Below are 51,900 nucleotides of genomic sequence, written 5' to 3' on the forward strand. Positions count from 1 at the left end.
TTCATCAGGTCTTCGGTGCTGATGGCCTTGTTGCCTTCGATCTCGATGCTGGAGATCGACGGGCGCTCGACCACGTCGATGACCAGCACGTTGCCATCGCGGCCGAGGTGGATATCCTGGAAGAAGCCGGTCTTGAACAGCGAGCGGGTCGCCTCGACCAGACGGCGGTCGTCGATCTGGTCGCCGACGTTCAGCGGCAGGGCGGCGAATACACTACCCGCGGATACGCGCTGCAGGCCGTTGACGCGGATGTCGGAAACTGTGAAGGACTCTGCGTGAACCTGGGCGATCATCAACGCGGAAAGAGCCGCGGGTAACAGAAAGCGTTTCATGGAGTCCTTTTTTTTCCAACTGACAAATAAAGAATCTGCCGCGTGAGGCGGCAGATCCGAAACCCAATGGCAGCTACAGTCGACTCAGATCGTTGACCAGGGCCAGCAACATGACCCCAACGACCAGGCTGATGCCGATCTGCATCCCCCAAGCCTGGACCCGCTCTGACAATGGGCGGCCACGCACCCACTCGACCAGGTAGAACAACAGATGCCCGCCATCGAGGACGGGAATCGGCAACAGGTTGAGAACCCCCAAACTTATGCTCAGATAGGCGAGGAAATGCAGAAAATCCCCTACGCCGGACTGGGCTGAAGCGCCCGCCACTTTAGCAATGGTTATCGGCCCGCTCAAGTTTTTTACCGAGAGCTGGCCCAGCACCATTTTCTTTAGAGAATCCAGGGTTAGCAGACTCATCGACCAGGTCCGGGAGAGCGCCTCCCCCACCGCGGCGCCCGGGCCGAAGCGGACTTCGCGGAGCATTTCCGCCGGCCACTGGCCGCCGGCGACACCGGCCCCCAGGTAACCGGCACGGGCCTTGCCCTCGCCCTTGGCCGCCAATTTCAGCGTCAGCTCACGCTCCTGGCCGTCGCGCAGCAGGGCGATGCTCACCGACTGCTCCGGACGGGCACGCACCTTGTCGACCACCTGCTGCCAGTCGTCCACCGCCTGGCCGTCCACCCGCAGCAGACGGTCGCCGATGGCCAGGCCCGCGGCCTTGCCCGGGCCCTGCGGGTCCAGCTCGGCGATCACCGGCGGCATCGCCGGGCGCCACGGCTGGATGCCCAGGCCGCCGATGGGGTCGGGGTTGTCGGCGCTCTTCAGCCAGGCCTTGATCGGCAACTGGTGCAGGCTCTGGGCCGAGGAGCCCGGCTCGCGCACGCTGACGGCCAGCTCGCCGGTCTCGCCCAGGCGCCGCACCAGGCGCAGGTTGACCGCCGCCCAGCCGTCCACCGGCTCGCCGTCCACCGCCAGCACTTCCTGGCCGGCGGCCAGGCCGCCCAGCGCCGCCGGGCTGTCGGGCACGATGGCGCCGATGACCGGGCGCACCTGCTGGGTGCCCAGCATGGCGAGGATCCAGAAGAACAGGATGGCCAGCAGGAAGTTGGCCACCGGGCCCGCCGCGACTATGGCGATGCGCTGGAACACCGTCTTGCGGTTGAAGGCCTGGTCGAGCTGGTCGAGGGGCACTTCGCCCTCGCGCTCGTCGAGCATCTTCACGTAGCCACCCAGCGGGATGGCGGCCACCACGAACTCGGTGCCGTGGCGGTCGTGCCAGCGCACCAGGGGCGTGCCGAAGCCCACCGAGAAGCGCAGCACCCTGACCCCACAGCGGCGCGCCACCCAGAAGTGGCCGAACTCGTGGAATGTCACCAGGACGCCGAGGGCGATGATCAACCCGACGACCATGTAAAGTGCGCTCATCTCTACCTCCAAGGCTCAGGGCCTAGCGAGCCCGCCCGTGCAACCAGGCCTGCGCGGCTTCGCGCGCGCGGCGGTCGGCCTCCAGCACCACGTCGAGGCTTTCGACCGGCGTGGCCGCCTCGCGGTTCAGCACCTCGTCGATGATAACCGCGATCTCGGTGAAACGGATGCGCCGTTCGAGGAATGCGGCCACCGCCACCTCGTTGGCGGCATTGAGCATCGCCGGCGCGCTGCCGCCCGCCTCGGCCGCCTGGCGCGCCAGGCGCAGGCAGGGGAAGCGCTGCTCGTCGGGCGCCTGGAAGTCCAGGCAGGCGATGCTGAACAAATCCAGCGGGGATACCCCGGAATCGATGCGCTCGGGCCAGGCCAGGGCGTGGGCGATGGGCGTGCGCATGTCGGGGTTGCCCAGCTGGGCGAGCACCGAGCCGTCCACGTAGTCGACCAGGGAATGGATCACGCTCTGCGGGTGGATCACCACCTCGACCTTCGACGGCGAGGCATCGAACAGCCAGCAGGCCTCGATCAGCTCCAGCCCCTTGTTCATCATGCTGGCCGAGTCGACGGAGATCTTCCGCCCCATGGACCAGTTGGGATGGGCGCAGGCCTGCTCCGGGGAGACCTCCGCCAGGTGCGCCAGCGGCGTCTCGCGGAACGGGCCGCCGGAGGCGGTCAGCAGGATGCGCCGCACGCCGACCGCACCCAGGCCGCGGGCGTAGTCGCCGGGCATGCACTGGAAGATGGCATTGTGCTCGCTGTCGATCGGCAGCAGCACCGCGCCGTGGGCCTGCACTTCGTGCATGAACAGGGCGCCGGACATCACCAGCGCCTCCTTGTTGGCCAGCAGCACGCGCTTGCCGGCCTGCACCGCCGCCAGGGTCGGCTTGAGGCCGGCCGCGCCGACGATGGCGGCCATGACCACGTCCACCTCGGGATGGCCGGCGACCTCGCACAGCCCCGGCTCGCCCGCCAGCACGCGGGTGTCCAGGCCGGCCGCCCGCAGGGCGCCCTGCAGGTGGCGGGCCTGCTCGTCGCGGGCGACCACCGCGAAGCGCGGCCGATGGGCCAGGCACAGGGCTTCCAGCTCGGCGAGGCGGGAATGCCCGGTGATGGCGAAGACGCTGTAACGCTGCGGATGCCGCGCGAGGACGTCCAGGGTGCTCAGGCCGATGGAGCCGGTGGCGCCCAGCACGCAGACCTGCTGCGGCGCGCTCATGGCGCACCCCAACCGGTGGCCCAGAGCAGCGCGGTGAAGACCGGAATGGCCGCGGTGAGGCTGTCGATGCGGTCGAGGACGCCGCCGTGGCCCGGCAGCAGGTTGCTGCTGTCCTTCAGGCCGGATTCGCGCTTGAACATGCTTTCGGTCAGGTCGCCGACCACCGACAGCGCCACCACCACGGCCGCGCACGGCAGCGCCAGCAGCAGCTCGCGCACCGACCAGTCACGGTAGATGGCCACCGCGAAGGTGATCGCCAGGCTCAGCGCCAGGCCGCCGTAGAAGCCTTCCCAGCTCTTGCCGGGGCTGACCCGCGGCGCCAGCTTGCGCTTGCCGAAGGCCTTGCCGGAGAAGTAGGCGCCGATGTCGGCGGCCCAGACCAGGACCATGACCGCGACGATCAGCCAGTTGGCCAGCGGCCACTGCTTGAGCACCACCAGGCCCTGCCAGGCCGGCAGCAGGATCAGCAGGCCGATCAGCAGGCGGCGCCAGCGGCCGCCCCAGCTGGAGGCGCTGTCCGGGTAGGTCAGCACCATCACGGTCGCCAGCAGCCACCAGAGCACCGCCAGCAGCAGCACGGCGCCGGCCAGCTGCGGCAGCCAGTACAACAGCAGCATGAGCAACGCGACCACGCCGGCATAGCCGACGCGGGCCGGCTGTTCGTTGTAGCCGGCCAGGCGCGCCCATTCCCAGGCGCCGAGGGTCACCACCAGGCCGATGAACAGCGCGAAGGCGGCGCCATCGAGGAGGAAGAAACCACCCAGCGCGACGGGCAGCAGCACCAGCGCCGTGAGGATCCGTTGTTTCAGCATGACGGGGGGACCTCGGCCTGCACCTGCTCGCTGGTCTTGCCGAAGCGACGCTGGCGGGTGGCGTAGTCGGCCAGCGCTTCGCGCATCGCCGCGCTCTTGAAGTCCGGCCAGTAGAGATCGGAGAAGTACAGCTCGGCGTAGGCCAGCTGCCACAACAGGAAGTTGCTGATGCGGTGTTCGCCGCCGGTGCGGATGCACAGGTCCGGCAACGGCTGGTCGCCGGTGGTCAGGCAACCCTGGATCAGCTCGGGGGTGATGTCGTCCGGCACCAGGTGTCCGGCCTGCACTTCGCGGGCCAGGCGCTGGGCAGCCTGGGTGATGTCCCACTGGCCACCGTAGTTGGCCGCCACCTGCAGCAGCAGCCCCTTGTTGCCGGCGGTGAGGCTCTCCGCTTCGCGCATGGCGGCCTGCAGCTCCGGATGGAAGCGGCTGCGGTCGCCGATGATGCGCAGGCGGATGCCGTTCTCGTCGAGCTTGCGTACCTCGCGGCGCAGGGCCATGAGGAACAGTTCCATGAGCGCGCCGACCTCGTCGACCGGGCGCTGCCAGTTCTCGCTGGAGAAGGCGAACAGCGTCAGAACCTCGACACCGGCCTCGGCGCAGGTCTTGACCACCGCACGAACCGCGCTGACGCCGGCCTTGTGCCCGGCGACGCCGGGCAGCAGACGCTTCTTCGCCCAGCGGTTGTTGCCGTCCATGATGATGGCCACGTGACGTGGCACCGCGGCCACCAGCTTGGTCTTGTCCATGACTGCAACCTGGCCGTCAGACGGCCATCAGATCCGCTTCCTTGGCCTCGAGGGCCTTGTCGATCTCGGCGACGAACTTGTCGGTGAGCTTCTGCACCTCGTCCCCGGCGCGACGCTCTTCGTCCTCGCTGATTTCCTTTTCCTTCTGCAGGTCCTTGAGCTGGGCCAGGGCGTCGCGGCGGATGTTGCGCACGGAGACGCGGGCCTGCTCGGCCTCGGCGCGGGCCTGCTTGGTGAAGCCCTTGCGGGTTTCCTCGGTCAGGGCCGGCATCGGCACGCGGATGGTGGTGCCGGCGGTGGCCGGGTTCAGGCCCAGGTCGGAAGTCATGATGGCCTTCTCGACCGCCTGGATCATGCTCTTGTCGAACACGTTCAGGGCCAGGGTGCGGGAATCCTCGACGGTGACGTTGGCGACCTGGCGCAGCGGGGTGTCGGAGCCGTAGTAGGACACCATGACGCTGTCCAGGATGCTCGGGTGCGCACGGCCGGTGCGGATCTTGGCGAAGGCGTGGCCCAGGGCCTCCAGGGCCTTGCCCATGCGCTCCTGCGCTTCTTTCTTGATCTCGTTGATCATGTCAATCCTCCTCGATCAGGGTGCCCTCGGCACCACCAACAACAATATTCAGCAGCGCGCCCGGCTTGTTCATGTTGAACACCCGCAGCGGCATTTTCTGGTCGCGGCACAGGCAGATGGCGGTCAGGTCCATCACGCCCAGCTTGCGGTCGAGCACTTCATCGTAGGTCAGGCGCTCGAACTTCTCGGCGTTCGGGTCCTTGAACGGATCGGCAGTGTACACACCATCGACCTTGGTCGCCTTCAGCACCACGTCAGCATCTATTTCGATGGCGCGCAGGCAGGCGGCGGAATCGGTGGTGAAGAAGGGGTTGCCGGTACCGGCGGAGAAGATCACCACTTCGCCGCTGGCGAGGTGGCGCATGGCCTTGCGGCGGTCGTAATGGTCGGTGACGCCGACCATGCTGATGGCCGACATGACGATGGCGGTGATGTTCGAGCGCTCCAGGGCGTCGCGCATGGCCAGGCCGTTCATCACGGTGGCCAGCATGCCCATGTGGTCGCCGGTGACGCGGTCCATGCCGGCCGCCGACAGGGCCGCGCCGCGGAACAGGTTGCCGCCGCCGATGACCAGGCCGACCTGGACGCCGATGCCGACCAGTTGGCCGATCTCCAGGGCCATGCGGTCCAGGACTTTCGGGTCGATACCGAACTCTTCGCTGCCCATCAGGGCTTCGCCGCTCAGTTTTAGAAGAATGCGTTTATAGCGAGGTTGACGTGCGCTCAGCTGCTGAGCCATGACCTTTTTCTCCTGCGGCGATGTGGAATGCGGGGCGCCTGACCGGGCGCCTGTCGGGGAAGCCTGGCCCTACCAGGCTAGCAGCGCCGCGAGCCGACGAACGGTGCGAAGCCGCGGAGACCGCCCCGAATGGCCTCCCCAGTTTGACGAAGAGGCCGCACGCGCGAGCGGGCAGCCTCTTCCGGGGCGACGGTGGAAACCGTCTTATTGCTTGGATGCAGCTACTTGAGCAGCAACCTCGGCAGCGAAGTCGGCCTCGACCTTCTCGATGCCTTCGCCTACTTCGAAACGAATGAAGGAGACGATTTCAGCACCGGCTTTCTTGGCCAGGTCGCCGACCTTGACTTCCGGGTCCTTGACGAACGCCTGCTCGACCAGGCTGGCTTCGGCGAGGAACTTGGCGATACGGCCCTTGACCATGTTCTCGACGATGTTCTCCGGCTTGCCGGCGATCTTGTCGGCGTTCAGCGCCAGGAAGATTTCCTTTTCCTTGGCCACGGCGTCCTCGGAAACCTGCGACGGGTCCAGGAACTGCGGGTTGCTGGCAGCCACGTGCATGGCGATGTCACGGGCCAGTTCGGCGTTGCCGCCTTTCAGGGTGACCAGTACGCCGATGCGGTGGCCGTGCAGGTAGGCGCCAACCACGTCGCCTTCGGCGCGGGCCAGACGACGGATGTTGACGTTCTCGCCGCACTTGGCGACCAGGGCCTCACGGGCGGACTCCTGCTCGGCGATCAGCGGAGCGGCGTCGGTCAGCTTCTGCGCGAAAGCCTTGTCCAGGCTGGCGGCGACGAAGTTCTTGAAGTCGTCCTGCAAGGCCAGGAAGTCGGTCTGCGAGTTGACTTCGATGATGGTGGCGGCCTTGGCGTCGTCGGCCACTTTCACCGCGATGGAACCTTCGGCGGCGATGTTGCCGGCCTTCTTGGCAGCCTTGATGGCGCCCGAAGCGCGCATGTCGTCGATGGCCTTCTCGATGTCGCCTTCAGCGGCAACCAGGGCCTTCTTGCACTCCATCATGCCCTGGCCGGTGCGCTCGCGCAGTTCTTTAACCAGTGCTGCAGTGATCTCTGCCATTTGCAAATCCTCTTGAGTTGGTTCTCAAAACCAGATCGCCCGGCGGGCCGGGCGGAATTCGGGAGTGGCAAAAAGGGGGCCAGGCCCCCTTTTTGCGCACCGCTGGACGTCTGGACGCCCCGGAATCAGCCTTCGGCGGATTCGGCCGGCGCTTCTTCGACGAACTCGTCAGCACCGCCCTGGGCGTTCTGACGGCCGCGCAGTACGGCTTCGGCCATCGAACCCAGGTACAGCTGAACGGCGCGGATGGCGTCGTCGTTACCGGGGATGACGTAGTCGACGCCGTCCGGGCTGCTGTTGGTATCGACGATGCCGATGACCGGGATGCCCAGCTTGTTGGCTTCGGTGATGGCGATGCGCTCGTGGTCGACGTCGATCACGAACAGGGCGTCCGGCAGGCCGCCCATGTCCTTGATGCCGCCCAGGCTGCGATCCAGTTTTTCCAGATCACGGGTGCGCATCAGGGCTTCTTTCTTGGTCAGCTTGTCGAAGGTGCCGTCCTGCTGCTGGGTTTCCAGCTCGCGCAGGCGCTTGATCGACTGACGGATGGTCTTGTAGTTGGTGAGCATGCCGCCCAGCCAACGGTGGTCGACGTACGGCATGCCGCAACGGGCAGCTTCTTCGCGGACGATCTTGCCGGCGGAACGCTTGGTGCCGACGAACAGGATCTTGTTCTTGCCCGAGGCCAGGCGCTCAACGAAGGTCAGGGCATCGTTGAACAGCGGCAGGGTCTTTTCCAGGTTGATGATGTGGATCTTGTTGCGCGCGCCGAAAATGAACTTGCCCATTTTCGGGTTCCAGTAACGGGTCTGGTGGCCGAAGTGCACACCGGCCTTCAGCATATCGCGCATGTTGACTTGGGACATGATAGTTCCTCGATAAGTCGGGTTGGGCCTCCATGCATCCCAATGACCAACCCCCGAACGCGTCGAAGGGCACCCAGGTCATCGTGTCGATGCATGTGTGGGTTAGGCTTGAACAGGCCATAGCCTGCAAAAGCGGGGCGCTTTATATCACAGAAAGCTGCTGCAGGCTACAGGCGGTAGGCTGCAGGCCAAGCGCAAAGCGCCCCGCTACACCCCCGCTCCTGCCTGTAGCCTGCCGCCTGCAGCCTGCCGCCCTCGAAACTGTTACCATTGTCCTTTTCCGCCCGCGTCCGAGAACTCTATGACCGTCACCATCAAGACGCCCGAAGACATCGAGAAAATGCGCATCGCCGGCCGCCTGGCCGCCGAGGTGCTGGAAATGATCGGCGAGCACGTCAAGCCCGGGGTCACCACCGACGAACTGGACCGCATCTGCCACGACTATATAGTCAACGTCCAGCAGGCCATCCCCGCGCCCCTGAACTACAAGGGCTTCCCCAAGTCCATCTGCACCTCGATCAACCACGTGGTCTGCCACGGCATTCCCAACGAGAAGCCGCTGAAGGAAGGCGACGTCGTCAATATCGACGTCACCGTGATCAAGGACGGCTACCACGGCGACACCAGCAAGATGTTCTCCGTCGGCAAGGTCGCCGAATGGGCCGAGCGCCTCAGCCAGATCACCCAGGAATGCATGTACAAGGGCATCGCCCTGGTGAAGCCGGGTGCGCACCTGGGCGACATTGGCGAGGTGATCCAGAAGTACGCCGAGAAGAATGGCTTCTCGGTGGTGCGCGAGTACTGCGGCCACGGCATCGGCAAGGTGTTCCACGAAGAGCCCCAGGTGCTGCACTACGGCCGCGCCGGTACCGGCCTGGAACTCAAGGAAGGAATGATCTTCACCATCGAGCCGATGATCAACCAGGGCCGCCCGGAAACCCGCCTGCTGGGCGACGGCTGGACCGCCATCACCAAGGACCGCAAGCTCTCCGCCCAGTGGGAGCACACCGTGCTGGTGACCGCCGACGGCTACGAGATCCTCACCCTGCGCAACGACGAGAGCTTCCCGCGCACCAACGCGTGAGCGGCGTTTGCAATCTCGCCGACGGCTGGGTAGAACATAGAAAACCCGGCCCGGCACCAGCGCCGGGCCTGGCGCCACGCGCCCAGGCCCGGCCGGTCTCTTGCCCCTGCCCTCCCCCATCCCAGCATTAGGAAGGCCGCCATGCCGCAGGTGGATCCCGAGTTGTTCGACCGCGGGCAGTTCCAGGCGGAACTGGCCCTGAAATCCAGCCCCATCCCCGCCTTCAAGAAGGCCATCCGCCAGGCCAACGAGGTGCTGGACGCGCGCTTCAACGGCGGCCGCGACATCCGCCGGCTGATCGAGGACCGCGCCTGGTTCGTCGACCAGATCCTGCAGCAGGCCTGGCAGCGCCTGGACTGGAGCGAGGACGCCGACATCGCCCTGGTGGCGGTGGGTGGCTACGGCCGTGGCGAACTGCACCCGCACTCGGACATCGACATCCTGATCCTGCTCGACAGCGAGGACCAGGAAGTCTTCCGCGAGCCCATCGAGGGCTTCCTCACCCTGCTCTGGGACATCGGCCTGGAAGTCGGCCAGAGCGTGCGCTCGGTGGCCGAATGCGCCGAGGAGGCGCGCGCCGACCTGACGGTGGTGACCAACCTGATGGAATGCCGGACCATCTCCGGCCCCGACCACCTGCGCCTGCGCATGCTCAAGGCCACCGCCAGCAGCCAGATGTGGCCGAGCGGGCAGTTCTTCATGGCCAAGCGCAAGGAACAGATCCACCGCCACACCAAGTACAACGACACCGAATACAACCTGGAGCCCAACGTGAAGGGCTCCCCCGGCGGGCTGCGCGACATCCAGACCATCCTCTGGGTGGCCCGCCGCCATTTCGGCAGCCTCAACCTGCACGCGCTGGTCAAGGAAGGCTTCCTGGTGGAAAGCGAGTCCAGCGTGCTGGCTTCCTGCCAGGAGTTCCTCTGGAAGGTCCGCTATGCCCTGCACATGCTCGCCGGGCGCGCCGAGGACCGCCTGCTGTTCGACCACCAGCGGCGCATCGCCGGCATGCTCGGCTACCAGGACAGCGACGCCAAGCTGGCCGTCGAGCGCTTCATGCAGAAGTACTACCGGGTGGTGATGGCGGTCTCCGAGCTGAACGACCTGATCATGCAGCACTTCGAGGAGGTCATCCTGCGCGCCGGCGAAGGCGGCAATGTGACGCCGCTGAACAGCCGCTTCCAGGTCCGCGACGGCTACCTGGAGGTGACCAACGCCAACGTCTTCAAGCGCACCCCCTTCGCCCTGCTGGAAATCTTCGTGCTGATGGCCCAGCACCCGGAGATCAAGGGCGTGCGCGCCGACACCATCCGCCTGCTGCGCGACAGCCGGCACCTGATCGACGACGACTTCCGCCACGACATCCGCAACACCAGCCTGTTCATCGAGCTGTTCAAGTGCAAGGAAGGCATCCACCGCAACCTGCGGCGGATGAACCGCTACGGCATCCTCGGCCGCTACCTGCCGGAGTTCGGCCTGATCATCGGGCAGATGCAGCACGACCTGTTCCACATCTATACGGTGGACGCGCACACCCTCAACCTGATCAAGCACCTGCGCAAGCTGCAGCGCCCGGACATGGCCGAGAAGTACCCGCTGGCCAGCAAGATCATGGAGCGCCTGCCCAAGCCGGAGCTGATCTACCTCGCCGGGCTCTACCACGACATCGCCAAGGGCCGCGGCGGCGACCATTCGGAGCTGGGCGCGGTGGACGCCGAGCTGTTCTGCCAGCGCCACCAGCTGCCGCAGTGGGACACCCAGCTGGTCAGCTGGCTGGTGCAGAACCACCTGGTGATGTCCACCACCGCGCAGCGCAAGGACCTCTCCGACCCGCAGGTGATCTTCGACTTCGCCCAGCTGGTGGGCGACCAGACGCGCCTGGACTACCTCTACGTGCTCACCGTGGCCGACATCAACGCCACCAACCCGAGCCTGTGGAACTCCTGGCGCGCCAGCCTGCTGCGCCAGCTCTACACCGAGACCAAGCGCGCCCTGCGCCGCGGCCTGGAGAACCCGCTGGACCGCGAGGAGCAGATCCGCCAGACGCAGAGCGCGGCCATCGACATCCTGGTCCGCGACGGCATCGACCAGGACGACGCCGAGCAGCTCTGGAGCCAGCTGGGCGACGACTACTTCCTGCGCCACAGCGCCGCCGACGTGGCCTGGCACACCGAGGCCATCCTCCAGCACCCGCACGACGGCACGCCGCTGGTGCTGATCAAGGAAACCACCCAGCGCGAGTTCGAGGGCGGCACCCAGATATTCATCTACGCCGCCGACCAGCACGACTTCTTCGCCGTGACCGTGGCGGCGATGGACCAGTTGAACCTGAACATCCAGGACGCGCGGATCATCACCTCCACCAGCCTGTTCACCCTCGACACCTACATAGTGCTGGACGCCGATGGCGGCTCGATCGGCGACAATCCCCAGCGGATCGCCGAAATCCGCCAGGGCCTGGTGGACGCGCTGAAGAACCCCGACGACTACCCGACCATCATCCAGCGCCGCGTGCCCCGGCAGCTCAAGCACTTCGCCTTCGCGCCGCTGGTGACCATCTCCACCGACGCCTCGCGCCAGGTCAGCGTGCTCGAGGTCATCGCCCCCGACCGCCCGGGCCTGCTGGCGCGCATCGGCGGGCTGTTCCTGGACTTCGACCTGTCGGTGCAGAACGCCAAGATCGCCACCCTCGGCGAGCGCGTGGAGGACGTGTTCTACGTCACCGACGCGCACAACCAGCCACTCTCCGACCCGGACCTGTGCAAGCGACTGCAGGCAGCCCTGGTCGAGCAACTGTCACAGGCCAACGGCCAGGAAACCGTTCCGGTCCGCATCAGCATCTGACGAGCGACTTACATGAACCCAGACCTCGACCTGCTCCAGCCCTACCCCTTCGAGAAGCTCCGCGCCCTGCTCGCCGGCGCCCAGCCGCCGGCCGGGCTGCCGCACATCGCGCTGTCCATCGGCGAGCCCAAGCACCGCTCGCCCGCGTTCGTGGCCAAGGCCCTGGCCGACAACCTCGACCAGTTGGCGGTATACCCGACCACCCTGGGCCTGCCGGCCCTGCGCGAAGCCATCGCCGCCTGGTGCGGGCGCCGCTTCGGCGTCCCCGCCGGCTGGCTGGACGCGGCGCGCCACGTGCTGCCGGTGAACGGCACCCGCGAGGCGCTGTTCGCCTTCACCCAGGCCGTGGTCGACCGTGGCCAACAGGGCCTGGTGGTCAGCCCCAACCCCTTCTACCAGATCTACGAAGGCGCGGCCCTGCTGGCCGGCGCCCAGCCGCACTACCTGGCCTGCCGCGCCGGGAACGGCTTCAACCCGGACTTCGACGCGGTGCCGGCGGAGGTCTGGCAGCGCTGCCAGATCCTCTTCCTCTGCTCCCCAGGCAACCCCACCGGCGCTCTGGTGCCCATAGACACCCTGAAGAAGCTGATCGCCCTGGCCGACCGGTACGACTTCCTGATCGCCGCCGACGAGTGCTACAGCGAGCTGTACTTCGACGAAGGCAACCCGCCGCCCGGCCTGCTCAGCGCCTGCGCCGAGCTGGGCCGCTCGGACTTCGGGCGCTGCGTGGTGTTCCACAGCCTGTCCAAGCGCTCCAACCTGCCGGGCCTGCGCTCGGGCTTCGTCGCCGGCGACGCCGAGGTGCTGAAGAAATTCCTCCTCTACCGCACCTACCACGGCTGCGCCATGCCGGTGCAGACGCAACTGGCCAGCATCGCCGCCTGGCAGGACGAGGACCACGTGCGCGCCAACCGCGACCTGTACCGCGAGAAGTTCGACGCGGTGCTGGACATCCTCCAGGGCGTGCTCGACGTGCAGCGCCCGGACGGCAGCTTCTACCTGTGGGCGAAGACGCCCATCGCCGACACCGAGTTCTGCCGCGGCCTGTTCGACCAACAGCACGTCACCGTGGTGCCGGGCTCCTACCTGTCGCGCGAAGTGGACGGCGAGAACCCCGGCGCCAACCGCGTGCGCATGGCCCTGGTGGCCCCGCTGGCCGAGTGCGTGGAAGCGGCCGAGCGGATCAAGCGGTTCGTCCAGGCCAGGTAACGCCCTCCCCGCCCCTGTAGGAGCGAGCTTGCTCGCGAACGGACCCGCAGCGGAGTCTGTTCGCGAGCAAGCTCGCTCCTACGAAGAGCCTCCTACGCCCAGGTCAACCTCGGAGCCGCCTGTAGCCAAGGCCAAACGGCGGATAACGCGGAGCGTTATTCGCCCTACGCCGAGCCCACCCTTGACGTAGGGCGTATAACCGTTCGCGGTTATACGCCGTTTCACCTAGGCTTCAGCCCGCGCCGTGGTCAAGCTCGAAGCCGCCTGCCGCCGCCCTACACCCAGCGCGCAGCCTTGCTGGTCAGCCAGGCCTCCTGGGAGTCCAGGTCGGCCAGCACCTTGCGCATGGTCTCGTCGTCCACCAGGTTCTCCCGGCGCAGGCGGTACAACTCCAGGCGCTGGGTACGCAGCGCCTTGATGCGCAGGGCCTGGTCGGCCACCTCCAGGCTGCGCGCGCGCTGCCGGGCCTCGGCGCTGTCCGGCGCCGGGTCCAGCTGCTGGCGGTACTCGGCCATCAGCCGCGCCTTCACCTCCGCCAGCCGCGTCGCCTCCTCGGCATCCACCTTCTCGCCGGCCGGCATTTCCTCCTTCTCCAGCATGTGGATGGCCGCCACCGCCGTGCGCCGCCATACCGAGCGGAACTCCAGCTCCGACTGGTCGTTGCTGGCCACCGGCAGGCCCTTGAGCAGGACCGGCAGGCCCAGGGTGGCCGCCAGCAGCGAGACCAGGATCACCCCGGCGGCGATGAAGATGATCAGGTCGCGCTGCGGGAAGGGCTCGCCACTGCCCAGCAGCAGCGGCACCGAGAGCACGCCGGCGAGGGTCACCGCCCCGCGCACCCCGCCCAGCGCCGAGATCGCCGACAGCCGCAGCACCGGCTCGCCGGGCTTGCCGCCCAGCTCGATGCCCCACCAGCGCTCGAAGCGCAGCGACAGCTTCCAGTAGCACCAGACCCAGGCGAAGCGCAGCAGGATCAGCACCGCGTACACCGCCAGCACGTAGAACAGCAGCAGCGAGGAACGCCACAGGCTGTCGCCGGCGTGGTGCGTCACCGACTTGAGGATGTCCGGCAGCTGCAGGCCCAGCAGCAGGAACACCACGCCGTTGAAGGCGAACTCCAGCATCGACCAGACGCTGCGGTTGAGCACGCGGGTGTTGGTCTGCCGCGGCAGCAGGTCGGTCCAGCTCTGCATCATGCCCGCCGCCACCGCCGCGAGAATGCCGGACACGCCGAACTCCTCGGCGACCATGTACACGGCGAACGGCAGCAGCAGCATCAGCACCACGTGGGTGGCCGGGTCGTCCCAGCCGCGGCGGATCATCCAGCCGCGGATGCGCCCCAGCAGCCAGCTCAGCACCACGCCGCAGGCCAGGCCGCCGATGGCCACGAGGAGGAAGCTGAGGCTGGCGTCGAGCAGCGAGAAGGCCCCGGTCATGGCCGCCGCGATGGCGAACTTGAAGGCCACAAGGCCCGAGGCGTCGTTCATCAGCGCCTCGCCCTGCAGCACGTGCATCAGCCGCCGCGGCAGGCGGTTCTGGGCGATGGCCGACACCGCCAGGGCGTCGGTGGGCGACAGCACCGCGGCCAGGGCGAAGGCGGCGGCCCAGGGAATCTCGGGAATCAGCAGGTGGATGAAGGCCCCGCCGCCGGCCACGGTGAACAGCACCAGGGCGAAGGCCAGCGTCAGGATCGGCCAGCGCATCTGCCAGAACTCGCCCTTGGGCATGCGCCAGCCGTCGGCGAACAGCAGCGGCGGGATGAACAGGAACATGAACAGTTCCGGGTCCAGCGCCACGTGCAACCCCAGGCTGGGCCAGGCCAGGATCGCCCCCGAGGCGATCTGGATCAGCGGCAGCGGCAAGGGCAGCAACTGCGCCACCAGGCGGGTGCCCCCGACCACCAGCAAGAGGATGAGCACGGTATACACGGTTTGCATCGACGATCTCCCGGTCGTCAGTTCGCGGCGCCACATTGAAACATCCAGAGATGCTTTCCATCAGCTCCCGGTCGAGCAATAGACTATTGCAATGACGAAAGGTCCGCCGCGCCTTCCCCGCCACCCGCAACTTCGCGGGAAAATGGCATAATCCCGCGCTTGCCAAAGGAACGACGAGGAGCGCCGCCCGTGACCCAGCGGACCATCTACGGAATCAAGGCCTGCGACACCATGAAGAAAGCCCGCACCTGGCTGGAGGAACATGGCGTCGAGTATGCCTTCCACGACTACAAGACTAGCGGAATAGACCGCGCGCACCTGCAGCAATGGTGCGCCGAGCACGGCTGGCAGACGGTCCTCAACCGCGCCGGCACCACCTTCCGCAAGCTCGACGAGGCGCAGAAGGCCGACCTCGACGAAGCCCGCGCCATCGAGCTGATGCTCGCCCAGCCGTCGATGATCAAGCGCCCGGTGCTCGACCTCGGCGACCGCACCCTGGTCGGCTTCAAGCCCGACGCCTACGCCGCTGCGCTGGCCTGACACCTTCCACCGTTTTTCGAGGAACCGCACATGTCCCAATCCCTGTTCAGCCTGGCCTTCGGCGTCGGCACCCAGAACCGCCAGGACGCCTGGCTGGAAGTCTTCTACGCGCAACCGCTGCTGAACCCGGCCGCCGAGCTGGTCGCCGCCGTCGCGCCGATCCTCGGCTACGAAGCCGGCAACCAGGCCATCGCGTTCAGCAACCAGCAGGCCTACCAGTTGGCCGACGCCCTGAAGACCCTGGCCCCGGCCCAGGCCGCGCTGCTCAACCGCCTGGCCGAGAGCCAGAAGCCGCTGGTCGCCACCCTGCTGGCCGAAGACGCGGCCCCCGCCTCCACCCCCGAGGCCTACCTGAAGCTGCACCTGCTCTCGCACCGCCTGGTCAAGCCGCACGGCGTCAACCTGTCGGGCATCTTCGCGCTGCTGCCGAACGTGGCCTGGACCAACATCGGCGCGGTCGACCTGGCCGAGTTGGCCGAGCTGCAACTGGAAGCGCGCCTGAAGGGCAAGCTGCTGGAAGTCTTCTCGGTGGACAAGTTCCCGAAAATGACCGACTACGTGGTCCCGGCCGGCGTGCGCATCGCCGACACCGCCCGCGTGCGCCTGGGTGCCTACATCGGTGAAGGCACCACCGTGATGCACGAAGGCTTCGTCAACTTCAACGCCGGTACCCAAGGCCCGGGCATGATCGAAGGCCGCGTCTCCGCCGGCGTGTTCGTCGGCAAGGGCTCGGACCTGGGCGGCGGCTGCTCGACCATGGGCACCCTGTCCGGCGGCGGCAACATCGTCATCAGCGTCGGCGAAGGCTGCCTGATCGGCGCCAACGCCGGCATCGGCATCCCGCTGGGCGACCGCAACATCGTCGAGGCCGGCCTGTACGTCACCGCCGGCACCAAGATCGCCCTGCTGGACGACCAGAACAACCTGGTCAAGGTGGTCAAGGGCCGCGAGCTGGCCGGCCAGCCGGACCTGCTGCTGCGCCGCAACTCCCAGACCGGCGCGGTGGAGTGCAAGACCAACAAGACCGCCATCGAGCTGAACGAAGCGCTGCACGCGCATAACTGAGACGGGAAGCGGCAAGCTGCAAGCCCTAAGCTGCAAGTAAAGGCACTTTGGCTTGCAGCTTGAGGCTTGAGGCTTATGGCTTTGCATTCCCCCTGGCGCTCCGCCTTCCCTGCCCTCGCCGCGCTGGCGGCCGAGGAGCAGACCTACCTGGACAGCGCCGCCACCGCGCAGAAGCCCCAGGCCATGCTCGACGCCCTGGCCGGCTACTACGCCAGCGGCGCCGCCAACGTGCACCGCGCCCAGCACCTGCCCGGCGAGCGCGCCACCCGCGCCTTCGAGGCGACGCGTACGCGCCTGGCGCACTGGCTGGATGCGGGCAGCCCGGAACAGCTGGTGTTCACCCATGGCGCCACCGAGGCACTGAACCTGCTGGCCTACGGCCTGGAGCCGCTGTTCGGCGAAGGCGACGAGATCGCCGTCAGCGCCCTGGAGCACCACGCCAACCTGCTGCCCTGGCAGCAACTGGCGCTGCGCCGCGGGGCGAAGCTGGTGGTGCTGCCGCTGGACGACCGCGGGGTGATCGACCTCGAGGTCGCCCGGCAACTGATCGGCCCGCGCACCCGGCTGCTGGCCGTCAGCCAGTTATCCAACGTACTCGGCACCTGGCAGCCCCTGCCGGAACTGCTGGCCCTGGCCCGCGCCCAGGGTGCGCTGAGCGTGGTGGACGGCGCCCAGGGCGTGGTCCATGGCCGCCACAGCCTGTCCGCCCTGGGTTGCGACTTCTACGTGTTCTCCAGCCACAAGCTCTACGGCCCCGAGGGCCTGGGCCTGCTCTGGGGCCGCACGGAGGCGCTGGCGCGCCTGCGCCACTGGCAGTTCGGTGGCGAGATGGTGCAGAACGCCGACTACCAGAGCGCGCACTTCCGCCCGGCACCGCTGGGCTTCGAGGCCGGTACCCCGGCCATTGGCGCGGTGATCGGCCTGGGTGCCAGCCTGGACTGGCTGGCCCGCCAGGACGCCGCGGAGCTGGCCGCCCACGAGGCCGTGCTGCATGCGCAACTGCTAGCTGGCCTGCGCGCCCGCGACGGCGTGCGCCTGCTGGGCGAGCCTCAGGCGGCGCTGGCCAGCTTCGTGGTGCGGGACGTGCACAGCGCCGACCTCGCCCACCTGCTCACCGAACAGGGCGTGGCGGTGCGCGCCGGACACCACTGCGCCATGCCGCTGCTCAAGCGCCTGGGCCTGCCCGGCGCCATCCGCGTCTCCCTGGGCCTGTACAACGACGGCGCCGACCTGGAACGCTTCTTCCATGCCCTGGACGGCGCCCTGGAGCTGCTGCGATGAGCCTGCCCGAAGCTGCCCTCCAGGCGCTGGGGGCCTTCACCGGCCAGCCTTCCTGGGAACAGCGCGCGCGCCTGCTGATGCAGTGGGGCGACAAGCTGGAACCCCTGGGCGAGGAAGAGCGCAACGAAGCCAACCGCGTCCACGGCTGCGAAAGCCTGGTGTGGCTGGTGGCGGAACAGCGAGATGGCGCCTGGCATTTCCGCGCGAGCAGCGATGCGCGGCTGTTGCGCGGGCTGATCGCGCTGCTGCTGGTGCGGGTGCAGGGGTTGCCGGGGGAGGAACTGGCGCAACTGGACCTGGGGCAGTGGTTCAGCGACCTCGGCCTGGGCCGCCAACTCTCCCCGTCACGCAGCAATGGCTTGAATGCGGTGCTGAAACGGATGCAGGAGCTGATCGGTACACACCGCCGTTCGTAGGAGCGAGCTTGCTCGCGAACGGTATTCGCCGGCTATCAAAGTGCTGGCTGGTACACCGCCCCTCTCCCTAACCCTCTCCCTGAAGGGAGAGGGGACCGTTGGGCAGAGTCGGATATCTCGGTATTAGCCGGACACGAAACTGCAGGTTGAAACCATGCCTGTCCGTCGGCACGGACATGCCCCCTCTCCCTTCAGGGAGAGGGCTGGGGAGAGGGTGCAGACTTCGACATCGCTCCGGAGCCGAGCTTGACGTCGCCATTCGCGAGCAGGCTCGCTTCTACAAGGGATTTCCAGCCGCGCTACGCTCCGAAGGCCGCCGCGCCCCCGCCACCAACTTATCCACAGCCCTCGCCGCCGCAGCCATGCCAAAGGTGGCCGTAACCATCATCACCGCCCCGAAACCACCCGCACAGTCCAGCTTCACCCCTTCGCCGACGAAGCCCTTGGCCTGGCAGACGCTGCCGTCCGGCTTGGGGTAGCGCAGCTGCTCGGTGGAGAACACGCAGGGCACGCTGTAGTGGCGGCCCGGCGTGCGCGAGAAGTTGTAGTCGCGGCGCAGCAGCGAGCGCACCTTGGCCGCCAGCGGGTCGTTGAAGGTCTTGTTCAGGTCGGCCACCTGGACCTGGGTCGGGTCGACCTGGCCGCCGGCGCCGCCGGTGGTGACGATCTGGATCTTGCGCCGCTTGCACCAGGCGATCAGCGCCGCCTTAGCCGGCACGCTGTCGATGCAGTCGATGACGAAGTCCATGTCGGGGGTGATGCACTCGGCCATGGTCTCGCGGGTGACGAAGTCGGCCACCGCGTGGACCTTGCACGCCGGGTTGATGGCGCGGATGCGTTCGGCCATCACCTCCACCTTGGGCTTGCCCACGGCGCCGTCCAGGGCGTGGACCTGGCGGTTGGTGTTGGTCACGCAGACGTCGTCCAGGTCGAACAGGGAAATCTCGCCGACGCCGGTGCGCGCCAGGGCCTCGGCCGCCCAGGAGCCGACGCCGCCGATACCGACCACCGCCACGTGGGCCGCGGCCAGGCGCTCCAGCCCCTGGGTGCCGTAGAGGCGGGCGATGCCCCCGAAACGCTGATCGTCCACTACCATCACAGTGTCTCCGCAAAAAACGCCCGGCATTCTATAGGAAGGCGGGCGCCAGGGCCGGCCGAATTGACCCCCGGCAAGACCGCTGCCGGGCGCTGCTGACATTCTACGCCGGCCCCGGGGCGCCGGACGGGAGCTATACACCCAGGGGGGTGCGGGGTAGGATGCGCGCCGACCCGTTCCCGGCCCCGAAACACCGACAGGAACCCGATCGCTCCATGCCATCACGCAAATTCGGCCTCAACCTGGTCGTCCTGGTCGCCCTGGCCGCCCTGCTCACCGGCGTCTGGGCCCTGTACAACCGCCCGGTGAGCGCGCCGGACTGGCCGGAAAGCATCTCCGGCTTCTCCTTCTCGCCCTTCCGTCTGGACCAGAGCCCGCAGAGCGGCCGCTTCCCCAGCGACGAGGAAATCCGCTCGGACCTGGAGCTGGTCTCGCGGATGACCGAGAACATCCGTACCTACTCGACCAAGGGCAGCCTGGCCGACATCCCCTTCCTCGCCGAGGAGTACGGGATGCGCGTCAGCCTGGGCATCTGGATCAGCGCCGACGAGGCCGAGAACGAGGCGGAGATCGCCCGCGGCATCGAGATCGCCAACCGCTCGCGCAGCGTGGTGCGGGTGATAGTCGGCAACGAGGCGCTGTTCCGCCGCGAAGTCACCAAGGACCAGCTGATCGGCTACCTCGACCGCGTCCGCGCCGCGGTGAAGGTGCCGGTGACCACCGCCGAGCAGTGGCACATCTACGAGAAGTACCCGGAACTGGCCCGGCACGTCGACCTGATCGCCGCCCACGTACTGCCCTACTGGGAATTCGTGCCCATGCAGGACTCGGTGCAGTTCGTCCTGGAGCGCGCCCGCGACCTGCGCCTGAAGTTCCCGAAAAAACCGCTGCTGCTGGCCGAGGTCGGCTGGCCCAGCAACGGCCGCATGCGCGGCGGCGCCACCGCCACCCAGGCGGACCAGGCCATCTTCCTGCGCGAGCTGACCAACGCGCTGAACAAGAAGGGCTACAACTACTTCGTGGTCGAAGCCTTCGACCAGCCGTGGAAGTACACCGACGAAGGCTCGGTGGGCGCCTACTGGGGCGTGTTCAACGCCGCGCGCCAGCCCAAGTTCAACTTCCAGGGCCCGGTGGTGGCCATTCCCAAGTGGCGCGTGCTGGCCATCGCCTCGGTGGTGCTGGCGCTGCTCACCTTCACCCTGCTGCTGATCGACAGCAGCGCCCTGCGCCAGCGCGGGCGGACCTTCCTCGCCGTGGTCTCGTTCGTCTGCGCGTCCATCCTGGTGTGGATCGGCTACGACTACAGCCAGCAGTACAGCACCTGGTTCAGCATCACCGTCGGCGTGCTGCTGGGCATCGGTGCGCTGGGCGTGGTGATAGTGCTGTTCACCGAGGCCCACGAGCTGGCCGAGGCGGTATGGACGCGCAAGCGCCGCCGCCTGTTCCTGCCGGTCACCGCGGCCGACGCCTACCGGCCCAAGGTCTCCATCCACGTGCCCTGCTACAACGAGCCGCCGGAAATGCTCAAGGAGACGCTGAACGCCCTGGCGAAGCTCGACTACCCGGACTTCGAGGTCCTGGTGATCGACAACAACACCAAGGACCCGGCGGTGTGGGAGCCGGTGCAGGCCCACTGCGAACTGCTCGGCCCGCGCTTCCGCTTCTTCCACGTGGCGCCCCTGGCCGGCTTCAAGGGTGGCGCGCTGAACTACGCGCTGCAGTTCGTCGCGCCCGACGCCGAGGTGATCGCGGTGATCGACTCCGACTACTGCGTCGAGCCGGACTGGCTCAAGCACATGGTGCCGCACTTCGCCGACCCGCAGATCGCCGTGGTGCAGTCGCCCCAGGACTACCGCGACCAGCACGAGAACACCTTCAAGCGCCTCTGCTACGCCGAGTACAAGGGCTTCTTCCACATCGGCATGGTCACCCGCAACGACCGCGACGCGATCATCGAGCACGGCACCATGACCATGGTCCGGCGCCAGGTGCTGGACGAGCTGAAGTGGGCCGAATGGTGCATCACCGAGGACGCCGAGCTGGGCCTGCGGGTGTTCGAGCGCGGCCTCTCGGCGGCCTACTTCGAGCGCAGCTACGGCAAGGGCCTGATGCCCGACACCTTCATCGACTTCAAGAAACAGCGCTTCCGCTGGGCCTACGGCGCCATCCAGATCATGAAGCGCCACACCGACGCCCTGCTGCGCGGCCGCGGCCCGGACGGCAGCAAGCTGACCGGCGGCCAGCGCTACCACTTCGTGGCCGGCTGGCTGCCGTGGATCGCCGACGGCATGAACATCTTCTTCACCCTCGGCGCGCTGCTCTGGTCGGCGGCGATGATCATCGTGCCCAAGCGCGTCGACCCGCCGCTGCTGATCTTCGCGATCCTGCCGCTGACGCTGTTCGCCTTCAAGGTCGGCAAGATCCTCTTCCTCTACCGCCGCACCGTGGGCGTGAACCTGCGCGACGCACTGTTCGCCGCGCTGGCCGGGCTGTCGCTGTCGCACACCATCGCCAAGGCGGTGCTGTACGGCTTCGTCACCCGTTCCATCCCCTTCTTCCGCACGCCGAAGATGCGCTCCAGCCACGGCCTGCTGGTGGCCCTGGCGGAGGCCCGCGAGGAAGTGTTCATCATGCTCCTGCTGTGGGGCGCGGCCCTGGGCATCGTGCTGGTGCAGGGCGTGCCCAGCCCGGACCTGATGTTCTGGGTGGTGATGCTGCTGGTGCAGTCGCTGCCCTACCTGGCGGCGCTGATCATGGCCCTGCTCTCCTCGCTGCCGCGCCCACGCGAGGAAGAGGTGCTGAGCGGGTCCGAGCAGGTGGGTTGAGCACCGTGCCTCTGTAGGAGCGCGCCCTGCGCGCGAAATCGCGGGCAGGGCCCGCTCCTACAATCCGCCGTGAGGCACGGTATCCCCCTGTAGGAGCGGACCTTGTCCGCGATACCCGGTGGTTCCGGCGCGTTTCGCGGATAAGATCCGCTCCTACGCCGCCCCACCGCACCATTCCCCTGTAGGAGCGGACCTTGTCCGCGATAGCCGGAGGTTCCAGCGCGTTTCGCGGATAAGATCCGCTCCTACGCCACCCCACCGCACCATTCCCCTGTAGGAGCGCGCCCTGCGCGCGAAATCGCGGGCAGGGCCCGCTCCTACAGTTCGCCGTGAGGCACGGTATCCCCCTGTAGGAGCGGACCTTGTCCGCGATACCCGGTGGTTCCGGCGCGTTTCGCGGATAAGATCCGCTCCTACGCCGCCCCACCGCGCCGTTCCCCTGCGCGCGAAATCGCGGGCAGGGCCCGCGCCATCCAACACAGCGCGCACGTTGTAGGCCCCCGGTGCGACCGGACGACGCGCCGGCCCCGCGCTTTTGCTTTAAGATGTGCGCCTTTTCCGTTTCACCCTGGATGCCTTGCCCATGTCCCTGTCGCCGACCCTGGCCCTCGCCTGCGAGCTGATCCGCCGGCCCTCCGTCACCCCCGTCGATGCCGACTGCCAGCAGCTGATGATGCAGCGCCTGGCCGCCTGCGGCTTCGACCTGGAGCCGATGCGCATCGAAGAAGTGGACAACTTCTGGGCCCGCCGCGCCGGCCGCGACGGTGGCGCAGGCCCGGTGCTGTGCTTCGCCGGGCACACCGACGTGGTCCCCACCGGCCCCGAGCAGGCCTGGCAGCACCTGCCATTCGACGCCCTGATCGACACCGACGGCATGCTCTGCGGGCGCGGCGCGGCGGACATGAAGGGCAGCCTGGCAGCCATGATCATCGCCACCGAGCGCTTCGTCGCCGAGCACCCGGACCACCGCGGCAGCATCGCCTACCTGATCACCAGCGACGAGGAAGGCCCGGCCCAGCACGGCACCAAGGCCGTGGTCGAGCGCCTGCGCGCGCGCAACGAGCGCCTGGACTGGTGCATCGTCGGCGAACCCTCGAGCACCACCCTGGTGGGCGACGTGGTGAAGAACGGCCGCCGCGGCTCCCTCGGCGCCGTCCTCAGGGTACGCGGCGTGCAGGGCCACGTGGCCTACCCGCACCTGGCGAAGAACCCCATCCACCTGGCAGCCCCGGCCCTGGCCGAACTGGCCGCCGAGCACTGGGACGACGGCAACGCCTTCTTCCCGCCGACCAGCTTCCAGATTTCCAACATCAACGGCGGCACCGGCGCCACCAACGTCATCCCCGGCGAGCTGGTGGTGGTGTTCAACTTCCGCTTCTCCACCGAATCCACCCCGGAGGGGCTGCAGCAACGCGTCGCCGCCATCCTCGACAAGCACGGCCTGGACTGGCACATCGACTGGGCGCTGTCCGGCCTGCCGTTCCTCACCGAACCGGGCGAGTTGCTCGACGCCGTGGCCGCCAGCATCCAGGCGGTGACCGGGTGCAAGACCCAGCCCTCCACCTCCGGCGGCACCTCCGACGGCCGCTTCATCGCCACCCTGGGTACCCAGGTGGTCGAGCTGGGCCCGGTCAACGCCACCATCCACCAGGTCAACGAGCGGGTGCTGGCCAGCGACCTCGACCTGCTCAGCGAAATCTACTACCAGACCCTGGTGCGGCTGCTGGCATGAGCGACGTGAAGAAAGGCTTCTGCCTGGCCGCCACCCAACCCGACATCCCACCGCCGACGCCGGCCCCCGAGCGCCGCTACGCCCTGCGCAGCTACCAGCTCAACCTGCGCCAGCGCAGCCTGCCGCTGCTCACGGTGCTGAGCCCGCTGCGCACGGAGCGCAAGGACTGAAATGCTCACCTGCCCGATCTGCCAGGCGCCCCTGGAGCGCCTCGACAACGGCGTGAAGTGCCCCGCCGGGCACAGCTTCGACCGCGCCCGCCAGGGCTACCTGAACCTGCTGCCGGTGCAGCACAAGAAGAGCCGCGACCCGGGCGACAACGCCGCCATGGTCGAGGCCCGCCGCCAGTTCCTCGGCGCCGGCCACTACGCCCCACTGGCCCGGCGACTGGCCGAGCTTGCCGCCGAACGCGCGCCGGCGCGCTGGCTCGACATCGGCTGCGGCGAGGGCTACTACACCGCGCAACTGGCCCAGGCCCTGCCCGGCAGCGACGGCTATGCCCTGGACATCTCCCGCGAGGCGGTGAAGGCCGCCTGCCGCCGCGCCCCGCAGCTGACCTGGATGGTCGCCAGCATGGCCCGGGTGCCCCTGGCCGACGCCAGCTGCCAGTTGCTGGCCAGCGTGTTCAGCCCCATCGACTGGAACGAGGCGGCCCGCCTGCTGCCGGCCGGTGGCGGCGTGCTGCGCCTGGGCCCGGCCCGCGACCACCTGCTGGAACTGCGCCAGCGCCTGTACGACGAGGTGCGCGAGTACGTCGACGACAAGCACCTGGCCGACCTGCCGCCGAGCCTGGCCCTGGCCCATACGGAAAGCCTGAATTTCCGCCTGGCCCTGGACAGCCGCGAAGCCCGCGAGACACTGCTGGCGATGACGCCGCACGGCTGGCGGGTCAATCCGCAGCGCCGCGAGCGCATCCTCGCCGAGCCCTTCGAGGTCACGGTGGCGGTACGCTACGATTGGCTGGAACGCCAAACCCCCTGACGAGGATGCCCATGCGCCAACCGGATATCGAGATCTACCTGAAGGACGCCGACCAGGCCGCTGTCGGCGCCTGGCTGGCCGAGGCGCTGGGCCCCTGCAGCGACTGGCGGCGCCAGGGCGAGACCTTCAAGTGCCTGGCCGACAGCCCGCGCGGGATGATCCCGCTGACCTGGCTGCCACAGGCGGTGGGCAAGTGGCACAGCCTGTTCATCGACAGCGACGCCACGCCCTGGGACGACGACCTGGCCTGCGCGAAGGCGGCCAACGCCGCGCTGGGCGTGGAGGTGCGCTGCGCGCCGGGCGGCTGGAGCGAGGAACAGGGCGAGGAAGACGCCGACCGCTGGCTGAAGGTGACCGCCGAGGGCGTGGCCGAGATCACCTGGCGTACCGGCTGAAGCACGAAAACGGCGCTTCCGCGGTATGCGGCGCCGTCATTGAACAGCCGTGCGCCAGGCGCCGGCTGGAAAACAAAGGCCCGTCTCGCGACGGGCCTTTGATTTCGGGGGCTCAGACCTTGGCGACGTCTTCCGCCTGGAGGCCTTTCTGACCCTGGATCACCGAAAACTCCACTTTCTGGCCTTCGACCAGGGAGCGGTGACCTTCGCCACGAATGGCGCGGTAGTGGACGAAAACGTCCGGACCGCTGTCGCGTTGAATGAATCCATAACCCTTGGCGTCATTGAACCACTTGACGGTTCCGACCTCACGATCAGCCATTACCACACTCTCCAACTTGCTATTATTTTTTGGGTGGCCCCCGGGAATGAGGACTGCAACGGCTCGACAGGCGGAAGGTTGTCCGCGTTGACCGTCCAGGGCCTTAGCCGCTGGATGGGCAATTCGAATAACACCCCAATGACGACCGCGATCCCGAGTATATAAATCAAAAGTTACAGCTGGAAAGCACTTTTTCGTCTTCGTGCCGGCACCCTCGCCAATCTGGCCAAAGTGCCATTCTACGGGGCTTCCAAGGCCATTTTGGTGCGTTCTGGCGATATAAGGGAGATGTAAGTTTTGTCATTCCGAGTGTGCTGCAGTGCACATTTACGCACTGCCAGGCAACGGCTGCCGGCCGGAATTTCCTCCGGCCGGCAATGCCGGACACTCAGGGTTTCTTCGCGGTGAAATCGGCCAGGTGCCGGGCCAGCGCCTCGTATTGATTGGGCTCGATGCGATAGGCCCAGCCCTTGCGTGCCTGGATCTGCCCGTCGGCGAAGCCCTCGATGCGCTCCAGCAACAGCCAGTTCTGCCCGCCCTGCTCCAGCACGCGCCCACCCAGGCTGGCGCCGTCGAGGGTCCTGAGCGCCAGGTTCAACCGCGTCGGCCCCTTGAACTGCACCTGGTCCAGCGGCGCCGTTTCGCTGAAGGTCAGCCCGCCGAAGGGCGTGGCCATGCCGTTGGCGATGGACTCGTAGGCGAGCTTGGCATCCCTGGGCAGCTGGCGCACCCGCAGGTTGGGCTCCCCGGCCTGGTCGCGGAACACCGTCAGGGTTTCCCCGCCGGGGTAGCTCACCGACACCTCGGCGATCTTCTCGAAGGGGATGCTGGTGATGCGCCGGTCCAGCCAGTCCAGCTCGTCGGGCGGCAGGCGCAGGTCCTTGTCGATCAGCCAGACCTGGTCGTCGCCGGGTTGGCGCACCAGGCGCCCGCCCTGCTGGGCGGCCTTGCCCACCAACAGGTCCAGGGGCGCGCCGCCGCTGCGCTCCAGGCTCAGGCGCACGGCGGCGCCCTCGCCCTGGTCGGCGACGCCGAGCTGGGCGAAGTTGGCCGGCTCGCGGGTCTTCGCCTCGACCTTGCGCGCCTGCGCCAGGTCGTGCAGCAGGTCGCCGACCAGGCGCCCGGCCGCCGGGTAGCCGGCCTTGGCCGGCATCACCCAGCGCCCGTCCTGGCGCGCCACGCGGATGTCCGGCTGGCCGGGGCGGCGCACCGTCACCGCGCTCACCTGCTGCGCGTCCAGGCCCGGGAAATAGCGTGCCTCCTTCGGCGCCACGCGCTCCGGCTCGCGCTGCAGCCAGGCGTAGAGGCCGCCGAGCGCTAGCACCAGGGCCACCAGCAGGATCAGACTCTTGCGCTGCATGGCCGCCTCCTCAGGCCTGGCGCCGGCGGCGCCACCACCACAGGGCGAGCACGCCCAGGGTCAGCAGCAGCGGCACGGCGGCGATGTTGACGATCTTCAGGGTGCGGCCCAGGGACTCGATGTCCGCGTTGAGCTGGAACTGCACGTCGCGCAGCTCCTTGCGGATGCGCACCCGCTCCTGGATGAACTGCTGCACCGCGCCCTGCTGCTCGGGGGTCAGCTCCAGGACCTTGGCCGGGTCCTGGTTCTGCAGCGCGGCGAGTTTCTGCTCGGTGTCCGCCAGGCGTGCCTTGAGCGCGTCGGCCTTCTCGCGGAAGCGCGTCTCGGCCTGGCGCTGCAGTTCGTCCACCACCGTGAACGGGCGGCTGAAGCGCCCGCGCGAACGCACGCTGATCAGCGCGTCGGAGCCGGCCAGGTTGTCCAGCGCGTTGATCACGAAGCTGGCGTTGTCGGCCCAGGGCTGCGGCACGCGCTGGCCGAAGAAGTCCTGCACCTGCACCCACATGCGGTCGGTGAGCAGGTCGGTGTCGGCCACGGCGATGACGTTGATGTTGTCGGCGCTCTTCAGGCCATCCTTGCGGCCTTCGATGCCATTGGGGAAGGCGCTCTGCGCCGGCCCCTGGATGCGCGCGGCCATGGCGTAGCGCTGGCCGGTGGGCTTGAGCTGGGCCATCAGCTCGCCGGGATCGCGCAGGCCGGCGAAGCGCTGGGCGTCGAAGGGCATGGCGAGGGTCGAGCTGCGGACCAGCGGAGTGAAGCGGGTCTTCGCGTCCTTGAGCGGCTCCAGGATGCCGGCGGTGGCCAGGGTCAGGTTCTCCAGCCCGGCGGTGCTCACGTCGTCGGCGTCCAGGGCCCTGGCGTCGAGGTTCAGCCAGGCCGGGTGATGCGCGGCGCGCTGGCCCTGGCCCATGCTCACCGACATGGCGTAGCTGCCGTCGCCGAGCACCTTGCCCGGCAGCAGCTGCACGCCCCAGGCCCTGAACAGCGGTTCGAGGTCCGAAGCCTGGTCGCCGGGGCCGTCCAGCGCGGCCATGGGCGAGGACTTGTCGGCTTCGCTGAAGGGGTCGACGAAGACCAGCAGCTTGCCGCCACGCAGCACGAACTGGTCGATGGCGTAGAGCGTCTGCTGCGGCAGGTGCTTGGGGTGCACCAGCAACAGCACGCTGACGTCGTCCGGGATGGCGTCGACGTCGGGCTTGAGGCTCTTCAGGTCGAACTGCTGGCGCACCTCGTCGAGCAGCATCCAGGGCGAGCTGGGCTGCTGCGTCTGCATGTCGAAGCCGCCGGTCATCTGCAGGGTGCTGAGCACGCCCACCACCGGCCGCTTGGGGTGCGCCAGGGCGTTGACCAGGCGGCTGACGTCGTACTCCAGGAATTCCTCGTGGTCCGGCTGGAAGAACGGAATCACCTGGGTGTTGTCCAGGGCATCGGTGCCGGCCAGGCCGAAGTACAGGGTGTCGCCACCCTGGTTCAGCGGCACCGCCTGCAGGCCGAACTCGGCGGCCTTGTCCTCTTCCTCGGAGAACGGCTGCGGGTCGATGACGTGCAGGCGGATCTTGCCGTCGGCCTCGCGCTCGTAGGCCTTGAGCAGCTCCTCCACGCGCTTGGCGTAGTTGCGCAGCGGGACCAGGTCCTTGCTGCCCTTGTCGGAGAAGAAGAAGTACAGGTTGATCGGCTCGCCGATGGAGCCCAGGACCTTCTTCGTGCCGTCGGAGATGGTGTAGAGCTTCTGCTGCGTCAGGTCCAGGCGCGCGCCGGTGAACGCCAGCCCGGAGACCAGGTTGAAGGCCAGGAACAGCAGGGCGATGACCAGCAGCCCGGCGGCGGAATACATCAGTTTCTTCATGCGGGCTTCCTCAGTCGGCTTTCTTCAGGTCGACCACCACCGCGGTGGCGGCGAGCCAGGCGACGATCAGGCTGGCGAAGAACAGCAGGTCGCGCAGGTCGATGACGCCCTTGCTGATCGCATCGAAGCGCGTCAGGAAGCTCATCGAGGCCACCGCGTCCAGCAGCCACTGCGGGGCCCAGGCGTTGAAGGCGTCGAGCACCAGGGGGAAGCCGCTGACGATGAACACGAAGCACATCACTACGGCGAGGATGAAGGCGATCACCTGGTTCTTGGCCAGCGCCGACATGCACGAGCCGATGGCCAGGTAGCCGCCGGCCAGCAGCCAGCTGCCGAGGTAGCCGGCGAGGATGGCGCCGTTGTCCGGCTCGCCCAGGTAGTTGACCGTGAGCACCATGGGGAAGGTCAGCAGCAGGGCGATGCCGGCGAACACCCAGGCGGCGAGGAACTTGCCGGTGACCGCCTCGAAGCGGGTGATCGGCAGCGTCATCAGCAGCTCGATGGAGCCGGACTTGCGCTCCTCGGCCCACAGGCGCATGGCCAGCGCCGGGATGAGGAACAGATAGAGCCAGGGGTGGAAGTTGAAAAAGGCTGTCAGATCCGCCTGGTTACGCTCGTAGAAATTGCCCAGGTAGAAGGTGAAAACCCCTGACAGGACCAGGAAGATGACGATGAAAACGTAGGCCAGCGGGGTGGCGAAGTAGCTCGCCAGCTCGCGCCTGAAGATCACCGGCAACTGCTTCATGCCGCTTCCCCCCTGGTCAGGCTGCGGAACACCTCGTCGAGGCGGCCACGCTCCACGTCCAGTTCGCGGATGCGCCAGCCACGCTCGGCGATCAGCGCGTTCACCTGCGGGAAGATCACCTCGCCCGGCCTGGCCAGCAGCGTCAGGCTGCGCTCCAGCGGGTTCTCCTCCAGCGCCGCCACGCCCGGCAGGGCGGCCAGGGCCGCGCGGTCCAGCTCGTCGTCGGCGACCAGGGTCACCGCCTGGTGGTAGCGCGAGCGGCTTTCCAGCTCGAAGGGCGTGCCGTCGGCCAGCAGGCGGCCGTTGGCAATCACCACGGCGCGGGTGCAGACCGCGGTGACCTCCTCGAGGATGTGGGTGGAAATGATGACGATGCGGTCCCGCGCCAGGCCGCGGATCAGCTCGCGGACCTGGTGCTTCTGGTTCGGGTCGAGGCCGTCGGTGGGCTCGTCGAGGATCAGCACCCGCGGGTCGTGGAGGATCGCCTGGGCCACGCCGACGCGGCGCTTGAAGCCCTTGGAGAGGGTCTCGATGGACTGCTCGCGCACGCGCTCCAGCTCCAGTTGCCCGACCACCCGCGCCACCCGCTCGCGCTTCTGCGCGCCGCGGTAGCCGCGCACCTCGGCGATGAACTCGAGGAAAGCGCGCACGCGCATGTCGCCATAGCAGGGCGCGCCCTCGGGCAGGTAGCCGATCAGGCGCTGGGCCTGCAGGGTCTGCGTCTGGATGTCGAAGCCATGGATGCTCGCGGTGCCCGAGGTAGGCGCGAGGAACCCGGTGAGCATCTTCATGGTGGTGGACTTGCCGGCGCCGTTGGGGCCGAGAAAGCCCAGGACTTCCCCCGGTTGCACACTGAAGGACAGGTCGTCCACCGCGGTGTGCTGCGCGAATCGCTTCGTGAGTCTGCTTATTTCGATCATTTCTCTCACCGTTGCGCCAAGAGCCCGCCCCGACACTCGAAATACACGGCGCAGACCCGCTCCCACAAATGCCGCCGGGACTATAGGAACCGACGGGCGGCAGTGCAAGATGGCGACTGTGACGAAAAAGTACGTCGCCGTGCATGAAATTTTTTTCAGGAATGCTGCCATCCTTTCAGGGAGAAGGCGCCGCGGCTGGTCCCGGGCCAGCCTCCCCGCCCTTTTGCCGGCGGTGCCGTTGCGGCACACTAGCGTCCGCTTGGTCGCCACCGAGCCCCGTTAAACTGCCTGCGAGCCCGTATGCCCCGTTACCCGTTCCGCCGCTTCGGTTTTGGCGTCCTGCGCCGCCTGCTCTACCTCTGGGTGCGCTCGGAAACCATCAACCAGTCGTCCCTGAGCCTGAAGATCGACCGCAGCAAGCCGGTGCTCTACGTGCTGCAGCAGCCTTCGGTGAGCGACCTGGCGGTAGTCGACACGGAATGCCGCAAGGCCGGCCTGCCGCGCCCGGTGATGCCGGTGGCGGTGGGCAGCAGCATCGAGCCGGCGGCCTTCTTCTACCTGACGCCGGAACCCGACTGGCTCGGCCGCCAGGACAAGCGCGGGGCGCCGCCGGCGCTGGTGCGGATGCTCGCGGCCATCGGCCAGAACGGCGTGGACGATGCGCAGATCGTCCCGGTCAGCGTGTTCTGGGGGCAGTCCCCGGACAGCGAGAAGAGCGCCTGGAAGCTGCTGTTCGCCGACAACTGGGCGGTGACCGGGCGCCTGCGCAAGCTGGCGCGCATCCTCATCCTCGGGCGCAAGACGCGGGTGCAGTTCTCCGCGCCCATCCACCTGCGCGAGCTGGTCGACCAGGGCAAGGGCCAGGAGCGCACCCTGCGCATGGTCCAGCGCATCCTGCGGGTGCACTTCCGCAACCAGAAGACCGCGGTCATCGGCCCGGACCTCTCGCACCGCCGCACCCTGGTCAAGGGCCTGCTGCGCGCGCCCCTGGTGCGCCAGGCGATCCAGGAAGAGGTCGACACCCAGCACATCCCCCAGGAAAAGGCCGAGGCCCTGGCCCTGCGCTACGCCAACGAGATCGCCGCGGACGTGTCCTACCCGGTGATCCGCTTCCTCGAAGTCACCCTCACCTGGTTCTGGAACAAGCTCTACGAGGGCGTGCGGGTCAACCACATCGAGCGCGTGCAGGACGTGGCCCAGGGCAACGAGATCGTCTACGTGCCCTGCCACCGCAGCCACATCGACTACCTGCTGCTGTCCTACCTGCTGTTCCGCAACGGCCTGACGCCGCCGCACATCGCCGCCGGCATCAACCTCAACATGCCGGTTGTGGGCTCCATCCTGCGCCGCGGCGGGGCCTTCTTCATGCGCCGCAGCTTCAAGGGCAACCAGTTGTACACCGCGGTGTTCAACGAGTACCTGCACACCCTGTTCAGCCGCGGCTTCTCCACCGAGTACTTCGTCGAAGGCGGCCGCTCGCGCACCGGGCGCATGCTGCATCCGCGCACCGGCATGCTCGCCATCACCCTGCGCAGCTTCCTGCGCGACTCGCGCCGGCCGATCGTCTTCGTCCCGGTGTACATCGGCTACGAGCGCGTGCTCGAAGGCCGCACCTACCTGGGCGAGCTGCGCGGCGCGGCGAAAAAGAAGGAATCCATCTTCGACCTGTTCAAGGTGGTGGGCGCGCTGCGCCAGCGCTTCGGCCAGGTGTGGGTGAACTTCGGCGAGCCGATCCACCTGGACAGCTTCCTCGACCAGCACGAACCCGGCTGGCGCAAGCAGGAACTGGCGCCGGAATACCGCCCCGCCTGGCTGCCGGACGCCACCAACCAACTGGCCCGCGAAGTGGCCCGCCACCTCAACGACGCGGCGGCCATCAACCCGGTCAACCTGGTGGCCCTGGCGCTGCTCTCCACCAGCCGCCTGGCCCTGGACGAACGCGCCCTGGAACGTGTGCTCGACCTCTACCTGGCGCTGCTGCGCAAGGTGCCCTACTCGCCCAGCGCCACCCTGCCCGACGGCGACGGCAAGGCGCTGATCGAATACGTGAAGAGCATGAACCTGCTGTCCGAACAGAAGGACGCCCTGGGCCGCATCCTCTACCTGGACGAGCAGAACGCCGTCCTCATGACCTACTACCGCAACAACGTCCTGCACGTGTTCGCCCTGCCGGCGCTGATCGCCAGCTTCTTCCAGAGCAACGCGCGGATCAGCCGCGAGCAACTGCTGAACTACACCCGCGCGCTCTACCCCTTCCTGCAGCAGGAACTGTTCATCCGCTGGGACCTGGACCAGCTCGACGCCGTGATCGACCAGTGGCTGGCCGCGCTGGTGGAGCAGAACCTGCTGAAGCAGGACGGCGACGCCTACGTGCGCCCGGCCCCCAGCTCGCGCGAATACGTGCTGCTGACACTGCTGGCCCGCGCCATCACCCAGACGCTGCAACGCTTCTACATGGCCATCGCCCTGCTGCTCAACGCCGGCCAGCGCCAGCTCAGCGCCGAGGAGCTGGAGAACCTGTGCACCGTCATGGCCCAGCGCCTGTCCATCCTCCACGGCCTGAACGCCCCGGAGTTCTTCGACAAGACACTGTTCCGCAACTTCATCCAGGCCCTGCTCGAACAGCGCGTGCTGCGCAAGGACGAGGCAGGCAAGCTGAGCTACCACGAGAAGCTCGGCGAAGTCGTCGAAGGCGCCGCCAAGCGGGTGCTGCCGGCGGAGATTCGCCTGTCGATCCGGCAGGTGGCGTTGGAACGGCCGCCCCAGGAGGCCCCTCAGGCAAACGCCGAATAGGCATCCCCCTCCCCCGCGGACAGCCAGCCGACAAACGGCTGTCCGCGCTGTAAGGCAGCAACGGCATGGCACATGGCCACGCCTGGAAGAATCTGAAACTCGTCACATTCCGATTGCCAGCCTTGACTCAGAAAGCCCCGACTCTTACATTCCCCGCCTTCATACATACACGTCTGTAGGATCAAGGAAGTCCCTGTGTTCAAACGGATTCTGGTCGTCTGCGTCGGCAACATATGCCGCAGCCCTACCGCAGAACATCTGCTGCGCCAGCGCCTGGCCGGCAGCGACATCCAGGTCAGCTCCGCTGGCCTCGGCGCCTTGGTCGACAAACCCATCGAAAAACATGCCCTGGCCGTTCTCCAGCAACACGGCGAGGAGCCGCACGAACACCGTGCCCGCCAACTGACTTCCAGCCTGCTGCGCGAATCCGACCTGGTCCTGGTCATGGAAAAGCGCCACCTGCAAGGCGTCACCCAGATCGCCCCGGAAGCCCGCGGCAAGACCTTCCTGCTCGGCAAGTGGCAGGAAGACCTGGAAGTCCCCGACCCCTACCGCCAGAGCACAGCCGTGTTCGAGCACGCCTACGCGCTGATCGAACAGGGCGTCGACGCCTGGGCCAAACGCATTCGCCCGAACCGCCAAGCCTCACTGACGAAGAAGTAAAAGAAGCACGCCCATGCAACAGCAAGCCCCGGTAGCCATTCACGACAAAGACGATGACGAGATCGACCTGCTAGGTCTGCTCGGCACCCTGATCGACCACAAATGGCTGATCGCCGGCATCACCGCGGGCTTCATGGCCGTGGGCGTTGCCTATGCGCTGCTGGCTACGCCGATCTACCGGTCGGATGCGATCGTGCAGGTGGAGCCGAAGAAGCCGACCATTCCGGGGTTGTCGGATATGGGGGATCTGCTGGGGGCGCAGTCGGAGGCCATTACCGAGATTCAACTGCTGACTTCGCGTGCGGTCATTGGCAAGGCGGTGGATAGCCTCAGGCTGAATATCGTTGTGGAGCCGTCGCGGTTTCCGGTGATCGGGGGCTTCTTGGCTCGACATTTCAGTCCGGAGACTCCGGATGAAATCGCGACACCGCTGTTCGGCCTGAGCCGTTTTGGCTGGGGCGGGGAAGAGCTGAATATCTTCCAACTCGATGTGCCGGAAAATCTCCTCGAAGAGGATCTGACACTTATCGCCGGGGAAAACGGCACCTTCACCCTGCTTGATGATGATGACAATGTCCTTGTGCAGGGCAAGGTAGGTGAGGCTTACGACCGGAATGGCGTGAAAATCCAGGTTGAATCCCTACACGCCAACCCGGGTACGCATTTCAATGTGATGCGCGAGCGTCGCCTGACCACCATCCTGCGCTACCAGGACAACCTGAACGTAAGTGAGACTGGCAAGGAATCCGGCATCATCAGCCTGTCGCTGGAAAACGATGAGCCGGCCCGCGCTCTGAAAGTATTGGACGAGATCAGCAAGCTCTATGTCCGGCAGAACGTGGAGCGTGCCTCCGCCGAGGCAGCTTCCAGCCTGGAATTCCTGCGAGGCCAACTGCCCGATGTGCGCCGCGAGCTGGAAAAGGCCGAGGATGCCCTGAGTGCGTACCAGACTAAATCCAAATCCGCGGACATCAGCCTGGAAACCAAGGCCCTGCTGGACCAGATTGTCGCCCTGGACACCAGCATTTCCGAACTCAAGCTGCAGCAAGCCGAGATGGACCGCAAGTTCACCCGCCAGCATCCGGCCTACCAGGCCCTGCAGAAACAGATCGGTGAACTGACGTCCAAGCAGAATGGCCTGTCGCACAGGGTAGAAGGCCTGCCGGAAACCCAGCAGGAGCTGCTGCGCCTCACTCGCGATGTGGAGGTCAGTACCGCCATCTATACGCAATTGCTGAATAAGGCTCAGGAGCTGGACGTAATGCGCGCCGGTGCCGTAGGTAACGTGCGCATCATCGATACTGCAGACGTCGACATTACCAAACCGGTCAAGCCCAAGAAGCCTCTGGTTGTCCTGATGGCCACCCTGCTCGGCCTGTTCTTCTCCATAGGGTTGGTACTTCTGCGCAAAGCCCTTAATCGCGGCATCGAAACGCCAGACGCCATCGAGCAATTGGGTCTGCCCGTCTATGCCTCGATCCCCTATAGCGTTCTGCAGAAGGCCGAGGAAGACAGACGCGACAAGGGCCGCGGCCGCGCAGCCAAGGCAGCTCCTCTGCTCGCCATCAGCCACCCCACCGACCTGGCCATCGAGTCCCTGCGCAGCCTGCGCACCAGCCTGCACTTCGCCATGCTGGAAGCCGGCAACAACCGCCTGATGATTTCCGGTCCCAGCCCCGCGGTGGGCAAGACCTTCGTTTCCTCCAACCTGGCAGCCGTCATCGCCCAGACCGGCCAGCGCGTGCTGCTGGTGGACGTGGACATGCGCAAGGGTTACCTGCACAAGGTGCTCAATAGCGGGGAAGAGAATGGCCTGTCCGACATCCTGGTCAAGCGCTGCGACTTCAACACCGCTGTGCGCACCACCGAGATCGAGGGCTTCCACTTCATCCCGCGCGGCCAGATCCCGCCGAACCCGTCCGAACTGCTGATGCACCCCAACTTCACAGCCTTCCTCGAAGAGGCCAGCCAACAGTTCGACCTGGTGATCTTGGATACCCCGCCGCTGCTGGCAGTAACCGACGCTGCCATCGTCGGCCGTCAGTCCGGCACCAGCCTGATCGTCACCCGCTTCGGCCTGAACCCGGCACGGGAAATCGAATTGACCATCCGCCGCTTCGCACAGAACGGTATCGAACTCAAGGGCGCCATCTTCAACGGCGTCGAGAAACGTGCCTCGGCCTCCTACGGCTATGGCGGTTACGGCTATTACCACTACGAATACAAATCAGACAAAGCCTGATTGAGGAAGGGCCAAGGAAGGCCTTATCCATATACCCGTCCGCATAGCGGACATGAAACGCAGCAGGAGCAGTCAGCCCTGCAACGAGGGAATCATGCCGGACGCAACCGGAAAACGCTGGTATCTGGTCCAATGCAAACCACGCCAGGCCCCAAGGGCCTTGGAGCATCTGGAACGCCAGGGATACGAGTGCCTGCTCCCAATGCATCAGATCGAGCGTCTGCACAAGGGACAGTTGCAGCAGCTCAGCGAACCTCTGTTTCCGGGCTATCTCTTCATCCATCTGGATAAAGTGGACGATAACTGGTTGCCCATCCGCTCTACCCGTGGAGTGAGCCGGATCGTCAGTTTCGGTGGCCATCCAACCTCGGTGCCTAAGATCGTCATCAGCCAACTAGCCAATCGACAGGCTCCCATGCTTCCCGCCTTGTCACAAGGTGATCAGGTTCTGATAGATGATCCCAACCTACAACAACTAGAAGCTATATTTTTGAGTAAGGATGGAAACAGTCGAGTACTGCTTTTGCTCAATCTATTACAACGAGAGATCACTATTAGTTTCCCTATCGATAGATTGAGGAGAAGAGATGTCTGAACCGCAAGCACAAAAACCTCTAATTGCCAGACATCGAGTAGACTCCAGAGAGTCTTGACTCCATAAGAAGAGCTGCTCCCACATGCAACTATTGCAAACAGGGAAAAGCAAGTAAATACAAGGAACAATGAAAGCTCAGAGCTATCCATAGCCCGCTGAAATCTTCTCAAACTTTTATGCCTCTGCACCTATGAATAAAGCAGAGCTCCTATCGTTCTCGATGTTATTTGCGTCCTCAGGAATTCTGACCGTAAATCCTGGGGCGGTAGCGTTCCTTTATTATACCTAAGATTGGCAGCACCTTATGAAAATAGGCATACTCACGATCCATAACGCCAAAAATTTTGGTGCAGTCCTACAAGCATACGCACTCCAACATAGCGTTGGATCAGAATTTGAAGATGTAAAAGTAATCAACTACAACAACCCCCACATCTCAAGCAGCTTAAATATAGTTCGGCCAGCCAGGTCTATAAGTTCCATCAGAAGAACAGTACTCGATATTATTGAATTTCGAAGCAGACAAAAAGCATGCAAGGAGTTTAAAACCTTTATCAACAAATACTTGAAGGTCACCACCCCATTTCATAAAGGGGAAAAACCTGAAGAAGAATTCGACATCTACCTTCTAGGAAGCGACCAAGTTTGGAATCCAAACTGCATATCTTCCACCTCAACACTCGACTCAACTTACTTCTTCGATTTTGCCCCAAAACACTCGCTCAAAGCATCTTATGCGGCCAGCGCTGGCGCACATATATTTACCGAACAAGAAGCCACCAAAGTTCGCTCTCTACTACACGATTTCAAACATATTGGAGTGAGAGAACTCGAACTAAAGAGACAAATAGAAAAATCATTTAACCTAAAAGCATCTGAAGTATTAGATCCGACCCTATTACTTACATCCGAAGAGTGGAGCCAAAAGTTTGATCTTGAGCAGAAAAACGATCAACCTTATATGGTTTCTTACTTTGTAAACCGGAAGAACTCATTTTACAACGACATCCTGGTCAGAATCTCCAAAAAGCTAGAGCTTCCCATCATATCAATTAGCCCGGGAATACTCCCTGATAGGTCAGCATCAAAAGTATATAAAGACGCAGGCCCTTTGGATTTCATGAGACTAATCAAAAATTCTTCATATGTGGTAACTGATTCTTTTCATGGGGTGGCATTCTCATTGATCTTTAAAGTCCCTTTTTCTGTGACATCTCCAGGAAAGAGTGTAATCCGCATAGAAAATCTTCTTAGCAAACTGGGATTACAGGAGCGGGTAATACATCCCGAAAGCCATCAGGACTTTATACAGACTAACATCTCTTACTCAGAGGCCTCGATTAAATTAGATCAAGAGAGATTCAAGTCCAAGCAATTCCTGTCCTCAATACTCGCAGCTCAGCCAAATAATAAATGAATATTTCCCTCGCCTTGAAGGCAATATCGTTACTTTGGCTAAGCTCTGCGTTTGGCGCCGCACTGGGTTTCTTCACTCAGGTTATTCTAGCCAGACATATGGGGCCGACAATGTATGGTGCATTTTCTGCATCGCTGACTATTGTGACGCTGCTTGCTCCCCTAGCAGGGTTCGGCTTACCAGCATTCTGGCTAAGAGTATTCGGCGTAGAAGGCTGGAAAGCTAGGAGATGGCTGCCATCAGGATTCAAGCTTTTAACTCACAGCGCCATTTTAATCACAGCCCTAGTCATACTCTGGTCCTTTTTTTTTGAAACCAGAGAAACAGTTCAAAGATCGCTAACCCTTCTCACTCCCTTTCTTGTATGCCAAGCAATCATCGAACTAGTCGCCTCAAAATATCAACTTGAGGAAAACTACAAAAAGCAGGCGCTATGGCAAACCACCCCTCATGCAATGAGACTGCTACTGATAGTAGCAGCCACATTAATCTATAACGAACTCAGTGTAGAACTTGTTTCGTCTGTGTATTCAGTCGTTTCACTCATCTACATCTCTATTGGTGTAGTTCAACTCAAGAAAATGACAGCTGACGGATTCAAGCTGAAAGGTCATGGCCCGCGCCCCACTCAGAGAACACAAGTAACGATACCAAGTATTCGTGACTCTTACTCACACGCCTGGCCTTTTGGAGTAGCAATTCTATTTCATCTAATTTATTATCAAAGCAATATAATATTGCTTCAGCGCCTAGATGGAGACCATTCCGCAGGTTTATATAGTGTCGCCTTTGTAGTAATTAATGGAATTTATCTTTTACCAAGTGTCATCTATCAAAGATTTTTGATAGCAAAAATTCATCGATGGTCATACAGCGACAGACCCCTGTTTAGAAAAGTATATACACAAGGCAATTGGGCTATGGCGGGACTGGGTATTGTAGCTGCTATAGCACTTTACTTTTTATCGCCAGTCCTGATACCGGTAATATTCGGGAGCAGTTACGAGCCCGTGATAAATATTTTACAACTCCTTTCCTTGGCTGTTCCCCTACGTTTTGTCGCGATGAGTGTAGGTGCCACACTTGTCACGCAGGAGCATATGCGTACAAAGGTGCGATATATGGGGGCTGTTTCAGTGATTAACGTCATCCTAAATTTTATAGCTATCCCTCGCTATGGGATCATCGGTGCAGCAGCAGTAACAGTTGCAAGTGAATTGATCTTGGTTTCGCTTTACTTTTTTGCCGCCCATCGTCATGTTTTCAAAGAGCACCAACTTGTATGAACAAGATTAAAAGACAACTCAAGGACATTCTTCGCCCAGCAAAATATACCGTCAATAGTGCCATAGGCTATCTATATGACTATATTCGACTAATAAGGCACGCGGGATGGGTGAGTGTAGAAACCCCTTCCAAGAGAGATTATAAATCTTCCAAAATATATCACCGTCTAGAAAAAAGCCTGAGCTTTCCCAATCGCCGTAAAAATTCTGGCAAGGACGCGGTTGATGATCTCAATTATTTCCTTGAAAAACACAAAACGAGCAAGGAATATCCAACATTTCATGAAAGAATTGCGAACAACGTTCTACAGCAATTCTTGACCCAAAACGCCCCTGAATACAGTGAGCCTAACAAAGAGGCCACTTTAGACATAGCCACTGAATTAAAACCCTCAGAGCTAGGAGGTGTCTATAACATAGACTCTCTCAGCATGATTAACGGCACCTTGGAAGACCCAGAAGGCTTCTTCAATACTCGATATTCTGTGCGCGATTTTTCAAGTAGAAAAGTATCTGTAGAGACGGTACTACGCGCTATAAAGATGGCCTTAAAAACTCCTTCGGTCTGTAATAGACAAGCTTGGCATGCTTACATAATAGATGATGCCAACACCATAAAAGAAGCACTTAGCCATCAAAATGGAAACAAGGGCTTTGGGCAAAAAATACCGTTCTTATTAATATTATCAAGCGATCTACATGCTTTTGACATGCCCGAAGAAAGATATCAGCACTGGATTGATGGCGGAATGTTCTCAATGTCCGTAGTGCTGGCATTACACTCCCTCGGACTAAGCAGTTGCTGTCTAAACTGGAGTAAATCACCGCTCTCGGACATCGCATTTAGAAAGAAGTTTAAAATAAAGAAAAGCCACACAATCCTGATGATGTTAGCGGTAGGATACGCCGCAGAAAACCTGAAAGTCTGCCAGTCCCAGCGGAAAAGTCTAGAATCTTACTATACAACTTTAAAAAAATGATGGAATATAAATCCTCGTTTTATAGAAAGTGGGCGATATATCTCGCAATTGCCGTATTTCCAATTATTGAATGCATCCAAGGCTTCATATTCCAAGGTGATACTTCAAAGGCGTTCACAAACATTCTCGCTGCCCTACTCATTATTGCCTTTTTTCTATTAGCCCCCTCGTCATTCAGCCTAAAAAACACTCATAGTGTCCTGCTCGCAGTACTAGTTTCTATATTCTTGTTATTAACCTCAAGCAAGGGAGTCATTTCGGGAAACCTGCAATATGACTTCTTTGCCATTTTACGTTCGATTATATTAGGATTTGCAACCTATTCAATTGCATATGCGATACCAGACCAGAAGAAAATAAAGATACTGCAAAACTCAGCCATCTATGCATGGCTCTTTGTTACATTATCCATCATTCTTTCTGGGTTATCTGGTATCGGCCTATACACTTATGAAGAATTTTCTGCCGGCCACAAGTTTTATTTCCCCTCAATAAACGAGCTAACCTTTTTCTATATAGCCTCCTTCATCGTAATTTATACTCTTTCCTCTTCAACTCTCCAAAAATACGCCACGACATTGGGAACGATAATTTGCTTCAGCATTATCGGCAACAAGGCTTTTATTCCACTATTAGCGCTAGCCTTTTCATTACTAATATTTTTCAATTCCTCAAGACTCACAAGATACATTTACGCCGGTCTTCTATTACTAATCCCTCTCATTTTTATTGCGGCAGATCTACAATACGACATAATAAGCACGATAACTGACGGCATTGTACTTATTCTCTCAAAGTATAGCTCTGGTGCAGAAAAATTCTCAACAAAACTTAGTTATTTAAACTTGTTCAGCGCATTAATTAGTGAACGAGACATGCTGGTTGGAATAGCTATAGACTTGTATCAGAAGTGCTATGACTCTATTGATACAATAATCGGATTAAACCTTTCCGAGTATGGAAAGGTTTATGGCTTAAAACGGGGAACATATTTTTCATTCTCAGAAAATGACGTCGTTGACATATTTATGTCTTATGGCCTTTTAGGGCTTGTCATTTTCACACTCATTGCAACAAAGCTATACAGAAAAGAATCCGTTACCCTAAGTACAGCAAGCCTAAAAAAGACATTAATAATATTATTTGTCGCTAGCGGCGCCCTTACAGGCCATATCTACTTATTCGGGCTCACATGCTTTGTCTTTTCACTATATTGCGGACTTCTATCAAGAAGACAAGCAAAAGCAGCACTCCCGCAAACAAATGAAAATTAAATTTCTCACATTTGCAACAGGTATAGTGATGGCAATAGCAAGTCACTATGCCCTTAGCTCAGAGTTCTGGAAAAGCCCACACAAGGGGTTTAATATTCATCCCGACATAACCACGGCTGAAATCCTAGAAATTAAAAGCCTCGGCGCAAGCATTGTTAGATTAAGTTTTGATACGGTTTCGCTGATAAATAAACACCCCCCATACAACATTAATCAAGAAGCGATATCTCGTCTAAACGAGATAATAAAGCTTTGCGAAGATCAGGATCTATTCGTAATACTTGATCTGCATACTGCACCAGGTCTGGAAAGTAACTTCACCACTACGCCCAATGATAGCCTTTGGCGCTCCCAAGAAAAACAACACATCCTGATCGAGGCGTGGAGGGATATCGCGAAGCAGTATAAATATAGATCTAGAGCATTAATAGCCTATGACATTCTCAATGAGCCATCAATGGCTGAAGGCTATCACGTTGGCGGGCATGGAGACTGGAATATACTGGCAAATAAAATAGTAAGTACCATTCGGCAATACGACAAGAAAACTACTATTTTAATTGAGCCAGCTGCAAAACTAACCTCCAACGGAAAGCTCAATACAAGAGCTGAAGCCATGGATGATCTAACGCCCATTGAAGATAGGAATATCGTATACAGTCCTCACGTCTACACCCCCCTTCAATATACCCATCAGGGAATAGGGCTGAAAAACTTTAAAAATCGTACCTATCCCGGTTTTTTTGAGAATGAATATTGGGATAAAGAAAAACTCCGAGAGGCATTGAAGCCAATCAGAGACTTCCAAACAAAGTACGACGTAAATATATTTATTGGTGAGTTCAGTGCAATAAATGGTGCACCAGGTAGAGAGGCATATCTTCGCGATTTAATAAGCCTGTTTGACGAGTACCAATGGGGCTGGACATACCATGACTACAGCAATTCAAAATACTGGTCTCCCAAATCTGAATTCAGCAACGATGACCATACCCTGCTTCTTTTGAAGAGAAGTTTCAACTAAGAAATGGAACACCCATGAAGATAATCATGGCCGGCCAGAACTACCACATCACCGGCGGGTCTGACCGTGTGCTTTTGGATGAAATTTCATTATTAAATTCGATGGGACACTATGCCATTCCCTTTGCAGCAAGCAACCCGAAAAACCTACCAAGTGAGTTTGAGGCTTTTTTCCCCAGCGACGTGAACCTGAAAAACCCAAGCATTAAGGATGTAGCCCGATATATCTATAACCCTCAGGCAAGGAGGGAACTTTCTAAGCTGCTTCACCACTTTAATCCAGACTTGGTTCACTGCCACATATATTATGGAAAACTATCAGCCTCAATAATATCCGAAATAAAACGCAGGCAGATCCCGCTAATACAGACATTACACGAATATAAATCTGTCTGTCCTACATACACGCTAACTAAAGATGACATTCCCTGCGAAAGATGTTCCGGGTTTCGCTTTTATAATGCAACTTTAAACCGCTGTAATAAAAACTCTTTAGTTAGATCGGCAATTTCTACTTTAGAGTCCTACACCAGCCTTGCCCTTGGCTCAATTTCGAAATTCGATCATTTCATCTCTGTTAGTGATTTTCTCCGGGAAAAAGTTATTTCAATGGGCGTCCCAGAAGAAAAAGTAACCACCATTTATAACTTTACAGAGACTGAAAACATCACTCCCAACTACACGCAAGGTAATTATTTTCTTTACTTCGGCAGAGTGGAGAAAATCAAAGGCATCTATACTCTAATCAGTGCCTTCGAGATGACGCCAAATCTTAATCTTATTGTAGCAGGAAATGGCGCAGAACTTTCATCCGCAATGAATTACTGCAAGAAGAAAAGCTTAAACAATATAAAGTTTTTGGGCTTTCTTCCTAAGGAAAAAATAAACAGTTTATTAAATAATTGTATTGCCACGATTGTACCTTCAATGTGGTATGAAACCTTTGGCCTGACCATTACAGAGTCTTTCGCTTATGGTAAACCTGTCATCGCCTCAAAAATAGGGGGGATTCCAGAGGTTGTATCAGATGGAGAGGACGCCTTATTAGTCTCACCAGGCGACGTCGAAGGTTTAATAACTGCAATTATTAAGCTAGATAGTGACAGAAACTCTGCAGTGGAAATGGGAAGGCTTGGACGCGAAAACCTAGAGCGGAAATTCAACAAGCAGGCCCACTACCAAAAATTAATTGACTTATACAAACGACTGGTAAATTAATTTCAAATGAAAGAGCTTTATATTCTCGGCACTCGAGGAATTCCCGCAGAACATGGCGGCTTCGAAACTTTTGCGGAGCATCTTTCAATCTTCCTCTCGAAGAGAGGTTGGAAAGTCCACGTCTACTGCCAAAAAAACTCTGGCGGCGATATTTATGTTGACCAGTGGCAAGGTGTGCATCGAATAAATATCCCTGTCAATGGTGATGGAACGCTAAGTACCATCATTTTCGACTGGAAAGCCACACGAGATGCGATGAAGAGAAATGGAATTTTTCTTACATTAGGCTACAATACCGCCATATTCAATATCCTTCAGAGAATAAAAGGACAAACTAATCTCATAAACATGGATGGTATTGAATGGCACCGGGCAAAATGGGGCCGTATCGCTAAAACCTGGTTCTGGCTTAATGAAAAAATCGGATGTTATGCCGGCAACCATCTAATTGCTGACCACCCTAATATAAAGGCACATCTGTCCCGGACGGTACCCGACAAAAAAATAACAATGATCCCCTACGGGGCCGAACTCATCGCCACCTCCGACGAAACAGAGATCTCTCATTACGGAGTGTCTGCTCGAAATTACTCCATTATCATTGCTCGAGCCGAGCCGGAAAACTCAATACTCGAAATCGTCAAGGCCTTTAGCAGAGAACGAAGAAACCATAAACTTCTGGTACTTGGTAACTACTCGACGTCCAACCCTTACCATTGCATGGTACAGAATGCGGCGAGTGATGAAGTTTTGTTTCCTGGGGCAATTTATACGCCGACCATAGTGAAAGCCCTGCGCTACTTTAGTCGCTTCTATATCCACGGTCACACAGTAGGTGGAACTAACCCCTCTCTAGTAGAGGCGCTTGGCGCTGGTAATGCGGTAATCGCACATGACAATCCATTCAATCGCTGGGTGGCAGGGGAAGGCGCGATGTTCTTCAAGACGGAAGACGACTGTGCAAAAATTTTTGGGACTCTGCTTCCTGATATCAAGGCCAGTTTTTGTATGGGAGAGTTTAGTAAATCGCAATTTCTCCTACGATTTACCTGGGAGCAGGTATTACAGGACTATGAGAAATTACTTAACTCTTGGTACCCTCAATAACTTTCTACTTCATCTCACTCTCAACGCCCCTTGTTACTGCAAGGAGACAGATAATGAACGGCATGGATCGCGGAATACTGCGCCCCCATCAGGCGACAATTTCTGTACTACAGAGACTCCTTGACTTCTTTGTAATACTTTTCAGCATGGGAATTTCCATCAAACTTAACTCAATCCCCCTAAGCTATGCTCCGACAGTAGCCACACTTCTTTCATTAGTTATCTTCTATCTCCTAAGTGACTTCTCTCATTTGTACAACTCTTGGCGTGGAGAGCGTATCAGTGAAGAGCTAAGAAAGGTAGGTGGCACATGGGCACTCAGCTTTACAACAGTATTTCTCGCTGATTATCTACTATTGGCAACACCACTACTTGATGATGCAGTTATGCTGCAATGGTTCGCCCTATCCCTGGCGCTGCTGTGTTGTTATCGGGTTCTACTTCGAACTTCATTGAATGCTTTGCGCCGGCGTGGTTTCAATACTCGGACAGTGGCAATTGCCGGCGCAGGACCTTTAGGTCAGAGACTGGCCGGAAATATTGCTAGCGCCCCGTGGATGGGGCTAGACCTACTGGGCTTCTTTGATGATAAACGGCGCGACCCCGTACGGATTGCAGGCAGCAAGATTAAGCTTCCAGTTTCCGGATCACTAGAGGACCTAGTAGAGCAGGCTCGCTCCGGTCAAATAGACAGAGTATATATAACATTACCGATGCGCAGTGAAGCACGCATCAAATGGCTTACCGAGAAGCTCAGTGACACGACAGCATCTGTCTATATTGTTCCTGACGTATTCATTTTTGAACTTCTACATGCCCGTAGTCAGAATATCAATGGCGTGCCTACAATCAGCATATTTGATAGCCCAATGACCGGCGCCAATAGCGTCATCAAGAGGGCAGAAGACATAGTGCTTTCCGCTGCCATACTGGCAATCATTGCGATTCCTATGACTCTAATCTCCTTGATGATAAAACTGACCTCCCCAGGACCTATCTTCTTCCGTCAGAAAAGATATGGTATTGATGGAAGATCAATCGAGGTATTGAAATTCCGTAGCATGCGGGTCATGGAAAACGATGGAAATGTAGTACAGGCAACTCGGGGAGATACTCGCATAACACCAATCGGTGCTTTGCTGCGCCGGACCTCTCTAGACGAACTCCCTCAGTTCATTAACGTTCTACTTGGGGATATGTCTATTGTTGGTCCCCGCCCGCATGCCGTTGCTCATAATGAACACTATCGTGGAAAGATTGATAGTTACATGCTTCGCCACAAGGTAAAGCCCGGCATTACAGGCTGGGCTCAGATTAATGGCTGGCGTGGAGAAACAGATACTCTAGATAAGATGCAAAAGCGTGTTGAGCACGATCTAGCCTATATCCACAACTGGTCCCTCTGGTGGGATTTGAAAATTGTTTTTCTCACGGTGTTTAAAGGATTTATACACAAAAACGCCTATTGAGAGCACCAAAGGCTGAAAAGCGCCGGAGTTCTAGTTGTAGTAGTTCAGGACACCCCGTCGAGCTCACCGCTCCCAAGGACTGGAACGAGTTGCGGGCTGCTCGCTGAACGAAATAGGATTACTTCAGCGGCGCCGGGGCTTTTCTGCTTGCGCTGGCTTCGTGCCAGCCTTAACCTTCCTTCTTTCTGAAGGAACGACCCCACAAGGAGTCTTAACGTGAAAAAACTGCTGACGTTCGCCGCTCTGGCGACCCTGAGCATGCCGCTGCTGGCAGCGGAAGAGCCGGCAAACCCGCCGGCCTCCTCCGAGCCACTAACCCTGTCCACCCCGGTTGCCGGCGGTGTCACCGTAGGTGGCGCCATCGGTATCGGTGCTGCCGTAGTGGCAGCAGGCGTTGCCGCTTCCAACAGCGGTGGCGGTGGTGGCCACGACGGCACTCCGGGTACTACCGGCACCACTGGTACCACTGGTACTACCGGCACTGCTCGCTGATTCCAGCCTGTAGCTGTTGGACCCTGCCGCCGCCTCGGCAGCGGCAGGGTTATCTCCAGCCCCCTTTAAACCCCGTTCACGGCTCCCGGCTCATCGGGCGTTGCCGTATCGACTTGCTGCGTAGTTCCTTCTCATGATTCGCTCTTTATCCGTTGCCGTTGTCGCCGCTCTTTCGCTCCAGGGCTGCATGTTCGCCCCTGGCCAGAATATGGACACCAGCCGCATCGTTCGTGATGACTCCGCCGAGAGCAGCCGCGTCGAGCTGGTGCAAATCACCCCCAAGCTGCTGGCTGTGAACGCCGCGACGGAGATTGATGGTCGTGTTCCACCTGAGTTGCTTAACTATCATCCTCAAGACTATCGCATCGGACCAAGCGATCTGCTTTACATCACCGTTTGGGACCATCCTGAATTAACTGCACCATCTGGACAACAACAGCAGATCGACGCTAATGGTCGCTTGGTTCGTCCCGATGGATCCCTTTTCTATCCTTATATTGGTCAGGTCAGGGTCGCTGGTCGAACCATAGAAGAAGTCAGAAATGAAATTTCCAGTCGGCTGGCGCAATACGTCGAAACACCGCAAGTTGACCTGAATGTACTGCGCTTCGCCAGTCAGAAAGTGATTGTCAACGGCGCCTTTAATAAGTCTGGTCCCCAAGCCATTACCACTGTTCCTCTAAGCCTGATGGAGGCTATTAGCACCGCAAGCGTGAACACTGGTTCCGCCGACCTCTCCAACATGGTCCTCAAGCGCGATGGCCGCGAGTACAAGCTCAATCTCGACGCGCTCAACGACCAACAGCAAAGCCAACTGTATAGCGTCTACCTGAAGGACGGCGACCAGATCTATCTGCCCTACAACGACCGCAAGAAGGTCTACCTGATGGGCGAGGTGAACAGTCCGCGCGCCATCACCTACAAGACTAAGTACCTGAACCTGGCCGATGCCCTGGGCAGTGTCGGCGGCCTGAACCAGGCCAGTTCCAACGGCAAAGCCGTCTATGTGATTCGCGGCGTCGAAGACCTGGAGCGCGAACCCGCCAAGGTCTTCCAACTGGACGCCCAATCGCCTACCGCTTTCATCCTCGCCCAGCGCTTCAACCTGGAGCCGCAGGATGTGGTCTATGTCGGCCCGGCTGGCGTTACCCGCTGGAACCGCTTCATCAGCCAGTTGGTGCCATCTACCACCATTCTTGGTACTGGCGCCAACATCAAGAACGACCTGAACGACGAATAAACCACCGAACTCAGGTCAACCGACGTGAAACTCCTCCAATTCGCCGCCCTGGCCGGGGCGGCCTTGTCGCTATCCGCCTGCAACCCGCTGATGCAGGCGTCGTGGGATACCCTGCGCGCCGCCACCCAGGGCCCGAAGCCGCTTGAGCTGACCCAGGCCCAGGTGGATGCGGTGCCCTACTACCAGATCAAGCTGCAGACCCAGGGCGGCGAAGCCGTGATGGCGCTGGTGCGCCAGCAGGGCGACCTGCAGTACTGGCTCGCCTCTACCCGCCAGGTGCTGATGATGCGAGATGGCCTGGTGGTACGCACCACCGGCTTTGGCGACAACCTCGTCGGCACGCGTCTGGGTGCGGACTCGCCCTTCCACACCGGCCTGCACAAGCTGGCAGATGGGCAGCGCAGCGAGCGCTGGATCGACCTGGCGAGCGGCTATCGCCTGGGTATTCCCGTGCAGAGCAGCTTCCACAAGGTCGGCCTGGAGCGCGTAAGCATTCTCGAGCGCGACTACGACCTGCTGCGCGTCGATGAAGACATCCGCGCGCCGCTGCTGGGCTTCAGCGCTACCAACAAATACTGGGTCGACCCCAGGGACGGCTTCGTGATGCAGAGCCTGCAACAGGTCACGCCCGACCTGCAGGTTGCGATCACCCAGCTGCGCCCATATCGGGGGGCAGGCAAATGAGCATGCGCCTTCTCGCCCTGATTAGCCTGCTGCTGGTCGGCCCCGCCATGGCCGGTGACTCCGTCGAAGTTCGCGGCGATGCGGCCAAGCCCGGCCCCGTGGCCATCACCTCGACGACCCGCCTCGCCGACGTCTTCCGTGCCACCCAGGTCAATGCCGAGGGCTATTGGCTGGGTGCCGCGTGGCTGCAGTCGAAGCTGCTGCCGGAGCAGAAGCGCCTGAAGGCCGGCATTCTGTTCGATCTGTCCATGCTGCAACAGAAAGCCCTGCTGGACGATCAACCCGCGCTTTCCAGCCTGGCCAAGCGTCTCTACGACCAGGTCGCCAGTCAGCCGGTCAGTGGTCGGCGTCTGCACCTGATGGACCCCGTCGAGGTGGAAGTCACCCCGGCGCAGAACAGCCTGGTGGAGCCCGGCGACATTTTCATTTTCCCCACCCGGCCGAGTGCGGTCCGTGTGCTGGGAGCCGTGGCGACCGACTGCTATCTGGCCTATGTGCCGATGCAGCAGGCACGGGACTATTCCGCCGCGTGCCCGTCGCTGCCGGAAGCCGATCCCGACTATGTCTATCTGATCCAGCCGGACGGTCAGGTCAGCCGCCTCGGCATCGCCCTGTGGAACCTCCAGGAAGGCATGTCCGCCGCGCCGGGGGCAACCATCCTGGTACCGATCAAGGCGGCCGGACCGGATAGCGCCGTCCCGGACCTGAATGAAGAAATGGCCCAATTCATCGCCACCCAACCGTTGTCCGAGGTGGCGCAATGAAGCTCCGCTATTCCTTCTGCCTGCTGCTGCCCTGGGCCATGGCCCATGCCGAACCCCGCGACACGAGAAACGACTTCGGCATCATGGGGTTGATGCAGACGCCCACGGCGCGCATGGCACCGGCAGGGGACGTCGCAGTCACCGCCAACCGTGTCGATCCCTATTCGCGCTACAGCTTTGCCCTGCAGCCATTCGACTGGCTGGAAACATCGTTCCGCTACACGTCCGTCAGCAACCGTCGTTACGGCGCCGAAGACTTCAGTGGCGACCAGAGCTACAAGGACAAAGCGGTAGACGCCAAATTCCGCCTGCTCCAGGAAAGCCGCTGGACACCGGAATTAGCGGTAGGTGCGCTGGACATCGGCGGTACCGGCCTGTTCTCCAGCGAATACTTCGTTGGCAACAAGCGATTCGGGAATTTCGACCTCAGCCTGGGCATCGCCTGGGGCTACCTCGGCAACCGCGGTGATTTCAGCAACCCACTCGGCTGGGTGGACGACAAGTTCGATGATCGTCCGATCCCCACCAGCGATGTAGCCAATGCCGGTTCCTTCGATGCCAGCAACTATTTCCGCGGCTCCCCCGGCATCTTCGGCGGCGTACTCTGGCAAACCCCTTGGGATCGCCTGGCGCTCAAGCTGGAATACGACGGCAACGACTACAAGCGCGAACCGCTGAGCAACAACCAGGACCAAAGCTCCCCCATCAACCTCGGCTTCGTCTTCAAAGCCAGCGACTCGGTAGACCTGACCGCCGGCTGGGAACGTGGCAACACCGCCATGTTCGGCATCACCCTGCACACCAACTTCGCTTCCCGCTCGGCGCCGGCCAAGACCTTCGACCCGCCGGCCGAGCCGCTGCCGGCCAAGGCGCCGGACCTGCATCCGGACCAGGTGGACTGGGCGAACGTGTCCAGGCGCCTGCAGAACAACGCCGGCTACAAGGTCGAGCGCATCGCCCAGCGCGACAAGGAAATCGTCGTCTACGGCGAGCAGACCCGCTACCTCTACCCGCCCAAGGCGGTGGGCCGCGCGGCGCGCATCCTCGACAACAGCGTGGATGACGACATCAAGTACTTCACCGTGGTGGACAAGCGCTACGACCTGCCGGTCATCGAGACCAGCGTGCCGCGCGAGACCTTCCGCGAAGTGGTGAACAACGACCGTCCGCTGGACGACCTGCGCCGCGGCACCGAGAGCAACTGGCCGTTGCCGCACCAGGAAAAGGTGCTCTATACGCAGAAGCCGGATCCATTCAGCTACGGCCTCGGCCTGGGCTACAAGCAGAACGTCGGCGGCCCTGATGGCTTCCTGCTCTACCAGTTCACCGCGGACCTGAACGGCGAATACCGCTTCACCCCGGATACCTGGTGGAGCGGCTCGCTCAGCGCCAACCTGCTGAACAACTTCGATAAGTTCAAGTACGACGCGCCCAGCAACCTGCCGCGCGTGCGCACCTACCTGCGCGAGTACTGGACCACCTCGGACGTGACCATGCCGACCTTCCAACTGAACAAGGTCAGGCGCCTGGACGAGGACATGTACGGCATGGTCTACGGCGGCTACCTGGAGTCGATGTTCGCCGGCGTCGGTGGCGAGCTGCTGTATCGCCCGCTCAACGAGCGCTGGGCCATCGGTGGCGACCTCAACTACGTGCGCCAGCGTGACTTCGAGCAGGACTTCGGCCTGCGCGACTACAAGGTGCTCACCGGCCACGTCACCGGCTACCTGAAGACCGATTTCCAGGACGTGCTGGCCGCGGTCAGCGTGGGCCGCTACCTGGCCCGCGACTGGGGTACCACCATCGACCTGTCCCGCGAGTTCAGCAACGGCGTGCGCTTCGGCGGCTGGGTGACCCTCACCACCGCCTCCAAGGAAGAGTACGGCGAAGGTAGCTTCGACAAGGGCATCTACGTGTCGATTCCGTTCGACGAGATCATGAGCAGCTCGACCATGCGCCGCGCCAACCTGGCCTGGGCCCCGCTGACCCGTGACGGTGGTGCGCGCCTGGGCCGCAGCTACTCGCTGTATACCCTTACCGACGGGCGCAACGTCGACATGTTCGACGGCAGCTTCAGCAAGATCACCGAATAGCGCTCCCCTGCCGATACGAGCTGCAGAACTCAACCTCTGCGGCTCGTATCGGCTGCCTGGACTCTTTCTGATAAGGATATTTCCCTTGACCATCCTCGTGACCGGCAGCGCCGGCTTCATCGGCGCCAACTTCGTTCTCGACTGGCTGGCAGGCAATGACGAAAAGGTCATCAGCCT

General features: G+C 61.8%; 45 protein-coding genes and 1 pseudogene. 30 read left to right on the top strand and 16 right to left on the bottom strand.

The genetic code is table 11. From position 1 onward, the window contains the following. The 9 genes and pseudogenes from VV867_RS24250 to rpsB all read right to left on the bottom strand — a co-directional run. Window positions 1-332: pseudogene (locus VV867_RS24250) on the bottom strand (outer membrane protein assembly factor BamA); the annotation flags it as partial. Between the two features lie 73 nt (window positions 333-405). Then, the gene (rseP, locus tag VV867_RS24255) at window positions 406-1,758 is read right to left on the bottom strand and encodes an RIP metalloprotease RseP (RefSeq protein ID WP_275628953.1); all 1,353 of its coding nucleotides are present in this window, start codon (window positions 1,756-1,758) and stop codon (window positions 406-408) included. Window positions 1,759-1,780: 22 nt separating this feature from the next. Next, window positions 1,781-2,971 (bottom strand): 1-deoxy-D-xylulose-5-phosphate reductoisomerase, encoded by a 1,191-nt coding sequence (ispC, locus tag VV867_RS24260; protein ID WP_328567766.1) that lies wholly within the window; start codon window positions 2,969-2,971, stop codon window positions 1,781-1,783. Beyond that, complete coding sequence (locus VV867_RS24265; protein WP_328567767.1) at window positions 2,968-3,783, bottom strand: phosphatidate cytidylyltransferase; 816 nt, start codon at window positions 3,781-3,783, stop codon at window positions 2,968-2,970. Before VV867_RS24265 ends, ispC begins: the two co-directional genes overlap by 4 nt. Beyond that, window positions 3,777-4,532 (bottom strand): polyprenyl diphosphate synthase, encoded by a 756-nt coding sequence (uppS, locus tag VV867_RS24270; RefSeq protein WP_109933535.1) that lies wholly within the window; start codon window positions 4,530-4,532, stop codon window positions 3,777-3,779. Before uppS ends, VV867_RS24265 begins: the two co-directional genes overlap by 7 nt. A 16-nt stretch (window positions 4,533-4,548) precedes the next feature. Beyond that, window positions 4,549-5,106: a ribosome recycling factor gene (gene frr / locus VV867_RS24275; RefSeq protein ID WP_328567768.1), complete on the bottom strand. Its 558-nt coding sequence runs from the start codon at window positions 5,104-5,106 to the stop codon at window positions 4,549-4,551. A gap of 1 nt (window position 5,107) precedes the next feature. Continuing rightward, entirely contained in the window at window positions 5,108-5,845 is a 738-nt protein-coding gene (pyrH, locus tag VV867_RS24280) for a UMP kinase (RefSeq protein ID WP_009616635.1), read from the bottom strand. 204 nt (window positions 5,846-6,049) lie between these two features. Next, window positions 6,050-6,919 carry a translation elongation factor Ts gene (gene tsf / locus VV867_RS24285; protein WP_089391580.1) on the bottom strand — a complete coding sequence of 290 codons (870 nt, stop codon included), beginning with the start codon at window positions 6,917-6,919 and terminating at the stop codon, window positions 6,050-6,052. Between the two features lie 125 nt (window positions 6,920-7,044). Then, complete coding sequence (gene rpsB / locus VV867_RS24290; RefSeq protein WP_074985305.1) at window positions 7,045-7,785, bottom strand: 30S ribosomal protein S2; 741 nt, start codon at window positions 7,783-7,785, stop codon at window positions 7,045-7,047. A 301-nt stretch (window positions 7,786-8,086) separates the two neighbouring features. On the opposite strand from rpsB, the gene map reads away from it, so the two are divergent. From map to dapC, 3 genes are all read left to right on the top strand, one after another. Beyond that, window positions 8,087-8,869, top strand: a complete 783-nt coding sequence (map, locus tag VV867_RS24295; RefSeq protein WP_109936107.1) for a type I methionyl aminopeptidase — start codon at window positions 8,087-8,089, stop codon at window positions 8,867-8,869. A 141-nt stretch (window positions 8,870-9,010) separates the two neighbouring features. Next, window positions 9,011-11,713: a [protein-PII] uridylyltransferase gene (locus tag VV867_RS24300; RefSeq protein ID WP_328567769.1), complete on the top strand. Its 2,703-nt coding sequence runs from the start codon at window positions 9,011-9,013 to the stop codon at window positions 11,711-11,713. 12 nt (window positions 11,714-11,725) lie between these two features. Beyond that, window positions 11,726-12,922: a succinyldiaminopimelate transaminase gene (gene dapC / locus VV867_RS24305; RefSeq protein ID WP_328567770.1), complete on the top strand. Its 1,197-nt coding sequence runs from the start codon at window positions 11,726-11,728 to the stop codon at window positions 12,920-12,922. Window positions 12,923-13,197: 275 nt separating this feature from the next. Here dapC and VV867_RS24310 read toward each other — a convergent pair whose 3' ends face one another. Next, window positions 13,198-14,859 carry a Na+/H+ antiporter gene (locus VV867_RS24310; RefSeq protein ID WP_109936104.1) on the bottom strand — a complete coding sequence of 554 codons (1,662 nt, stop codon included), beginning with the start codon at window positions 14,857-14,859 and terminating at the stop codon, window positions 13,198-13,200. Between the two features lie 189 nt (window positions 14,860-15,048). Here VV867_RS24310 and VV867_RS24315 point away from each other — a divergent pair, with 189 nt between their 5' ends. The 4 genes from VV867_RS24315 (at window position 15,049) to VV867_RS24330 (ending at window position 18,161) form a co-directional block, all read left to right on the top strand. Next, the gene (locus VV867_RS24315; protein WP_275628944.1) at window positions 15,049-15,399 is read left to right on the top strand and encodes an ArsC family reductase; all 351 of its coding nucleotides are present in this window, start codon (window positions 15,049-15,051) and stop codon (window positions 15,397-15,399) included. A 30-nt stretch (window positions 15,400-15,429) separates the two neighbouring features. Continuing rightward, window positions 15,430-16,464 carry a 2,3,4,5-tetrahydropyridine-2,6-dicarboxylate N-succinyltransferase gene (gene dapD / locus VV867_RS24320; protein WP_328567771.1) on the top strand — a complete coding sequence of 345 codons (1,035 nt, stop codon included), beginning with the start codon at window positions 15,430-15,432 and terminating at the stop codon, window positions 16,462-16,464. 75 nt (window positions 16,465-16,539) lie between these two features. Further along, window positions 16,540-17,745: an aminotransferase class V-fold PLP-dependent enzyme gene (locus tag VV867_RS24325; RefSeq protein WP_328567772.1), complete on the top strand. Its 1,206-nt coding sequence runs from the start codon at window positions 16,540-16,542 to the stop codon at window positions 17,743-17,745. After that, on the top strand, window positions 17,742-18,161 hold the full coding sequence (locus VV867_RS24330; protein ID WP_275628942.1) for a SufE family protein: 420 nt from the start codon (window positions 17,742-17,744) through the stop codon (window positions 18,159-18,161). The genes VV867_RS24325 and VV867_RS24330 overlap by 4 nt, the downstream gene beginning before the upstream one ends. Window positions 18,162-18,438: 277 nt before the next feature. On the opposite strand, the gene tcdA is transcribed toward VV867_RS24330, so the two are convergent. Continuing rightward, window positions 18,439-19,257, bottom strand: coding sequence for a tRNA cyclic N6-threonylcarbamoyladenosine(37) synthase TcdA (gene tcdA, locus VV867_RS24335; protein WP_275628941.1), 819 nt, complete (start codon window positions 19,255-19,257; stop codon window positions 18,439-18,441). Between the two features lie 215 nt (window positions 19,258-19,472). On the opposite strand from tcdA, the gene VV867_RS24340 reads away from it, so the two are divergent. From VV867_RS24340 to VV867_RS24360, 5 genes are all read left to right on the top strand, one after another. Then, complete coding sequence (locus VV867_RS24340; protein ID WP_275628940.1) at window positions 19,473-22,082, top strand: glycosyltransferase; 2,610 nt, start codon at window positions 19,473-19,475, stop codon at window positions 22,080-22,082. 583 nt (window positions 22,083-22,665) lie between these two features. Next, window positions 22,666-23,814 (top strand): succinyl-diaminopimelate desuccinylase, encoded by a 1,149-nt coding sequence (gene dapE, locus VV867_RS24345; RefSeq protein ID WP_328567773.1) that lies wholly within the window; start codon window positions 22,666-22,668, stop codon window positions 23,812-23,814. Then, the gene (locus VV867_RS24350; protein ID WP_177412115.1) at window positions 23,811-23,984 is read left to right on the top strand and encodes a hypothetical protein; all 174 of its coding nucleotides are present in this window, start codon (window positions 23,811-23,813) and stop codon (window positions 23,982-23,984) included. The genes dapE and VV867_RS24350 overlap by 4 nt, the downstream gene beginning before the upstream one ends. 1 nt (window position 23,985) lies before the next feature. Beyond that, window positions 23,986-24,795: a putative RNA methyltransferase gene (locus VV867_RS24355; protein ID WP_328567774.1), complete on the top strand. Its 810-nt coding sequence runs from the start codon at window positions 23,986-23,988 to the stop codon at window positions 24,793-24,795. 11 nt (window positions 24,796-24,806) lie between these two features. Beyond that, window positions 24,807-25,190 (top strand): hypothetical protein, encoded by a 384-nt coding sequence (locus tag VV867_RS24360; RefSeq protein ID WP_089391566.1) that lies wholly within the window; start codon window positions 24,807-24,809, stop codon window positions 25,188-25,190. A gap of 112 nt (window positions 25,191-25,302) precedes the next feature. On the opposite strand, the gene VV867_RS24365 is transcribed toward VV867_RS24360, so the two are convergent. From VV867_RS24365 to VV867_RS24385, 5 genes are all read right to left on the bottom strand, one after another. Next, on the bottom strand, window positions 25,303-25,512 hold the full coding sequence (locus tag VV867_RS24365) for a cold-shock protein (protein WP_043249868.1): 210 nt from the start codon (window positions 25,510-25,512) through the stop codon (window positions 25,303-25,305). Window positions 25,513-25,900: 388 nt separating this feature from the next. Next, window positions 25,901-26,872: a DUF4340 domain-containing protein gene (locus tag VV867_RS24370; protein ID WP_328567775.1), complete on the bottom strand. Its 972-nt coding sequence runs from the start codon at window positions 26,870-26,872 to the stop codon at window positions 25,901-25,903. Between the two features lie 10 nt (window positions 26,873-26,882). Beyond that, window positions 26,883-28,718 carry a GldG family protein gene (locus VV867_RS24375; RefSeq protein ID WP_328567776.1) on the bottom strand — a complete coding sequence of 612 codons (1,836 nt, stop codon included), beginning with the start codon at window positions 28,716-28,718 and terminating at the stop codon, window positions 26,883-26,885. A gap of 10 nt (window positions 28,719-28,728) precedes the next feature. Continuing rightward, complete coding sequence (locus tag VV867_RS24380) at window positions 28,729-29,463, bottom strand: ABC transporter permease subunit (RefSeq protein ID WP_328567777.1); 735 nt, start codon at window positions 29,461-29,463, stop codon at window positions 28,729-28,731. Next, a complete protein-coding gene (locus VV867_RS24385) occupies window positions 29,460-30,383 on the bottom strand; it encodes an ABC transporter ATP-binding protein (protein WP_328567778.1) in 924 nt (307 codons plus the stop codon). The genes VV867_RS24380 and VV867_RS24385 overlap by 4 nt, the downstream gene beginning before the upstream one ends. 300 nt (window positions 30,384-30,683) lie before the next feature. On the opposite strand from VV867_RS24385, the gene plsB reads away from it, so the two are divergent. The 18 genes from plsB to VV867_RS24475 all read left to right on the top strand — a co-directional run. Next, complete coding sequence (plsB, locus tag VV867_RS24390) at window positions 30,684-33,176, top strand: glycerol-3-phosphate 1-O-acyltransferase PlsB (protein WP_328567779.1); 2,493 nt, start codon at window positions 30,684-30,686, stop codon at window positions 33,174-33,176. Between the two features lie 195 nt (window positions 33,177-33,371). Continuing rightward, window positions 33,372-33,839, top strand: a complete 468-nt coding sequence (locus VV867_RS24395) for a low molecular weight protein-tyrosine-phosphatase (protein ID WP_328567780.1) — start codon at window positions 33,372-33,374, stop codon at window positions 33,837-33,839. A 13-nt stretch (window positions 33,840-33,852) separates the two neighbouring features. Further along, window positions 33,853-36,081, top strand: a complete 2,229-nt coding sequence (locus VV867_RS24400) for a polysaccharide biosynthesis tyrosine autokinase (RefSeq protein ID WP_328567781.1) — start codon at window positions 33,853-33,855, stop codon at window positions 36,079-36,081. 94 nt (window positions 36,082-36,175) lie between these two features. Beyond that, window positions 36,176-36,676: a transcription/translation regulatory transformer protein RfaH gene (gene rfaH / locus VV867_RS24405; RefSeq protein WP_328567782.1), complete on the top strand. Its 501-nt coding sequence runs from the start codon at window positions 36,176-36,178 to the stop codon at window positions 36,674-36,676. 304 nt (window positions 36,677-36,980) lie between these two features. Further along, on the top strand, window positions 36,981-38,093 hold the full coding sequence (locus VV867_RS24410; RefSeq protein WP_328567783.1) for a polysaccharide pyruvyl transferase family protein: 1,113 nt from the start codon (window positions 36,981-36,983) through the stop codon (window positions 38,091-38,093). After that, window positions 38,090-39,379, top strand: a complete 1,290-nt coding sequence (locus tag VV867_RS24415; RefSeq protein WP_328567784.1) for an oligosaccharide flippase family protein — start codon at window positions 38,090-38,092, stop codon at window positions 39,377-39,379. Before VV867_RS24410 ends, VV867_RS24415 begins: the two co-directional genes overlap by 4 nt. Beyond that, on the top strand, window positions 39,376-40,359 hold the full coding sequence (locus VV867_RS24420; RefSeq protein WP_328567785.1) for a nitroreductase family protein: 984 nt from the start codon (window positions 39,376-39,378) through the stop codon (window positions 40,357-40,359). The genes VV867_RS24415 and VV867_RS24420 overlap by 4 nt, the downstream gene beginning before the upstream one ends. Beyond that, a complete protein-coding gene (locus VV867_RS24425; RefSeq protein ID WP_328567786.1) occupies window positions 40,356-41,633 on the top strand; it encodes a hypothetical protein in 1,278 nt (425 codons plus the stop codon). The genes VV867_RS24420 and VV867_RS24425 overlap by 4 nt, the downstream gene beginning before the upstream one ends. Before the next feature lie 28 nt (window positions 41,634-41,661). Then, window positions 41,662-42,657, top strand: coding sequence for a glycoside hydrolase family 5 protein (locus VV867_RS24430; RefSeq protein ID WP_328567787.1), 996 nt, complete (start codon window positions 41,662-41,664; stop codon window positions 42,655-42,657). A 26-nt stretch (window positions 42,658-42,683) separates the two neighbouring features. Continuing rightward, window positions 42,684-43,874 (top strand): glycosyltransferase family 4 protein, encoded by a 1,191-nt coding sequence (locus VV867_RS24435; protein ID WP_328567788.1) that lies wholly within the window; start codon window positions 42,684-42,686, stop codon window positions 43,872-43,874. A gap of 6 nt (window positions 43,875-43,880) precedes the next feature. After that, window positions 43,881-44,981 (top strand): DUF1972 domain-containing protein, encoded by a 1,101-nt coding sequence (locus VV867_RS24440; RefSeq protein WP_328567789.1) that lies wholly within the window; start codon window positions 43,881-43,883, stop codon window positions 44,979-44,981. A 53-nt stretch (window positions 44,982-45,034) separates the two neighbouring features. Beyond that, a complete protein-coding gene (locus VV867_RS24445; protein WP_328567790.1) occupies window positions 45,035-46,450 on the top strand; it encodes an undecaprenyl-phosphate glucose phosphotransferase in 1,416 nt (471 codons plus the stop codon). Window positions 46,451-46,666: 216 nt separating this feature from the next. Further along, window positions 46,667-46,942, top strand: a complete 276-nt coding sequence (locus VV867_RS24450; protein WP_116423005.1) for a hypothetical protein — start codon at window positions 46,667-46,669, stop codon at window positions 46,940-46,942. A gap of 133 nt (window positions 46,943-47,075) precedes the next feature. Continuing rightward, entirely contained in the window at window positions 47,076-48,182 is a 1,107-nt protein-coding gene (locus tag VV867_RS24455) for a polysaccharide biosynthesis/export family protein (protein ID WP_328567791.1), read from the top strand. 24 nt (window positions 48,183-48,206) lie between these two features. Beyond that, window positions 48,207-48,866 (top strand): YjbF family lipoprotein, encoded by a 660-nt coding sequence (locus tag VV867_RS24460; protein WP_328567792.1) that lies wholly within the window; start codon window positions 48,207-48,209, stop codon window positions 48,864-48,866. Beyond that, window positions 48,863-49,630, top strand: a complete 768-nt coding sequence (locus VV867_RS24465) for a capsule biosynthesis GfcC family protein (RefSeq protein ID WP_442965051.1) — start codon at window positions 48,863-48,865, stop codon at window positions 49,628-49,630. Before VV867_RS24460 ends, VV867_RS24465 begins: the two co-directional genes overlap by 4 nt. Continuing rightward, the gene (locus tag VV867_RS24470; RefSeq protein WP_328567794.1) at window positions 49,627-51,723 is read left to right on the top strand and encodes a YjbH domain-containing protein; all 2,097 of its coding nucleotides are present in this window, start codon (window positions 49,627-49,629) and stop codon (window positions 51,721-51,723) included. Before VV867_RS24465 ends, VV867_RS24470 begins: the two co-directional genes overlap by 4 nt. An 85-nt stretch (window positions 51,724-51,808) precedes the next feature. Next, the coding region (locus VV867_RS24475) for a hypothetical protein (protein WP_328567795.1) at window positions 51,809-51,900 on the top strand (92 nt) is incomplete at its 3' end.

It is taken from the genome of Pseudomonas sp. JH-2 (assembly GCF_036231725.1).
GTDB classification, from domain to species: domain Bacteria; phylum Pseudomonadota; class Gammaproteobacteria; order Pseudomonadales; family Pseudomonadaceae; genus Pseudomonas; species Pseudomonas delhiensis.

What these genes read in the sequence shown, in the direction of transcription:
- rseP (WP_275628953.1), bottom strand. Translation starts at nt 1,758, where the DNA reads ATGAGCGCACTTTACATGGTCGTCGGGTTGATCATCGCCCTCGGCGTC.
- ispC (WP_328567766.1), bottom strand. Translation starts at nt 2,971, where the DNA reads ATGAGCGCGCCGCAGCAGGTCTGCGTGCTGGGCGCCACCGGCTCCATC.
- VV867_RS24265 (WP_328567767.1), bottom strand. Translation starts at nt 3,783, where the DNA reads ATGCTGAAACAACGGATCCTCACGGCGCTGGTGCTGCTGCCCGTCGCG.
- uppS (WP_109933535.1), bottom strand. Translation starts at nt 4,532, where the DNA reads ATGGACAAGACCAAGCTGGTGGCCGCGGTGCCACGTCACGTGGCCATC.
- frr (WP_328567768.1), bottom strand. Translation starts at nt 5,106, where the DNA reads ATGATCAACGAGATCAAGAAAGAAGCGCAGGAGCGCATGGGCAAGGCC.
- pyrH (WP_009616635.1), bottom strand. Translation starts at nt 5,845, where the DNA reads ATGGCTCAGCAGCTGAGCGCACGTCAACCTCGCTATAAACGCATTCTT.
- tsf (WP_089391580.1), bottom strand. Translation starts at nt 6,919, where the DNA reads ATGGCAGAGATCACTGCAGCACTGGTTAAAGAACTGCGCGAGCGCACC.
- rpsB (WP_074985305.1), bottom strand. Translation starts at nt 7,785, where the DNA reads ATGTCCCAAGTCAACATGCGCGATATGCTGAAGGCCGGTGTGCACTTC.
- map (WP_109936107.1), top strand. Translation starts at nt 8,087, where the DNA reads ATGACCGTCACCATCAAGACGCCCGAAGACATCGAGAAAATGCGCATC.
- VV867_RS24300 (WP_328567769.1), top strand. Translation starts at nt 9,011, where the DNA reads ATGCCGCAGGTGGATCCCGAGTTGTTCGACCGCGGGCAGTTCCAGGCG.
- dapC (WP_328567770.1), top strand. Translation starts at nt 11,726, where the DNA reads ATGAACCCAGACCTCGACCTGCTCCAGCCCTACCCCTTCGAGAAGCTC.
- VV867_RS24310 (WP_109936104.1), bottom strand. Translation starts at nt 14,859, where the DNA reads ATGCAAACCGTGTATACCGTGCTCATCCTCTTGCTGGTGGTCGGGGGC.
- dapD (WP_328567771.1), top strand. Translation starts at nt 15,430, where the DNA reads ATGTCCCAATCCCTGTTCAGCCTGGCCTTCGGCGTCGGCACCCAGAAC.
- VV867_RS24325 (WP_328567772.1), top strand. Translation starts at nt 16,540, where the DNA reads ATGGCTTTGCATTCCCCCTGGCGCTCCGCCTTCCCTGCCCTCGCCGCG.
- VV867_RS24330 (WP_275628942.1), top strand. Translation starts at nt 17,742, where the DNA reads ATGAGCCTGCCCGAAGCTGCCCTCCAGGCGCTGGGGGCCTTCACCGGC.
- tcdA (WP_275628941.1), bottom strand. Translation starts at nt 19,257, where the DNA reads ATGGTAGTGGACGATCAGCGTTTCGGGGGCATCGCCCGCCTCTACGGC.
- VV867_RS24340 (WP_275628940.1), top strand. Translation starts at nt 19,473, where the DNA reads ATGCCATCACGCAAATTCGGCCTCAACCTGGTCGTCCTGGTCGCCCTG.
- dapE (WP_328567773.1), top strand. Translation starts at nt 22,666, where the DNA reads ATGTCCCTGTCGCCGACCCTGGCCCTCGCCTGCGAGCTGATCCGCCGG.
- VV867_RS24350 (WP_177412115.1), top strand. Translation starts at nt 23,811, where the DNA reads ATGAGCGACGTGAAGAAAGGCTTCTGCCTGGCCGCCACCCAACCCGAC.
- VV867_RS24355 (WP_328567774.1), top strand. Translation starts at nt 23,986, where the DNA reads ATGCTCACCTGCCCGATCTGCCAGGCGCCCCTGGAGCGCCTCGACAAC.
- VV867_RS24360 (WP_089391566.1), top strand. Translation starts at nt 24,807, where the DNA reads ATGCGCCAACCGGATATCGAGATCTACCTGAAGGACGCCGACCAGGCC.
- VV867_RS24365 (WP_043249868.1), bottom strand. Translation starts at nt 25,512, where the DNA reads ATGGCTGATCGTGAGGTCGGAACCGTCAAGTGGTTCAATGACGCCAAG.
- VV867_RS24370 (WP_328567775.1), bottom strand. Translation starts at nt 26,872, where the DNA reads ATGCAGCGCAAGAGTCTGATCCTGCTGGTGGCCCTGGTGCTAGCGCTC.
- VV867_RS24375 (WP_328567776.1), bottom strand. Translation starts at nt 28,718, where the DNA reads ATGAAGAAACTGATGTATTCCGCCGCCGGGCTGCTGGTCATCGCCCTG.
- VV867_RS24380 (WP_328567777.1), bottom strand. Translation starts at nt 29,463, where the DNA reads ATGAAGCAGTTGCCGGTGATCTTCAGGCGCGAGCTGGCGAGCTACTTC.
- VV867_RS24385 (WP_328567778.1), bottom strand. Translation starts at nt 30,383, where the DNA reads ATGATCGAAATAAGCAGACTCACGAAGCGATTCGCGCAGCACACCGCG.
- plsB (WP_328567779.1), top strand. Translation starts at nt 30,684, where the DNA reads ATGCCCCGTTACCCGTTCCGCCGCTTCGGTTTTGGCGTCCTGCGCCGC.
- VV867_RS24400 (WP_328567781.1), top strand. Translation starts at nt 33,853, where the DNA reads ATGCAACAGCAAGCCCCGGTAGCCATTCACGACAAAGACGATGACGAG.
- rfaH (WP_328567782.1), top strand. Translation starts at nt 36,176, where the DNA reads ATGCCGGACGCAACCGGAAAACGCTGGTATCTGGTCCAATGCAAACCA.
- VV867_RS24410 (WP_328567783.1), top strand. Translation starts at nt 36,981, where the DNA reads ATGAAAATAGGCATACTCACGATCCATAACGCCAAAAATTTTGGTGCA.
- VV867_RS24415 (WP_328567784.1), top strand. Translation starts at nt 38,090, where the DNA reads ATGAATATTTCCCTCGCCTTGAAGGCAATATCGTTACTTTGGCTAAGC.
- VV867_RS24420 (WP_328567785.1), top strand. Translation starts at nt 39,376, where the DNA reads ATGAACAAGATTAAAAGACAACTCAAGGACATTCTTCGCCCAGCAAAA.
- VV867_RS24425 (WP_328567786.1), top strand. Translation starts at nt 40,356, where the DNA reads ATGATGGAATATAAATCCTCGTTTTATAGAAAGTGGGCGATATATCTC.
- VV867_RS24430 (WP_328567787.1), top strand. Translation starts at nt 41,662, where the DNA reads ATGGCAATAGCAAGTCACTATGCCCTTAGCTCAGAGTTCTGGAAAAGC.
- VV867_RS24435 (WP_328567788.1), top strand. Translation starts at nt 42,684, where the DNA reads ATGGCCGGCCAGAACTACCACATCACCGGCGGGTCTGACCGTGTGCTT.
- VV867_RS24440 (WP_328567789.1), top strand. Translation starts at nt 43,881, where the DNA reads ATGAAAGAGCTTTATATTCTCGGCACTCGAGGAATTCCCGCAGAACAT.
- VV867_RS24445 (WP_328567790.1), top strand. Translation starts at nt 45,035, where the DNA reads ATGAACGGCATGGATCGCGGAATACTGCGCCCCCATCAGGCGACAATT.
- VV867_RS24455 (WP_328567791.1), top strand. Translation starts at nt 47,076, where the DNA reads ATGATTCGCTCTTTATCCGTTGCCGTTGTCGCCGCTCTTTCGCTCCAG.
- VV867_RS24465 (WP_442965051.1), top strand. Translation starts at nt 48,863, where the DNA reads ATGAGCATGCGCCTTCTCGCCCTGATTAGCCTGCTGCTGGTCGGCCCC.
- VV867_RS24470 (WP_328567794.1), top strand. Translation starts at nt 49,627, where the DNA reads ATGAAGCTCCGCTATTCCTTCTGCCTGCTGCTGCCCTGGGCCATGGCC.